Below are 57,671 nucleotides of genomic sequence, written 5' to 3' on the forward strand. Positions count from 1 at the left end.
TCGTTTCTCGATTGCGGCTGCAAAGGTAAGGACTTTTTTTTTAATCTCCAAATTTTTCGGTGAAAAATTTTCAAGTTTTTTTTCAAGCCGATCTCCGGGCGGTTGGAAATTATCGCTTGGCCCAGCCAACCTCATCCCCTACCCAAGGATACCTCCACGTTTCCATCATTTCTGAAGCGCCGTTCTCTCTCGAATGCGGGTGCAAAAGTAATGCTATAAAACATACGATCCAAATTTATCGGGCATTATTTTTTAGGCTTTTTTTCACGAGGGGGATTGCGTACATTAAATAATACGTGATGCTCTTTTTTAACTTACGAGTCACCGCGTGTACCGAAAACAGGGCTCTCACGAGTGCTTTTACACGTATAAAAACGATAAACAGGGTCCTAGCGACGAGAGGAAATCACACGGGAAAAACGGCTTTCTGCTCATGGAATCACGAGAAAATCGCTCTGTACACGTGCTTTTGGGCCACGTAAATGTGAGTTTAGGCCGATTATATCGCCCCAAAGACTAAAAAAGGGCTAAGAGAACAGTATTACATAAACAACTGTCTATCTATACTTTAAGACATCAAGAAAATCTTCAAAAAAAATCACAGGGCGCATTAGGGCGCATCTTTACGTGTTCGCAAAAACATTTTACAAAAAAAATATATTACTCCATCTATATAATAAGTAAGACGCTAATTTTTTTATAATATAAAAGTTTTACAAACCTCGCAAAGATGCGCCCTTTGCGCCCTGAACCATCCCCTACCAACTTATCCGGGATACAAAAAAAGCCTATGGGACACGGCCGTAAAGTCATTGAGATAACACCTCTATCCCATTGACTTTACCACCGTTTCCCATTGAGATACTATCGCAAACCCGACACTTCAAGAAGGGATAATCATTCTCCAGATAGGCGTCTTGACCATGAACACGAATAGTTCGCTCGCAACTGAACTGAACCGCACCATCGTCCCGTTAATCACTACCCGTCCCATGATAGGGACAAATCCGTTCTTCTCCTTGCTGCCGTTCACATAGATTTGACTTCTCCCAATATCCACAATTTGCCCCTACCTTCTTCATATTCAATTTTAATTGCGCCAATCTGGGCTTTTTATGAGGTTATTACGGAGATTTTCCGTAAATTTGTAGAAATAAGACAGCCAATAATATTTATAAAAATATGCGAGAAAAACTCTCCTATCCTGTTAGGATCATCATATCCTTACTATCCATTTTTCTCTGGAGCTTTCCGGCAGAAGGGCAGGATAGTGAAAGCTTAAAAAAGCAATTGGATCAAAAGCTAAACTCTTTCGCAAGGCAATATGTGTCTTCACGCACCATTAAGATTGACTCCATCCTCATACAGAAGAAGAAAGTCACGCTTTTCGCCAATGAAGCTTTGGAGGACATCCCTTTTCGGGAATATAACGTTTCTGAGCTTTACGCAAGTATAGCTCCCCTATTCCCCAATGCCTCCAAGATCGTCATCTTGACCCGAGGTACAGACATTGAGAGCCTGATTCCCGAATACGACAGAAAAGGACGTCCCAACAAAAAGAGGCTATACTCCATTAAAGAGAGCAAATACCCGCTAACCCGTAGCCTATCCAGCCCTCATGAGATAAAAAACGGATTACAAAACCGTCATATCGCCCTTTGGCAAAGCCATGGTTTATATTACGCCCAGACCGCCCATCGCTGGGAATGGCAACGGGCTCGCATGTTCGGCACCGTGGAGGACTTATTTACGCAGAGTTTTGTTCTTCCTTATCTGACCCCGATGCTTGAAAACGCAGGAGCGACTATTCTTATCCCCCGGGAAAGGGACACTCAAATACACGAAATCATTATCGACAATGATCGCTCTACTCCGGGATCCGAGTATAAGGAATTGGATGGAGAGAAAGCTTGGTCGGATGGGGAGAAAGCCGGATTTGGGCATATTCAAGCTACTTATACGAATGGGGAGAACCCTTTTACGCAAGGTACCTATCGGCAGACGGTCACACAGAGGAAAGGAAAAGAAAGTCTCATCGAGTGGATTCCCGAAATTCCGGAATCGGGGAATTACGCGGTCTATGCCTCCTATCAATCTTTTCCGAACAGCACAGAGCAGGCACTGTATACCATCCATCATGCCGGAGGGGAAACCACAATCGCCGTCAATCAAACAATGGGGGGTGGGACTTGGATCTATCTGGGAAACTTCAAATTCACGGCACATGAACAAGCCCATGAGAGAATCGTATTAACGAATCAAAGCAATAAATCGGGAAAGATTATCACGGCAGACGCAATCAAGATCGGTGGCGGCATGGGGAACATCGCACGTAGCCCGCTAGAAAGTCCCTATCCGATAGAAGCAGAGACAAGTGGGTATCCACGGTTTACCGAGGCGGCCCGATATTGGCTACAATGGGCGGGAATACCGGATAGTATCTATTCGAAAAGCACTTTCCGCAATGATTATCAAGACGACATTTACGCACGTCCCCGATGGGTTAATTATTTAAAAGAACAGACCCATATCCCTATCGACATGGCCTTCGCATTCCATTCCGACGCAGGAACCACCCCGGATGACTCAATTATAGGGACACTCGGCATCTATATGTCTAAAAGCAACGACGGAATCTACACCAACCGGAAAAGCCGGGAGATCGCCAGAGACCTAACCGACATGATCCAAACACAGATCCTGTCCGATGTCCGCAAGGTTTACAATCCTCAATGGAGCCGCCGGGGCATGTGGAATCAATCTTATATAGAGGCACGTATTCCCGATGTCCCAACGATGCTATTAGAATTACTATCCCATCAAAACTTCGCCGATATGCGTTACGGGTTAGACCCACGCTTCCGTTTCCTTATCTGTAGGGCGATCTATAAAGGGATGCTCCGTTATATCTGTTTCCAGAATAAACAGGAGCCTATCGTACAACCGCTCCCACCCGATCGTCTGTATACGGAGCTCGTAGAAACGAATAAAGTGAGAATCGGCTGGAAAGCCGTACAGGATACTCTTGAGGAGAGTGCCTCACCAACCGCCTATATCCTTTATAGTCGAAAAGACAGCGGTGGATTCGATAACGGGACGCTCGTAAAAGGAGAAGAAATCATTCTTCCAATTGAGACGGGTATTATCCATAGTTATAAGGTAGCTGCCGTAAATAAGGGAGGCATCAGTTTCCCTTCCGAGATCGTAAGTGTTTACCGGTCTCCTAAAGGTGAAAAGGATAAGACGGTATTAATCGTCAATGGATTCGACAGGATCAGCGGTCCAGCCAGTTTCGAGAGTGCGGCGGATAGTTTAGCCGGCTTTCTTTATGCCGTCGACCGGGGAGTGCCTTATCTGAATGATATCGCATTTATCGGGGATCAATTCGAATTCCACCGTTCCGCCACATGGAACAGCAATGATAATAACGGGCATGGGGATAGTTACAACAATTACGCAGGCCAAGTCATAGCGGGCAATACCTTCGATTATCCTTTCATACATGGGCAGGCCATGGCCGGGACCGGTTATTCCTTTGTTTCATGTAGCCATAAATCTTTGGCCGAGGGAGTCGTAAAGCCGGATACGTATCCGATTATTGACTTGATTTTAGGAAAACAGCGCCAACCGGTTATCACTCCCGTTTTACAGGATACGCTTCGCGGTTACCTTGCCCAAGGCGGCAACTTGCTTGTAAGCGGGACGAATCTTTTCTCCGACAGCTGGGGCAACGCACAAGACCGTACGTTCGTCGAGGAGGTACTAAAAGGAAAGTTGGCTAGCCGTAATGCCAGCAAGGAGGGAATCGTAAACAGTTGCGCATCCCCTTACGGATATATAAACGGCAGATACACGTTCCGGACACGTCCGAACCCTATTTGCTACTCGATCGAGTCGGTAGACGGTGTACTTCCGGCGGATAAGCTCGCCCATACCATCTTGAGATATCCGGAGAACAATATCGGGGCGGGAATCGTTTATGAAGGAAAATACCGGACTTGTTCGCTCGGTTTCCCATTCGAGGCGCTTCAAACACCGTCGGAACGAAATCGACTCATGGAGTCCATCTTACGCTTTTTCTCCATTCAACAACAAAATAAAATACAGTATATACAATGAAACGAATCAATTGCTTTATCCCTTATGGAAAAATAGAGGCTACACGACAAACGGTAGCGCAATTGGCCGAGTCGTCCTTAGTGAGTCAGATCTATCTAATCACGGACGATCCCCACGCCAAGGCTATTTATCCCTGCAATTTAATCCGCACGGAGAATATATGGAGCACGAAGACCCTCCGGGAAATAGCCGGCTATGCCAGTGCCCATTATACGTTAATTTATACGAAGACTGAAGAGCTTCAATTAGGCATGTATGCCCTAGAGCGTTTTGTCGCCATCGCCGACGATACGAGATCCGGTATGGTTTACTCCGATTATTACGAGCAGAAGGAGGGCAAACTCAACCCCCATCCGGTGATCGATTACCAGAAAGGAAGTCTTAGGGATGATTTCAATTTCGGCTCCCTCCTACTTTATCGTTCTTCCACGCTACAAAACGCCATAGCCTCCATGGATACGGAATATACATTCGCCGGACTCTACGACTTGCGCCTGAAAGTCTCCCAAAACGCTCCGCTGACGCATATCAACGAATATCTATATACAGAAGTAGAGAATGATTTACGGAAATCCGGAGAGAAGATGTTCGACTATGTAGATCCCAAGAACCGCTTCGTACAGATCGAGATGGAAGCCGCCTGTACAGATCACCTAAAGATGATAGGCGGCTACTTGCCCCCTCATTTCAAGCCAGTCCGTTTTGACGAGCAGACATTTCAAACGGAAGCCTCCGTTATTATCCCTGTACGTAACCGTGTACGGACGATCGAGGACGCTATCCGTTCCGTACTGCGACAAGAGGCGTCCTTCCCTTTCAACCTAATCATTATCGATAATCATTCCACGGATGGCACCTCCGAGCGAATCCAAGCGATCGCCGCCACGGACCCTCGTATTATCCATATCCAGCCGGAGCGTGACGACCTCGGCATCGGGGGTTGCTGGAATATAGGAATACACCATCCGGCTTGCGGCAAGTTCGCCATCCAATTGGATAGCGATGATGTATACAGTGACGAGCATACCCTGCGTAAGATCGTGGAAGCCTTCTACGAGCAGCGATGCGCCATGGTGGTCGGAACCTACCGAATGACCGATTTCGATATGCGAACCATCCCGCCCGGAATTATCGACCATAAAGAATGGACTCCCGAGAACGGCCGCAATAACGCCCTCCGCATCAACGGGCTTGGAGCGCCCCGAGCCTTTTATACACCCTTGCTACGGAAACTAAACCTCCCGAACACCAGTTACGGAGAAGATTACGCCCTCGGCCTACGTATCAGCCGTGAATACCCGATCGGGCGGATCTACGACGTCTTATACCTTTGCCGCCGTTGGGAAGATAACTCCGACGCCTCATTGGATGTCGTAAAAATGAACAACCATAATATATATAAGGATAAAATCAGGACTTGGGAACTCGAGGCCCGCTTAAACATGGAAAGACAATGAAACCAAACAACTGGGTCAGCTCATCACAAGCGACCGAATTATTAGCCAAGCAACTCGTGACATGGCCATTGGCCGAGAAGAACTATAAGGCGCTGGAGGCCGTGCAAGTAAAATCCTTCGATATGGGAGGGTTCTCGATACGTGCGCAATTCAATCCCGCCCGTATTGTTTCCACCGGGGCCAAGGTAGATGCCCGATCCCTAAAAGAACGCAAGTGCTTCCTATGTCCCGAGAATCTGCCGGTGGAACAGGAGCGACTGCCTTTCGGCTTTCGACATCTGGTATTGTGCAACCCCTACCCGATCTTCCCCCAGCATTTCACGATCCCTACCCGGAAACATACCCCGCAACTGATATTGCCGCAATGGAATGACTTCTTGGAACTGACAAGGAGACTCACTCCCTTCACCGTCTTCTACAATGGACCCCGTAGCGGAGCCTCGGCACCGGATCATGCCCACTTCCAAGCGGTGACACGGGGCATCATGCCGCTGGATGAAGAGGTAACCCAATTTATACGACAATCGTATGCGAGTGTATACGACAACCGTATATACCCACTCACCGGCAACCTCCGCCCCGGCCTCGTCATCCAAGCCGCCACCGAAGAAGCCGCCACCCGGCTCTTCAAGGAGATCTACGCCGCCCTGCCGCTTCCCCCCGGCGAGCCCGAGCCGATGATGAATCTCTTCGGCTCCTATTACGACAATCAGTGGGTAATCACCATGATCCCCCGCAAGCGCCACCGCCCGTGGCAATACGAGGCCGAGGGCGACGACCATCTCCTGTCCAGCCCGGGAGCTGCCGATATCGGAGGTCTTTTCATCACCCCTTTAGAAAAAGATTTCAAGAAGATCAACCCGGAGCTTCTGCGAGATGTTTACCAACAAGTATGCCTCAACGACCGGGACGTAGAGGAAATTTTCGTACATTTGTCATCTAATTAGTTTTCAATAGATATGAAACAATTCTTTAAAATGATGTTTGCCTCAACGCTAGGCGTTATGTTGGCAATGGGAATAATCCTGACGGTATTGATATCCATGACTATAGGATATATCGCCACCGTAGGTAGCACACCTGATTACACCCCCAAGAGCAATACGGTATTCAAGATCAAGCTAGACGGGACGCTGGCGGATAACCCGACGGAGAATCCATTCTCCGCCTTGATGGGCGACAAGGAAAACATGCTGTCACTGAAGGACCTGCTCGAGACGATCCGGATAGCGAAACAGAATGACAAGATCGCAGGGATTTATATCGAATCGGGGCTTCTCTCCTCGGGTAGCGCCAGCTTGGAGGCAATCCGCCGATCGCTGATAGACTTCAAGGAAAGCGGCAAGTTCGTGGTAGCTTACGCCGATAATTTCACGCAAGGGAATTACTTCCTTTGTTCCGTAGCCGATAAGGTATTCTTGAATCCGCAAGGCATCCTTGAGTTGACGGGACTCGCCTCGCAAACCCTATTCTACAAAGGACTGATGGATAAGGTCGGTATTGAGATGCAGATTTTTAAGGTAGGTACCTACAAAGGTGCCGTGGAGCCCTTTATGCTGGATAAGCTGAGCGAGGCGAACCGGGAGCAAATCCAATCGTATATCTCCACCATCTGGGATAATATAACCGAAGGCATCGCCGAATCACGCGGCATCAGCGTGAACGATATCAACCATTACGCCAATGAGGGGCTTTTCTTCGCGGACCCGGTGAAAACGGTAGAATGTGGCTTTATAGACGAATTGAAGTATAAGCCGGAGGTAGAAGCATATGTCAAAGAGTTAGCCGGACAAAATGGAGAGAAACTGAGATCGGCCAACTTAGCTCAAATGAAAACCCTCAAGGCATCACCCACCAAAAATGCCCCGGAGATAGCTGTACTTTACGCCGAAGGCGAGATTAAGGCGCAAACACCCGGCAACTTTTACGATATCGAACAAAGTATCACGGAGAAAATGGCCGATGAGCTTATCAAGCTAAAAAACAATGACGACGTGAAAGCCGTGGTATTCCGTGTGAATTCCCCGGGAGGTAGCGCTTATATATCCGAGCAGATATGGCGTCAAGTTGTCGAGTTGAAAAAGGTGAAACCTGTGGTCGTTTCCATGGGCAACGTAGCTGCCTCGGGAGGCTACTATATCTCATGCGCCGCTAATAAGATCATCGCCGAACCGAATACGTTGACCGGTTCCATCGGTATCTTCGGCATGTTCCCGAACGCCTCCGGATTATTCGGGAAACTAGCGTTGACCACGGACATCGTAAAGACGAACACATTCTCGGACTTAGGAGACCTCTCCCGTCCCATGACCGAGAGTGAGAAAGCACTGATACAAGGATACGTGGAAAGAGGCTACCAAACGTTCCTTTCCCGCTGCGCCGAAGGTAGAGGTATGACTACCGAAGCGGTCAACGCTATCGGACAAGGACGGGTCTGGACGGGTGAGCAAGCGAAAGAAAGAGGTTTGGTCGATGAGCTGGGCGGTATTGAATTAGCTATAAGCACAGCGGCGGGGTTGGCTGATCTGGATCAGTATAGCGTAACTACCGTCAGCGGTTCCAAAAATTTCTTGGACGAGTTCTTGGAAAGCCAGCTCGGAGAGGTGAAACTCTCTATCGTCAAAAATGTATTGGGTAATGAGTTCGAGTACTTCAAGACGTTGAATAATATCAAGACGAATTGCGGAATCCAAGCTCGTATGCCTTACGATATGAAACCGTTATAATAACTGGACCATGCTGACAGATCATACGATTAAGTTCAATAAACTCCTCACTCCATTCTCTTTCCTTTATGGAATCGGGGTGAGATTCAGGAATCAGCTGTTCGACTGGAAAGTCCTTCGGACAGAGCGGTATGATCTGCCTATTATTTGCGTGGGGAACCTGACTGTCGGGGGGACCGGAAAAACCCCTCATACGGAATACATCATCCGTTTGATAAAAGACCGATACCGGGTAGCTGTACTCAGCCGTGGCTATAAACGGAAAACCTCTGGTTTCTTGTTGGCCGATCAGCGAAGTACCAGCAAGGATATCGGTGACGAGCCGTACCAAATGAAACGTAAGTTTCCGGATATTCTCGTTGCCGTAGACGCTGATCGCCGCAGGGGTATCCGCAATCTATTGGCTCTGCCAGAGAATAAGCGCCCGGAAGTGATCGTGCTGGACGATGCCTTTCAACATCGATACGTCGCCCCCACGCTGAACATCCTTTTAACCGATTGCCACCGTCTTTATACGCAAGATAAGCTCTTACCCGCAGGCCGTTTAAGGGAACCTATGGATGGCGCTCGACGTGCGGACGTGATCATTGTCACGAAATGTGAGTCATGTATACAACCTATAGACTTCCGGATCATAGAGGAGGATATACATCTCTCAGCTTATCAAGAGCTCTATTTCAGCCGTATTCTTTACGGGGAGCTGGAACCCGTCTTTTCCGGTAAAGCCCCCAAACGCACATTAAAAGGGCTGGCCTCTACTACAGAGGTTTTATTGGTATCCGGTATCGCATCCCCGGCACCTCTCGAAAAAGAGATCCATAAATATACGGAGCATGTCACCTCATTGATCTTTCCGGATCATCACGCCTTCGATCGGCATGACATCCAGAAAATACAAACGGCCTTCAAGCGGTTGACTTCTACAAGTAAATTGATAATCATCACGGAGAAAGATGCCGCCCGACTCCGTGACCTTCCTTCGCTTCCCATGGAATGGTTTTCTCATTTATATTGTTTGCCTATTACGGTGGGTTTCTGTATGGACCGGGAAAAACAATTTCAAGAATTAATAGTTAAACATATTGATACAAGAATAAAGAATCATCCTATATTACGTTAACAATCTTATGAGCAATAGAACAGAAATATCGACTTTGGGAGAGTTCGGGTTAATCCGTCATCTCACCGATAAAATAGAACTTAAAAATCCGAGTACGTTGAAAGGTGTTGGTGACGACGCAGCCGTACTAGATTACACAGACAAGCAAGTATTGGTTACGACAGACCTTTTGCTGGAAGGTATTCATTTCGATTTGATGTATGTGCCGTTGAAACATCTCGGCTATAAATCCGCAGTCGTAAACTTCTCCGATATTTACGCCATGAACGGCCGCCCGAAACAGATTACGGTATCATTGGGTATTTCCAAACGTTTCTGTGTAGAAGATCTCGAAGAATTCTACGAGGGCATTAAACTCGCTTGTGATATCTATGACGTAGATCTCGTTGGTGGCGACACTTCCGCCTCACGCACAGGGTTAGCGATCAGCATCACTTGCCTAGGCGAGGGAGAGAAAGGTAAAGTTGTCTATCGAAACGGAGCCAAGGAGACCGATCTTATTTGCGTGTCCGGCGATTTAGGGGCCGCCTACATGGGTCTCCAATTACTGGAACGGGAGAAAAGCATATTTAATGGGGAGAAAGATTTCACGCCCGATTTCTCTGGTAAAGAATATTTGTTGGAACGCCAATTAAAACCGGAAGCCCGCAAAGACATTGTCGAGGTTCTTGACCAAGCAGGAATCGTTCCTACCTCCATGATGGATATCTCCGACGGCCTCTCTTCGGAGTTGCTTCATATATCTAAAGAAAGTAATGTAGGTTGCCGAGTTTACGAAGATCGTATTCCTATCGATTACCAAACCGCAGCCATGGCAGAGCAGTTTAACATGAATCTGATAACCGCGGCATTGAATGGAGGTGAGGATTATGAACTCTTATTCACTGTTCCTTTAGCAGATCATAATAAGGTGTCGGAAATGAAAGGTATTAAGGTGATCGGTCATATAACAAAGCCGGAGTTAGGCAATTATCTTGTCGGTCGTGACGGAGGTGAAGTCGAGCTTAAGGCGCAAGGTTGGAACTCACTAAACTAAAAAGAAATATCCGCTCTGAATTCACGAATGCAAAGCGGTCCGTCTCATTTTTATTGGGGGACGGACCGTTTTCCTATTATTTCACTTCAATGGATCCTAAATAATTATAGAAGAGTTCAAAATCACTTATCTTCAAGAAAGGTAAGTGATAAACATCCATCTTTATAATTTGCGCCTCTATAGCCATTTTCCCATACAAATCAGCCAAAGACATACTCTTTATATCACCGTTATGATAGACCTTATTCTTTTTCTCGGGAAGCTGTACCTTCTTATCCAAGAAACGGATATAAGTATAAGAAGTAGCCAGCGGCTTATTATAAGTAGGCACTTTTCCGACTTTCCTCATATCATAAAACCCTTTCGCACGAGCCGTCTCACAAGGGACATTCATGAACTCTGGTATATTCACAAATCGAAAGACACAATCATCCCATTTACAAAAGCCAATCTTAGCCAACGCATCCGGCTGGTCTGTCTTAATTTGTGGGCACCACAACCCTTTTAGTGGAAAGATCTGCTTATCCATATCATATTGTAACATCTCCGACTGACTCTCAATACGAAACACCTTACTAAAATCAACGTCCCCTAACGCCTTTTCCAATTTAGCGGCATATTCTTTCTTAAGATCCGCCATAGTAAATGGATCGGCTTGATTTTTCTCTACCAGATTCTTGTCACAATGAGCCATATACCTTACTATCACATCGTCATCAACTGTCACATTATTTAATTTAAGCGCATAAACAAATAAGAGATCGGACGTTAAATCGACCACACCCTCAACTTCGCTTTTAAAATATTCCGAAACAATATTCCCTTGACTAAGCGCATCATTAATATTTATACAAAGACGCCGTCCATCCAGCTCTACCACGACAAGAGGATGCGTTTCTTCCTCAGAATAAACGCCCATACCCTCAAAGAGTTTCTTATCGTAATCTGGAATATCAACGATCACCGCCTCTTGACTAGCCAGATTCTCTTTCGGCATCGTAGAAATCTTCCCATCCTTTGTAAACGTCCTAACAAACAAATATCCGGAAACCTTAGGGACACCAAACATAATCTTATCCCCTTTTTTATACACTTTCCCATCACAGGCAGACACCGCATCACGAGTTCCTATCCCAGCAGCAAATGCCAAACATACCCAACTTAAAACAATACTCCAAATTACTTTCTTCATATCTATAGCTTATTAATCATTCTCTACCCGCTTCCAAAAATAAGTAAAAATCCATATTTATCTACACGCTCCCCCTATTTACCCTGCTTATAGCAGCTAATTTCACCTCTACCCTCAAATATTTTCAAAAAATCCACCGCCACCTATTGCATATATCAAAAAAGTCCGTATCTTTGCACCCGTAATCGAAACAACGATATACAAAACGACATGATGGTGCCATAGCTCAGTTGGTAGAGCAAAGGACTGAAAATCCTTGTGTCCCCGGTTCGATTCCTGGTGGCACCACCAAAAAGCTTTTCAATTTTAGAAAACCCTTGAATTAGAGATAGTTCAAGGGTTCTTTTTTTACCCTCGCTACGCATTTCATTACATATTTGTGAAGTTGGATTTCGCCAATTCAGTGGCTTTTTTTAAGGCTTTTGAAAAAGCCATAAATATGTATCATACTTCATTGTTTTTCAACTATTTGACAATTCCAATCTCCGGTGTGAAAAAGTAATTTTGCACACATGACCGGATGGAGTTGAAAATGTGAAAGAAATTAAAAAAATCGGTATTTCCCATCGGGATAAAAAAAAGGAATCGAACCCGGGATACAAAAGGCAATTCGAACCTGAGAAAAATGGGATTTTTATGGCTTTTCCGCAAGTCCCTCAAAAAAGCCACCGAATTTAACACTTCGCTCCACGTCCTCATGCCATCCGGTTTTGACGAAACAATTGAATGTAAACCTCAAAAAACAAAAGTGATGAAACAAGGAACAATGAACATTCTGTTTTTCGTGCTTAAAACGAAATTGTTGAAAAACGGTGAGGCACCGGTATTGATGCGGATAACCATCAATGGAGACTATGACGATGTACGTATCCAAAGAAGCGTGCCCCTGAACTTATGGAACGCCGCCAAAGGATGCAGTAAAGGCAGGGACAGGGCATCAGTGGCACTGAACGCCTATATTGCCGAACTGCACGCACGCGCCTTGGAAAAACACAAGGAACTGGTATTGGAACAGGCCCTGATTACCCCGAAACTGATCCTGAAACGTGTCTTCGGGAAAGACACCGGAATGCGTACACTGCTCGGTACCATGATGGAAGGCATCGGGGAAATGGAAACACTGGCAGGCATAGACTACTCTCCCGTCACGATCAACCGGTACAAGAACGTGGTGAAGAAATTGCAGCGGCTTATCCCTTCTTATTATGGCAAGGAGGATATCACCTTCCATGAGCTGACACCGGAGTTCATCCGTGCGTTTGACATTTACCTGAAAACGGAGGGGGGACTGTGCCGTAACACGATAGTCCGTTATATGAAATGTTTCAAGAAATTCACCAACATGGCATTGGCAAAGGAATGGATGCGCAAGAATCCCTTTTACGGTTACAAGATGGAACAGGACGAGACCGATCCGGTATTCCTGACCTACGACGAGTTGCAGACCCTCATGAAAAAGAAATTCACCATCCCACGGCTCGAGCTGGTCAGGGACATATTTGTCTTCGCGTGCTTTACCGGTCTGGCGTTCTCCGATGTCGCCACTCTGAGTGGTGAAAACCTGGTACAGGACAATCTCGGGGACTGGTGGATAAGGAAGGGAAGAGTCAAGTTGGAACACCGCAGAAAAGCGTCTTCCATCAGCAACATCCCGCTGCTGCCCGTTCCACTGGCCATATTAGAGAAATACAGGGAACATCCGGTCTGCATAAAGAAAGGATGCTGCCTGCCTGTCATGTGCAACCAGAAAATGAACAGCTACCTCAAGGAAATCGCCGATTTCTGCGGCATAAAGAAAAACCTGACCACACACGTGGCAAGACATATAGGATTGTCTTTATCGCTGAATTTAAGCAGCTTGCGAAGGTTTTCTTCTTGACAGGTAACGATTTAGAAACGAGCAAGGTTCTGCATTTCACATCGTCTTGCATTATATCAAAAGAACACTTTTCCACTCGCAGAGGTACAATTTTAATCTGAGAAAAACTATCAAATCGAAGATTGATACCATATGTTTTCCGAAATTCCTTTAGAAAAGTCCTCAATGCTTGTCAATACGCCCAAGAAAAGTCTGAAAATCCATTTTTAGCCATCGACAAGCAATGATTTGTGGACTTTATGTGTTTATTAGGTAGTTTTTTTACGATAAATGCGTTTATAGAGCGTAGTTTTGGATTTTATTCGTATCTTTGCATCGTACAACTTAGTAAATTCAACGATTATGATAGCAGAGTTTAGTGTCGAAAATTTTTTCTCCATTAAATCACCTCAAAAAATAAGTTTTGAGCCTTCGTCAGACACCTTTATGTCCGATGAGTATTCGTATGAAGTTAAGGATGGGGTTAGGTTGTTGAAAGTAGGTGTCATCTATGGCACCAATGCATCCGGCAAAACCAATATATTAAATGCCATTGAGTTTTTCCGGATGCAGGTTCTGAGGATGCCGAAAGACCGCAACGAAAAAACAGGCGTTGTTCCTTTTATGCTTGATAACACTTCGAGGAATGAAACAACGAAAATGTCAATGGTATTCTATATCAATCAGTCGAAGTACATCCTCAACTTTGAATTGGACGCCAAATATATCTATTCAGAAACATTGATTGTATATGACTCCATTCGTCCGACAAAATTGTATAGTCGCAGTTATGATGCGGAAACAGACTCTACAACCATAGATTTTGGAGGCAATCTAAAACTGACAAAGAAAAGCCAAGACGTGATTTCCGGCAACACAATCAACAACTGTAGTGTGTTGGCTGCATTCGGGAAAAGCAATGTGGAGCGAACAAGGCTGAACGATGTGTACGATTACTTTGCCAAACAGATAAAGGATATTCTGGCCCCCGGTATGCTACTTTCGGGATATGTTAAATCTCGCTTGGATAAGGATGAGAATGGAGACTTAAAGAAATTCATCCTGAACTTTCTGAAGGCCTCTGATTTCAATATTGAAGATGTTATTCTGCATGAAGAGGAAGAACTGATTACACCGGAATTGGAACAACTCATTCAGAATGCTCCTATCGGTAATGAAGCAAAAGCTGAAATGCTCCGAAAAGGAAAAATCACAAATACCGAACTTACCTTCAAGCATAAAGCAGGAGATAACTTATATGAATTGTCCGAGGAATACGAGTCCAATGGCACTATGCGGTTTATGGGACTTGCAGTGATTTTGAATTTCCTATTAAAGACCAATCGCTTTGTGCCTATAGATGAGGTGGAAACAAGTATTCATTACGAACTGTTGGCTTACTTTCTGAAAGTATTTTTAGCAAACAGCGAAGGAACATCTCAAATGCTACTGACAACACATGACATCAATCTTCTCAATGAGGATTTCATCCGCCGTGATACAATATGGTTCACCGATAAGGACGAACTCGGAGAAACTAAAATTGTGCGTCTGTCTTCTTTGGGGCTGCACAAGAACCTTTCCCCATACAATGCCTACAAACAGGGCAAATTGGTAAAGCTACCATTCCTCGGCAGTCAATATATCAACTTAAACGACTAAAGATATGGGGCGAACAGTAACAAAGAGTATCGCCATCATAGGTGAGGGAGAAACGGAATGGTTCTATTTCGATTCTTTGAGAATTGCGTGTCGCTATCCTTTTAAGGTCGCGCCTGATTTTCCACAACACAGCGACATCAACCACATTCTGAAACTGGTAGAATCCTATCTGAACAAGCAATATGATTACATCGTATGTCTGTTTGATATGGACAGGCTGTTTCAGTTTCCATCTGAAATGCAGTTGTATCAGCGGGCCAAAAAGGAGTACAGCAAGAAGAAATATGCCGGAAGGGTGATGTTCATAGAAACCAATCCTTGCACGGGGTTTTGGTTCTTGCTCCATTTTCTGCCCAATGTGGTTTGTCGGCGATACGAAAGTTACGACCAACTGCTCCCCGAATTGCAGAAGTATATGCCGGGCTATGAAAAGACCAAACGCTATTTCATACGCACCAACCTCTATAAGTACTTGACAGAGAATGGAGACATGGAGCGAGCAATGGTAAATTCCGAAAAGTTATGCCAACTCTGTAAAGAATCGCCAGAGGATTTGAAGGCATATTCAGAGGTGTATAGAGTGATAGAGTTGCTAAAAACATGTAAACATAAAGAACTAAAAACATTATAGAGTATGTTTTTACGTATCTAATTTAAATTAGATTAACCAAAATGGTATTTGAAGCACATTAACATCAAATATGTTTTGTTGGACAAGAAAATATGCTCTATTCACTATGTCAAACCATAATAAAGAATAGCGAATATGTACCTTTCGAATATAAAACTTTGGAACTTCAGAAAGTTCGGAACTTTAGGCGACATAGACCTGCAGCACCCAAACCTCGACTTGTCGTTTACAAAAGGACTGAATGTGTTGATTGGTGAAAACGACTCTGGAAAGAGTGCTATACTTGAAGCTATCAAGATGGTTTTGAAGACTCATGCCTACGAGAGATTGATGTGGGTAAAAGAGGATTTCTATGAAGGAACGGACGAGTTAAGGATAGAACTTCTGATAGATGGTTTGACGAACAGCGAAGCGGCACACTTTACAGAATGGCTCGGATGGATAGATGGTTATTCCCCTAGACCCATTTTGCGGCTGATATGTACCGTGCGGCTGATAGATGACAAGCCGATACCTCATGAGATAAGAGCAGGAATGGATGAGGCTGGAACTGCAATAGATAGCCAAGCCAGAGAATACTTAAAAGTGACATTTCTGAAGCCGCTGCGCGATGCTGAGAACGAGCTGACAGCTAAGAAATACAGTAGGCTATCTCAGATATTAGAAGGACACGACTTGTTTAAAAAGGGAGCAGATGGAAAGGAGTTGTTTGAAGACTATGTAGCTACAGCAAACCGGCAGATTAAAGAATGGTTTGAGGATGATACAGCTGAAGATGGGCAATTAAGCAACAAGGAACAAATCAAAGGAGTAATAGACGGATTCCTTGGTAGTTTTATCCAAAAGGATACGGCATCCTCTTTCTCAATTTCGGGGTCTCATATAAGAGAAATACTGGAGAAATTATCGCTGAACCTTGACGGAACAACAAGGCCAGGACTGGGGACAATGAACCGTCTGTATATGGCAGCAGAACTGCTACACCTGCAGAAGCCGGGCTGGAACGGAATAAAACTCTGTTTGGTTGAGGAAGAAGAGGCACATCTGCACCCACAGGCGCAGATGAAAGTGCTGGAAACGATACAGAAACAAAAAGGAACTCAGTTTATCATCACGACACATAGTCCGAATCTTGCATCGAAGGTAGAGTTATCGGAGGATGACTTTAATCAGGTTGTAATATGCAAGGAAGGGAAAGTTTTTCCTATGGGACCAACATATACTCAGCTCGACAAAGATGACTATGAATTTCTAGCTCATTTCCTTGATGTGACCAAAGCGAACTTATTCTTTGCAAAAGGCATTATTCTTGTTGAGGGCTGGGCAGAGGAAATTATACTGCCAGCGATAGCACAAGGAATGGGAAAAAATCTGACGGCACATGAGGTGAGTGTCATCAACGTAGGGTCAACAGCCTATATGCGATATGCCAAGATATTCATGAGACAGAATCTGGAGAGCATGGGCTGTAAGGTGGCAATTGTCACGGATTTGGATGTAAGACCTAATGATGATAACGGACAGTTTGATGCTACCAAAGAAGTGGAGAAGAGGACAAAAATAACAGAGAAGGTGGATACGGCCAATTATCCAGACGTTAGTTGGCATATAGCAGAGCATTGGACGCTGGAATGGTGTTTAAATGAATCGGGAAAGTTTGGAGACTTGTTCAAGGAAGCAGTGAGCAAAGTGCATACAAAGACGGATGCATTCAAAAAAGAGAATGGCCAATTCAAGACGGAAGATTTTAAGGCTGAACTGACCGACAAGCTCAGAAAATACAAAATAGATGGAGAGGGCAAACATGTGGCCGCTACACAACTTGACAAAGTAGAGGTAGCCTATCAATTTGCGAAGCTTGTGAAAGAGGCTGTAATAGATTATGATCACTTCGATGGTGATCCGGCAAAGTATTTGGTGGATGCCATAAACCATGTATGTAGTTAGCATATGGAAATAAAACCTGAAAACATAGCAAAAGCAGAGCAATTGTTGCTGCCTGATGGTTGTCACTTCGACGAGGAGCGAATCCTGTTTATCAACAGAATGGAAAGTGGAGACTTGCTGGCCGTGCCAGGAAGTGGAAAGACCACTGCATTGCGGGCAAAACTCTACTGTATGGCCAAACAACTGCCAATGAAAGACGGCAGGGGCATACTGGCATTGTCGCATACGAACGTGGCTGTGGGCGAATTGAAAAAGATGTTACAAAACCATTGCCCACAGTTGTTTGAATATCCGAACTTTGTAGGAACCATACAGGAGTTTGTGGATACTTTCTTAGCTCTGCCATACTATGTGCAGAAGTATAGACACAGAGAGGAAGTGATAGATGCAGATATGTACGAGCGAGTATGCACCAGCATTATGAACAAGCCTGGTCGAATTACGACTTATTTGTCTAGTAAGTTAAAATATGGAAAAGATTATAAAAGTATAAGGCTAAGCTATTCTGATGATGGGCGGAAAATATTGAGGTTTGGGATTGAAGGTGAAGAAGTCGTAATAGAACCTGCAGCTAAGTGGGTGAAAGATGGCAATGCCGAAGAAAAGGTAGCACAACTGAAAAACTTCCTATTTAGGATGAAAGAGAAAATATTGGATTTTGGGGTGTTGCACTACGATGATTGCTACTATTTGGGCGAAACGAATATTAGGGAGCATCCCGACATTATTGACATATTGAGGAAACGGTTTGCCTACGTGTTTGTGGATGAGGCCCAGGACATGAAAGGGTATCAGTTAAATATTATTGATAAATGTTTTAACTGTGACTCGGTGGTTCTGCAAAGGATAGGAGATCCCAATCAGGCTATCTTTGACGGTTTTTCCGTGAACAATACCTGGGAAAGCAGAAATCCTTTCTTCATCAACAACTCACTCCGATTAACACAAGAGGTGGCCTCTGTTGTGGATCATCTCGTATTGGACAGAGGTGATGACGGTCAAGGAGGGGCACGATTTGTGGTGAACGGAGTGCGACCACAGGAACCAATCATACCGCGCTATCTATTGCTATATAACCAAGACACAATAGGCGGGTTGAAAGAGAAATTCAAGGATGTGATACGGTTGCATCATCTTGAATCAATAGCAGAGGCAGGGAAATATGGTTTCCACATCGTGGGATGGAATTCTGAAGCAAAAAATGATGTACTCCATAGGCGATTAGAAGATATTTTTCCTGAGTATCACAGGAATCTGAGCAAGCCCAATGCCAATCCAGCGACATTGAGCGAACAAATACAAATAGAGAGACATATTGGTAACTTCAAGGAGTCGAGAAAGACTGTGCTGGAGGTGTTTGTAAAGGTTGTGAGAATGGCAGAACAGAGACCAGCAGACGGACGATTGTTTACAGCAAACAAGTTGCTAGCCGTGGTGAAAGAAAAACTCCCAACGGCACAACAACAATTCAGAGAAGAATTACTTGCATGTACCAAGAAACTGAGTGAAGGTGCGTGGAGCGATGCCTATAGTATCATTAAGGCAACCGCCACCAAATGGCTAAATGATTTTTTCCAGCAGCAGCCAAATGAAAAGGTGAGGGCATACTATGAAGATGCCTTCGTCCCTTTGATACCAAGAGCAGAGGCGCAGGATTCAGACGACATTGCTATCAATATAGGAACTGTGCACTCGGTGAAGGGCATGACGCACTGTGCAACGATGTATGTAGAGACTTCATATAACAATAAGTATGAGTCGGAATACATGATAGAGGATAAGACAACGGGACGGGGAAGAAATAAGGTGAGGACAGTGACCAGCCCGTTTTTGATGCAAGATTTTCAGCCCAATGGAAGTAATGCTGCTATGGCTAAGCGGATGCTATATGTGGGTTTTTCTAGGCCAACACATCTACTATGCTATGCATCGGAAAAAAGAATTTGGAAGGACGATGTGTTACAAATGATGAAAGATGCAGGGTGGAAGGTTGAGATTTTGTAAATTTATTTCTTATTATTTCAGCATATTCATTGCGTTTGTGAACTAAGATTTTTGAAATACGAGTGACAGATTCTTTTTCGTACAGAGATTATGAGTGGGAGACAATTTTGCCTCCTCGTATTGTTTGGGGAGTTTGCGGTACACTCCACAGGCTATGGTTATGATGACCCTGCATTTTGTAGAAAGAATTTCAGCACGTTACGTTCCATTATAATTTCAGAATAGTCTTGTCTATAAGTGTTAATTGGTAAAGTGAAGACGATTTATTTACTGATGCAAAAATGAGTGTATTTGCTATGTCAGTGATATAGTGATTACGGATGATTGCATTTGCTATTGAAGGACGAGTCGTCTTTTCTGAGGTTAAGGAAATGAAAAGGATGCGGTTTGAATTGAATGCCGTGCGTAGGCTGAGTGGAATTTGACAATAGATGCTGCGGTTGAGAACGTAAATTATGCCGCATGTACCTTTGAGGACAATGTCAAGAACTTCGCGTTCAAGGATGGATTGGAAACCGCTAATTATTGCGATATTTGGGTCATGGCTTACTTTGTTCGCCCAGTTAATCGTTGGTATCACAGAGGACGGAACAACTTTGCGTGAGGCGAGAAATCCCACCTTACGCAAGGTCAATAAGTCCATATTTCCGAGATAATGCGGCTCCATAGTTATTCCGCGTTGTTCAGTTCATCCCCCATACGATACTTGATGTCGTAGTTGATAATGAAGTCAAGTTCTTCTTCTGTAAAGCCATAGTGCTTTGCAAGAACTTTGTCGATTTCATCAATGATAGGCTTGGATTGTTTCATATAATAAAAATCCTGAATGATTTCTCCTGTGGATTTACTTTGTGTTACAGTTCTTACTTTATTCCGTTTCAAATCTTCTTCATATTGTTGTCTCAAATTCATTAAAGTTTCGGAATCATTTTGTAATCCAGAAGCAATAACAAAAGAGTCTAACTCTCTGTTTGTCAAATGTCGACAATTAGAAACTACACGCCAAAACCAGTAAAATAAACTAGATACAAGACAGCATACAACTATATCTTTATAAGGGGACGAAACTAAAAAAGTTTTCTCCGTTGAAGTAGAATTGGAAGATTCTGATTGATAAAAAGTAGGAAAACTTTTTATTAATCTCCAATATCGCCCACCTGCATTTTTATAATATATTGGAACCTTGAAACTTCCCACGGTATACTTAAATAGTAAATCTCCTGATTTAAGCAGTTTGTTCATTATTGGAAAATCCACTCAAAGTAGTCCCCTTAATTCACAGCAATTTGACCCCTGTTAAATTTTTCCATTCTCCCCTCCTGTTTATTCTTGTTTTCTTCGTATTCTTCCTGTCAGTTATGCCGGGTTCTACATTAAATTTCGTTTATAAATATAACGATTCTTTTTTACTTTTACATTTCCGCAGCGACTCCCCGAAGAGTTCAATGCGTATGGCCTGATGCACAATTCTGTCCAGAACGGCATCGGCAATCGTCTTTTCTCCAATAACGTCATACCAGTCTTTTACCGGGACCTGTGATGTTATGATAGTAGATTTTTTACCATGCCTGTCCTCAATGATATCCATCAGATTCATCCGCCCCTGGGAATCGAAAGGTTGTATACCAGAATCATCCAGTATAAGCATATCCAACCTTTCGATTTTCTTGAGTTCTTGCAGGATTGTACCTTTTGCCTTGGCAATCTTAAGCGTCCCCATAAGTCTGGATGTATTGGCATATAACACTTTATATCCTTTTTGGCAAGCCTGGAAGCCAAAAGCTGTTGCCAGATAACTTTTACCTGTTCCGGCGCTTCCGGTAATAAACAGGTCTTTGCGTTCCCTGACAAAAGTCAGGTCAGCCAAACGCTGTGTAAGGTTCTTGTCCAGCCCCCTTTCCACCGAGAAGTCTATTTCTTCAATGGTGGCCTTGTATCTGAAGGAGGCCTGGCGGATAGCTCTCTCTACCGCGCGGTTTCTGCGGTCATCCCATTCACTTGAAACCAGCCATGAGACGAACTGGTCGGTAGTCATACTCTCTGTCCGATGTGTTTCCAAACTTGTTTTAAAGGCATAATACATACCTTTAAGGTTCATTCCTAACATCTTTTCCAATGTATCCTGATTCATTTCCATATTACATCTGGTTGGTTTATTGATAATATTCTTTTCCCCTGATATTCTCATGGGAAGGCATCTCCGTTTCTTGCCCGGCACTGTCTTCCAACGGGAACTCATCCTGCCGGTTGTTAAGGATGCGCTCGATGATGGGATAATTGTACAGTCCGTAACTTGTAGCCCAACGACAGGCATTGGTCAGTCGGGTGTTGCCGACCCTGCGCGCGAAGCTAAGAATGCCCTGGCACGATTTATAGGCTTGCTCCGGATGTTTTTTCTCTTCCATCACCTGACGTACATATGCCTCCACGTCCGGATGGATAGCCGCCGCCTCATGTATAAATTTGTCCGGGTTCCATTCCGTGATATAGCGATGGTGTGAAGCCAGATGCTCTTCCAGGGTCGTGTACCGGCAACGGGCCCTGTTGCGGGTATGGGTGGCAATCAGCTCGTAGCCGTAATAGATGCATACCTGGCGTGAGGTATATAACAGGATGACTTTCTTGCCTATATAGCGGCAAGGCACGCTGTAGTAATGGGCATCTTCCCCCAGGCGGACATGGCCGTTTTTCACCACGGTAGCCCTGTAACGCTGTCTGAGTTCAAAGCGAATGGGATTTAGTTTGCGCAGGGAATCACGTTCTATCTCCTCGAACTGTTCCCGCCGACTGTATTTACGGCCTGTGAGCGGGTTGTTGTTGTGGAGTTCCAATGCCACGCGGATAGCCGCGTTCAGTGAATCCAGGTCATAAAACTCGCGTTCCTGTATCTTGGGATAGATACTACGGTAAATCAGTTTAACGGCACCTTCCACCAGCGCCTTGTCACGTGGTTTGTAAGCCCTGGCGGGGATTACGGTACAGCCGTAATGTCCGGCAAAGGCTGCAAAGTCCTCATTCAGTATGGCCTCGTATTTACTGCTCTTGGTAACGGCAGACTTGAGATTATCCGGGATGATGACGGAGGGAGCTCCCTGGTAGTATAACAGGGCGTTTTCCGAAGCACGGATCAGGTCCTCTTTTTTCTGGCTCATAACAGCTTCCACATAGGTTAACTGGCTGCAGGGAAGAATTGCGACAAAAACCTCGACCGGAATGATTTCTCCCGTATCAAGGTCGATGATGGAAAGTTTGTCGTCGGAGAAGTCTATGAACATTTTATCTCCGGCTTTATGCTCAAGATGCATGACGGGACGACTGCAGGCTATATACTGCTGAATCAGAATATAGAAGCGGGTGCGTCCGTAGCCATCCGGATGGGAAGAAAGGTACTCGCGGTGCAATGCCTCGCGGGTAACACCTTTCTTCTTAAGCCGCTTGCAATACTCGGGTAACAACGACTTTAGTTCTTCCATCCGTTCACTTTCAGTCTTTACTTTGGTCTTTTCGTGGAATAACTCTGAGAGTTCCTGGTCCGGCAGGGACAACATCTGCTCATAATCCAAACCGCTACGTTGAAATACCTGTAAGTATTTCTTGACCGTGTTGCGCGAGACGCTTAACATACTGCTGATACTTTTGGTCCCATGCCCCTGGGAGTAACAGTGTAACACTTGACGAATCTTTTCCATTCCTAATTGTTTATTGGGCATAACTGATTTTTATTTGTTTTTAACAAATAAAATAGAATTATAGACCGGATAAACAAGAATCAATATCTTTTTTAGGGGATCACTTTGAAGTGAATTTAAGGGGTCACTTTCGAGTGAATTGGGGGGATCACTTTAAAGTGAACGGAAGGGGGCAGATACGAGTGGATTTTCCAATTTTCTCACAAACATATTTTGCATAATTATCAATGTAATATAGGTAAATCAGCCTTTTTAAATTGTATTTCAGGCATGTTAGAAATACAATTAAAAAAACGATGTATGTATATCGAATCGGTTTCTATCAACTCCACAACTATTCTATTTTCCTTTTCTGAGATATAGAGATTGTAAATCCCTATCTTATAATGTTCTATTCCCCCAGTGTCCTTTTCTTCTAATAATGGTTTCAAAACCATTATCAGTGAATCATACTTAGACAATAAATGATTATATGAATACTCGCTTTCTGTAATCAAGAATGAATCATTGCCTAACACTTTCCTTATCTCTTCTCGATATACGGACGTATCTCCGACAATTCCTACTGTCAATTCATATCTGGAATTAACATAAGAGCCAGCATAATAATCTGGATATCTTATTTTACCCAAGCTATCTATAAAGAATGAGTCTTTATATTTATCCTTATTCGCATTAGCGAAGGTCACTTTCTCTTGCAAGTCTTTCCATACTTCCTTGTCGGCATTCTTATGTATACAAGAACTGGTTATACTAATCAGCGATAATAACAAGATCATTTTCATATTGCCTAAATATAATGCAACTATCATTTGCGATATATTCTTTAAATTTGGAGATGGATAAATTGTTACAATCATCCAAATACACAAAAATCCGATTTTCCTTCTCTGATAACGAACAAAAACGAAATCCAGTCTCTTTACAGATATTTTTATTCTTCTCTCTCATTGTAAAAGATAATATGCTATCATTCATCCTCCTTAGATGCCTATAAGAAAAAAGAGAGGGTTTAACGTTAAAGTCCGTACGTCCTAACATCTTATTTAATAATATTTTGCCGTCCGTAAGATCTCCGACAACATAAATGACAAAATTATATTGATCCGCATCATAAATTCCACCAAGGAAATCTGGTAAACTATCATATTCTGTCCTGTAATAATCTCCAAATGTGTTTATGAAACTGTCATAAACAGACTTTTTTATTGCCATATCATTAATAACACTATCATCTTCCTTGCCCAAACGGAACTCACCAGAAAGTATATAATTATGGGATTTTATACTGAGATCATATGTTACCGTGGCGTTTTTAGTCACTCGATATTTCCCTGTCCTTCCTGTATACTCGTATATAGTTAATTCCAATGTATCATGTGGAAGAACTACATCGGTAATCATTAGATAAGCATGGTCTTTAGGTAACGCATTTTCCCAAGTTTGAGAACTCTCATTATAAAACTCCAACTTATAATCATTTCTTCCCATCTCAATAACATTATCCGTGTGATTTATTATCTTGATTGGAATTCTACGTTGTGATACAGGAAAAACGGAGTCCATTTGTAATTCGCAATTTTTTTCATCTACAACATTTGTTTGAGCTTCAATATTTCCCTTCCATTTTTCAAAACTGATAATTGGGCTATTAGAAACTTTATTTCTAAATAAAGATATATTTTCCTTAGTACTATCTTTTAGAGAAACAAAAACCGTATTATTTTTTAGACTTATGCCTAATGAGTTAATTGTTATCTTTTTTATTATAAAGTCATTTTGCCGATCCATAAAGAAGTCGTTAAGATATTTATGCACACATAATATATCGTTGTAAGAATATCTACAGTCAATAACATAATAGTCTTCAACACCTAATAAAGAATCTACACATTCTTTTTTAACGTTGAAATCAGTAACTATCAAAACAGCGAGTCGCCCATCTTCATCATAATAATATCCACCATAATAATCTGGATATTCTTTGTTACACAAGTATCTATTTTTATTGTCAATACAACCTACTACAATAAATAAAACAAAAGCTATCATAAATGCTTTCTTCATATATAATACGTATATATCCAACTCTTTTCTTATCATAAGCCCCCCTCACACTAGGTTGAGATAACTGGCAATTCAGGCAAAACCCACCATTGACATTTAGCCATTGTCAATGGTGGGTTTTTGAATCTATACTCATTTTAATTTAAAGATGCGCAAGTTAGAATCGATAAGCAAATCCTAAGTTAAAGACAGCTTGATCAAAATCACTAACCAATTGATAACGTAGCTCGAAATTCATAATCCAATTATTTGTCAGCAAAAAATCTGCTCCACCACCTATATTTACTCCTACTCTGCATTCGTTATGATGATCATCTTCTTTGTTTATATGAATATGGTCGCCATCCACATCAATATCAAATCCATCACCCAAATCAAACATCCAATTGGAAAATGTGAATCCAAATAAAGGATATAATTTGACGCTCCTTCCTACAGGACATAAGTAATGAAGGTTCATATTTATGTCCAACATACTGATATTGTCATTTTCTATGAAATAATTCAAAGACGGTTCGAGCCGTATGGGATCAGTTATGTTATATTGATATTTCAGCCCCAAACCAATACTTTCAATTTCTGTTCCATAGCTCAATCCGAAACCAATCGCTTGTCTGCCTTTTTGAGCATAGGTACTACTCAACACTACAAACAATAATCCTAAAAAAATCAAAATTCTTCTCATGGTTATCTGTTTTTATATTTATATGTGTCAATCGCCATCGTCATCATCATAATCATGATGTTTGTGATGTTTATGATGCTTATATTTCTTGTGGTGCTTATGTTTCTTGTAATGTTTATGATGATGCTTGTCATGATGGTTACAATGCGAACAATAATGTTCATGCCAACAATTACTATGATAATGAATCCTGTCATAAAAAGGATTGTAGTATGTTGATCCCGGTCTTATGCCTATCTCTATCAGCACTCGATTCCAGCCATGCTTATGGTAACGCTTGTAATAATCGCAGACATCGTTCATTCTCTTCCCGGAAGAACGGGCTATCTCAAGAGCCAGCCCTACATTGCCCCAATCGTTTCCAAATCTCTTGTAATAATCATCCAACGAATGATTAGGCATATTATATTCAACACATAAGCGTTTCCGATAATCGGATAGTTCCACTGATGCATATTGATTCGCCCTACTTATAAACAATGATAACCTGTCTTGTGCCAATATGGAACAAGAAACAGTTATAAATAACAGGAAAATTTTAAGCTGTCTCATATTTCACAAAACTATTAAAAAGTATGACATATTAGCCAAAGATATGATAAAAATTGAAACGACACCTCGTTTATCTCTCACAAAATGTAGATATCAACCCTTCAATGGGAATATTTACTAATAGAATCCTTTATTCAGAAGTAAGATATGGCAAAATTACCGACTATTATGAAAAATGCAGCGTATCTCCGGTGATCGGTACGGTTTTCTGCCATGCGGACAAATCCAGGGAACAGACTTCCAAACAACACTCAGCACCGAAATTGATCGCCAAAACTAGAGAGGAAAAATTTGCAGAAATCGAACACTTTATCTATCTTTGCATTGTCAAAGAGATGACGATTGAAAAGATAGTCAAGAAAAGCGATGAATTTAGTGTGGTGCTAATTCAATGGCTTTCATAAAAGATAAAGCAATAAATATGCAGTCAATCAGGATGTTAGGATAAATCGAAGCGAAAGGTTCGATTCCTGGTGGCACCACTTTTAAGAAAAGAGAAACGATGTAAATCCCTAACTTTCAAAGAAGTTTAGGGATTTTTCATTTTCAAGAATAGGTAAAATAAGTGGGACTAAAGTAAACTATACATCCTTATTCGGGGGATAGTTTTAGAAAGCCTAAAATGTTACACAGCACAAGTGCTACTTCGTTTTTTTACAGCACATTGATCTATTTTACATAACCGGGTTCTCGGTTCGATTTCCTAACTTTGTATCATTAAAAATTGAGCTGTATGGAAAGAGAAATATTCAGCGTGTTGTTCTTCATTAAGCGTAGTAAAACGTTAAAAACGGGAAAGTACCTCTGCGTGTGAAATTCTATCAGATTTACCAAGACTTGGAATTGGAGGAAAAGATTGTCTCCGCACGTGCCATAGTAAACCGCTATTAGGGAAAGGACGAAACTTTCAAAACATTATATAATGTGTTCAAGGAGTATAACGACAACTTGGAAACTCGAATGAAACAGATCCCCAATATCCAACTTAAATTGACCCCCGATTTATTTTTCCTAAAATACAAAAAAAACATCATATAATCAGTTCATTAGCTTTCGATTTGTGCTGGGTTTGTAATTTTTATTTACTGCCAATATAGTCATTCATTTCTTCCCGCAAATTTTGCGTAAGGACTCTCCGTGCAGCTCAATTCTTGCGGCTTGGTGAGTTATTCTGTACATGACTGCGCCGGCTATTGTCTCCTTGCCGATGACATCATACTTGTCTTTGACCGGCAATTGTGATGCAATCAGTGTTGATTTCTTACCATATCGGTCTTCGATGATGTCCATCAGATGCATTCTGCTTCCGTTGTCCAACGGCTGCAAGCCGAAATCATCCTGTATAAGCATATCCGTCCTTTCTATCTTTTTCAGCTCCTACAGGATGCTACCTTTTACCTTGGTGGCCTTCAACTGCCCTAAAAGTCTGGAAGTATTGGCATACAGCACTTTCAATCCTTTCTGGCAGACTCTGTATCCCAAGGCTGTGGCAATGTAGCTCTTTCCTGTACCGGAGCTTCCCATGACAAACAAGTCGCACACCTCCTTGACAAAACTTGTTCATGCTGATTGATTTATTGGGAATACTATCTGTTTTGTCTATTTAATAGATTAATGTAGAATTATGAACTGATTCTGTAACTCTTTTAATGTTTTTTTGGTGGGGCAATTTAAATTGGATTTTGGGGAACTCTTTAGATAGGACAATGGGGGGACAGTTTATACCAAATTTTCCACCTGTCAATACACAGAAGAATTTTCATTGTTTATTACCGAAAAATAGAAGCAGTCTCTACAAAAAAAGACTGCTTCTGCTTCATTTCTAAAACAAATCAAAAAACAAATATGCTCAACTATTAATCTTAATTTTCTTTTAAGAAACGGATGATAACACAGGTTTGTCTGATACGGAAAACAAGTGTTCACTAAGCGCCTTCAAAGCATGCACTTTATCTTCCGCTTTCATCACCAACGATACATTACTACTACTTCCGCCGTATGAAATCATCCGTACGGGAATATCTTTCAATGCATTGATGATGCGTGCCTCAAAACCGACATTTTGCCATTCTAGGTCACCAACAACACAAACAATCACCATATTCTTTTCGACTGTAATCGTTGCGTATTTCCGTAATACACCCACAATCTCGTCTATATGCTTGTCATCATCAATCGTTACGGAAACCCCGATATCGGAAGTGGTCACCATGTCCACCGGCGTATTGTAATTATAGAACGTATCAAACACGATGCTCAGAAAATGAGGTGTCGGTATCGTATGGAGCGACTTGATCTTGACATACGTGATGTTGTCTTTGGCGGCAACAGCTTTGATCGCACCCTTTTCCGCCGTATTCGAGATCAATGTACCCGACGCATTTGGCTGCAATGCGTTCAAGAGGCGTACCGGTATGTTCTTTTCCTTGGCAGGCAGGATGCAAGTCGGATGTAGTATCTTGGCACCGAAATGTGCCAACTTAGCGGCTTCGTCGAAGTTCAACTGCCTAACAGGAGCGGTGTCATTGACAAACCGTGGATCGTTGTTGTGCATCCCGTCAATATCCGTCCATATCTGTATCTCTTCTGCTTGGATAGCCGCTCCAATTAGAGAGGCGGTGTAATCGCTTCCTCCTCTTTCCAAGTTGTCAATGCTGCCGTAAGCATTCCGGCAGATGAAACCTTGCGTAATATATATTTCTGCCTCTTTGTTTTGCTCCAAAAGTGTATTTAGGTGTTTAGCGATATATTCCATGTCCGGTTCATTGTCCATTGTAATCCGCATGAAGTTTAACGCAGGCAATAAAACTACCTTCACTCCTTGTTCTTCCAGATAGCAGGTCATCAGAAAGGTTGATATTAGCTCACCCTGTACCAAGATTTCCTTTTCATCGAACATGCTGAAAGGCATATTAGAGAAAGACCAGACATGTTGAGACCGTTCAAGCATGTATTGCATGGCCCTTTCTTTGTAGGTATCGCTTTGGTATAATTCTTCTATATGATTGACATAAGCTTGTTCCAAAGCAGAAAGGATCGCATTGGCTTTTCCCGGATCTTTCTTATGGAAACACTCAGATATCTCCACTAAAGAGTTTGTTGTCCCTGCCATGGCAGAGAGTACTACTATTTTCTGTTCCTGATCGCAAATGATTGATGCGACATTCTTGATCCGCTGGGCAGAACCGACTGAAGTACCACCAAATTTTAATACTTTCATTAGACTATCTGATTTTTGATTTTACTTTTTATACATTGAATCTGATCACGAACGTGCTACCTTTACCGACTTCGCTTTCGATACGGATCGTACCACCATGAGCTTCCACAAAGTCCTTGCTGATGGCAAGTCCCAAACCGCTACCTTGTACTTTTGTTCCCGGCACACGGAAATAGTGGTCGAAAATACTTTCGTGGTAACGCAAGTCAATGCCCTTTCCGAAGTCCTTGACATAGATCTCGACGGCTTTGTCGATCTGTCGTGCACCGATGATAATCCGTCCGTTCTCCGACGAATAACGGATGGCATTCGATAACAGGTTGGTCACAACCCAAGCAATTTTCTCGCTGTCGACAAACAATTTGGTGATCTTTTCAGGATACTCCACTTCGATCTGACAGTTAAAACGCTCGGCCTGTACCCGGTTCGCCTTGATGGCATAGTCGATCAGTTCGATCGGTTTGGTAATCTTCGGATTCAGGTAGAGCTTACCGCTTTCTACCTGTGACATCTTCAACAATTCGCCAGTGATCTCCAACAAACGGTCGCTATTTTCCTTTATGTTCTTGGAAAGGCTCTCCTGTTCTGTATTCAGTTTTCCGAACCGATTGTCTTCCAGCAGTTCCAAGCTCATCATGATAGCCGATATCGGTGTCTTCAGTTCATGAGAGATCGTTGAAATAAAGGTTGTCTTTGCAATATCTTTTTCTTTAAATTCGGTCACGTTCTTCAACAGGATCACATCCCCGACATACTTACTCTCCAGTCCAGTCTGCCTGTTAACGTTGATCGGGATGTATTTTACTTGAAAATAGCTTTCCTTGTTGTCCGCATAGATTTTCAACGGATCCTTATTGTCATCGGGATGTACCAACTGGCGGATCAAACGGCGCAGCAGATCATTTTTTAACGCCACTTCGGGAGCCGGTTTGTCGATAATGTTTTCCCGTGTCAAATTCAAAACAGTCAAAGCCTCGTCATTGACAAACAAAATCTTCCGTTCCTTACTCAAGCCTATGATAGGTTCTGCAATGCTGTTGATAATTGTTTCTATATATTTTTTCCCTTGCAGGATATCTTCCAGCGAACTGTTCCTGTATTCGGCCAAGCGCTCGGCCATCTCGTTGAACAACGTGGCTATTTCCTTAAACTCCGGTTCATTGCCCAAATTAAGCCGTTTGCTGTAATTGGCATTGGTGATTTCCTTGATGCCATCCGTCAATTTCCGGATCTGTACGCTGACCGAGCGTGGCAGGCGAGCCAGAAAGAGGAAGGCGATCACGATACAAGCGATCCCTACCGTCCAGATCCAAAAGAGAGACCTTTCCGCCGTGTGGACAGCCACTTCATTCTTCTCATAAATGGCAGACATATTGACTGCCATAATGGTATAAATCGTCTGGCGTATCTGCCGAATCGATTCATCATCCATGTCATCCAACGCCTTTTCACAGTTCGAACTTAATCGGTTAGTCAGTATGTCTTCATCCTTCTCTGTCAAATTTTTTTTCTGAGCTTCCAACCCGGCCTCAAACTCTTTTCGGGCATTCGGATTTTCCCGAATGGCATCCAGTGACTCGAGCATCTGACGGGAATAAAGGAGTGAATTGTAATTATCCGCTAGGATATTCTGCGTGTCATCCGATACATTATGAATGTTTTTTATAGCCAATCCACCTAATAAAGTGATCAGGACAAATAAAAGTCCTATCCCATAAGTCAACTTTGTTTTTATATTCATATTCATGGAAGGATTTTTATGCTAATATTATTAAATCAATGCCTAATTGAGCCAACTCTTCTAACATGTTCCGATAGTGAACCATCGCAAGGATAGCGGAAGGATATTTTAAAGCTGGTCGTCCGATACATAGCGTACTGATTTGCTTTTCTTTACAAACCTGTACGATCGCATCCGTTATATGTGGGGATTGCACTTGAATGATTTCTCCTCCAAGTTCCGTTGCCAACTTGAAATGGTTAAGCAAATGCCTTTGACTTGCCAACGGAATCCTGTCGGAACTTTCTCTTGGGGTTTGTACATACAGTACAAAAAACTTGGAATTATATCGGGTTGCCAACCGTGCGACTTTCCGTATGATCTTACGGGGAGTTTTCTCATTACTGCTGATGCAGGCCATAAACCTTTCGTGGCGTACGCCGAGATTCTCTGGAATGGTATTCTCCACTTTTTTTTCTACCCGCAAAGCTACCTCTTTCAATGCCAACTCCCTAAGCTGAAGAATATGTTCAGCCTTAAAGAAATTATTTAATGCTGTTTGTATCTTATCGGGTTTGTATATTTTTCCGGCTTTTAACCGAGCCAGCAATTCGTCAGCGGTAAGGTCTATGTTGACCACTTCATCAGCCTGCTCCAGTACGATATCAGGAATACGTTCCTTGACCTCAATGCCAACCACGTCCTGCACCATCTCGTTAAGTCCTTCTATATGCTGAATATTGACCGCCGTGATCACACTGATACCGGCATCCAGTATATCCATGACATCCTGCCAACGCTTTTCGTTCTTACTGCCTTCGACATTGGTATGAGCCAATTCGTCAACGATGACAACTTCAGGATGGATACTGAGAATCGACTGCAAGTCCATCTCTTCGATCTCTTTTCCTTTATAAAATATCTTGCGGCGGGGGATGATAGGCAATCCTTCCACCAAAGCCTCCGTCTCGACTCTCCCATGTGTTTCTATATAACCGATCTTGACATCGATACCGCTTTCCAGTAATTGGTGGGCATCAGATAGCATCCGATACGATTTACCTACACCGGCAATCATGCCGATGTAGATTTTAAAATTGCCACGACGAGACTTTTTCAACAAATCTAAAAAATGTTGTACACTTTGTTCTCGGTCCATGCGTATTATTATATCAAGGTCTTAAAGAAATTCCCAAGACAAGATGGGCATCCTCCATACGAGGGTTCCAAATTGCCTGTGTAAAAATAGGTAATGAGAAAGAATCCGTGATTTTGATATCTTTCGTTGCTTTCAATGCAACATTCGTTACTGCAAATCCACTATTTACATCACCTCCATACGTAGTTATTCCCGCATCATACGGAAGAACACCACAAGTTGCATTCAGATCGACGCCCTTCACTGTGAATGGAAAATTCAACTCCACATAAGAAGAATAGTTTTGGTTTCCATTTTCATCTTTGTCTTGACCGGCAAACATGAAATTCCAAGTGATAGACAAAGGTAACTTCTCAATAGGTAAAGTGTAAGCCAAACCTGCTTCAAAATGGTGATCTGTTTCATGGCTTTTGAAGTTAAAATAACGGCAAGAGCCTTGCCCTGCCCACCATAAGCTAGCGACAGACAATGTAGGACCAGCTGATCCGAATGTATACGCTGCCGTTAAATCTATCTCTTTAGCAGCAGGCATAGATGTAGAGTTTGCTCCCTGAAAATCGGTAGATCCCCAGGCTGTCAAAGAGAAATTACCTACCCCCAGTGATAGTGTCGGCTGGAAGCTAGCACCAGTTTGGTAGAAACCACGCCAAATATAGGAACTTACCAAATCTCCCTGTACAGAAAAACTTACTTTACCATCCTCTTCCTGTGCATTAGCCAACGTAGAAGATGCCATTGAGAATACAACTGCCAAGGCTGCTACTTTTTTTACGAATGATTTCATAACCTAAATCTAATTGACTTATTAAAAATTTGTTATTTGTTATTTGATGCTTGATCAAGCGCAACATTTAATTTCAATACATTTACTTTCTCCGTTCCGAACATACCCAATAACGGTTTCTCAACATGAGAATTGACGATACCCATTACCTTTTCTTCCGACCATCCACGAGCGTCCGCTACACGTTTGGCCTGTGCATAAGCGGCTTTCGGTGAGATATGGGGATCCAAACCGGAACTGCTGGCCGTGATGATTTCAGCCGGAACTTTTTCACGGGTTAGGTAAGGATGATGAACCAAGAATGTATCAATACGTTCTTCCAACAAAGCTAAATGTTCTTCATTGGAAGGTCCCTTGTTACTACCTGCCGAACTGGATGCATCGTAACCGTCACCGGCATGGGAAGGACGTCCCCAGAAATAAATATCTTGCGTGAAATTCTGACCAATATTGGCGGCCCCCACTACTTTTCCATTCAATGTAACCAGTTCGGCATTACCCTTATTCGGTCCTGCCACTTGGGCAAACAACCACAAAACGAAAATGTAGAAAACACTGAAGAACAAACAAAATGCAATTGTCAGTCTTAATGATTTAAAAAGATTTGATATCATAATGAATTATTGTTTTATTTTTTTAACCTTCCTCCTATCTTCATACAGAGGGAGGAAGGTTTTTAATATTGATTTTACTTTTACATGAATAAACTTACAATCATATCTATCAACTTGATACCAATGAACGGGGCAATTACACCGCCCAAACCGTAGATCAGCAAGTTGCGACGAAGCAATGCGGAAGCACCAATCGGTTTATAAGCCACACCACGTAATGCCAGAGGGATCAGAATCGGGATGATGATCGCATTAAAGATGATCGCACTTAGGATCGCTGATTCCGGACTGTGCAGGTGCATGATGTTCATCGGGGCCAATGCCGGGATCGTAACCATGAACAGAGCTGGTACGATAGCGAAATACTTGGCCACGTCGTTAGCGATACTGAAAGTAGTCAGCGTACCGCAAGTCATCAGCAACTGTTTACCGATTTCGACAATCTCGATCAGTTTCGTTGGGTCGTTGTCCAAATCAACCATATTACCAGCTTCCTTGGCAGCCTGCGTACCACTGTTCATTGCGACACCAACGTTTGCCTGAGCCAAGGCCGGGGCATCGTTCGTACCGTCCCCCATCATGGCGACCAGCTTACCGTTTTCCTGTTCCTTACGGATATAGTTCATCTTGTCTTCCGGTTTGGCTTCGGCGATATAATCGTCTACACCAGCTTTTTCAGCGATATATTTTGCGGTCAACGGGTTATCACCGGTTACCATTACCGTCTTCACACCCATCTTACGCAAACGTTCAAAACGTTCTTGGATCCCCGGTTTGATGATATCCTGTAATTCGATCACACCGATGATGAAATCATCCTGTGAAACAACCAGCGGAGTACCGCCGTTACTCGTGATCTTCTGAACCAAATCGGCCACCTCTTTCGGATATTTGTTGCCGGCAGCCTCACTCATCTTACGAATAGCATCAAAAGCTCCTTTACGGATGCGAGTACCGTTTGCCAAATCCACTCCTGAGCATTTAGTTTCTGCCGTAAACTTGATCATCTTTGATCCGGATGTATTCAGATCATGTACACGTACACCTTTTTCACGTCCCAGTTCCACGATTGACTTACCTTCGGGTGTATCGTCAGAAAGAGAGGACAGTAGACAAGCTTGTACAAAAGAGTGTTCGTCAATGCCGGATACCGGATAGAACTGGGTTGCTTTACGGTTACCGATCGTGATCGTACCGGTCTTGTCGAGCAGCAAAGTATCAATGTCACCGGCTGTTTCAACCGCCTTACCGGATTTGGTGATCACATTAGCAGACAACGCACGATCCATACCGGCAATACCGATGGCAGATAACAAACCACCGATCGTAGTCGGGATCAAACAAACGAACAAAGAGATAAAGGCCGCAATCGTAATCGTCGTGTTGGAATAATCAGCAAACGGTTTCAAGGTACCGCAAACAACAACGAATACCAATGTAAAACCTGCCAGCAAGATTGTCAAGGCGATTTCGTTCGGAGTTTTCTGGCGAGAAGCGCCTTCCACCAAGGCGATCATCTTATCCAAGAAACTTTCACCCGGTTCGGTCGTCACTTTCACCTTGATCTGGTCGGACAATACTTTCGTACCGCCTGTTACAGAACTCTTGTCTCCACCCGCTTCACGGATCACCGGAGCAGATTCACCTGTGATGGCGCTTTCATCGATAGAAGCCAGACCTTCGATAATTTCACCATCGGAAGGAATCGTGTCGCCGGCTTCACAAATAAAGATGTCGCCTTTCTTCAACTGAGAAGAACTGACCGTTTCGATCTTGTTACCGACACACAATTTGGCAGGAGTTTCTTCCCGGGTCTTACGCAAACTGTCGGCCTGTGCCTTGCCTCGTGCCTCTGCAATCGCCTCTGCGAAGTTGGCGAAAAGCAACGTGGCGAACAATACAATAAACACTAAGATATTGTAACCGAAAGATCCTTGCGTTGTATCACCGGTGGCAGCAGCCCAAATCGTAACAAACAACATGACGAATGTCACTACCTCCACGATAAACATGATCGGGTTACGGAACATCATCCGCGGATTCAACTTAACGAATGATTGCTTCAAACTTTCTATAACGAGCTCCTTTGGAAATAAAGAAGCAGTTTTGTTATTTCTCATCTTCTTAATCTGTCAATTAGTAAATACTAAAATATTCGGCGATCGGGCCTAATGTTTGTGCCGGGAAGAATGACAAGGCAGCAACGATGACGATTACGCAGAATGTCATCACACCGAATGTAACCGTATCAGTCTTTAATGTACCCGCGCTTTCCGGAGTGTACTTCTTGTTTGCCAAAAGACCTGCAATAGCTACCTGTCCGACAATTGGCAAATAACGTGAAATGATCAGTGCCAAACCGCAAGTGTAGTTCCAGAAATAGGTATTGTCGCCTAATCCTTCAAAACCGGAACCGTTGTTAGCAGAAGAAGAAGTATATTCATATAACATTTCACTGAAACCATGGAAACCGGGGTTGTTCAACCAGCCACCCTCGCTCTCTACGAATTCAGGGGCATATACCCATACGTAGGAAGAGATAGCCGTAAAGGTCAAAATCACGAACGGGTGAGCCAACGAAACGATCGTCGCAATCTTCATTTCTCGGGCTTCTACCTTTTTACCTAAGAATTCCGGCGTACGTCCGACCATCAAACCGCTGATGAATACGGCTATGATCAAGAATGCATAGTAGTTCATGAAACCTACGCCGACACCACCAAACCATGTATTGATCTGCATGTTCAACATCTCCACCATACCGGAAAGAGGCATTGTGCTGTCGTGCATACCGTTAACGGAACCATTAGAGGTGACGGTCGTAGTCACAGACCACAAAGCGGTTGCGCCCGGACCCAGACGGGTTTCCTTACCTTCCATAGCACCGCAAGACTGGTCAATACCCATCTCGTCGATTTTCGGGTTACCTGCCATCTCATAGTGAACGTTACAGAATACCCCCAAAAGATAAGCAAACAGCATTACACCATAGATCACATAACCTAACTTTTTACGTTTCAGATAAAATCCCAAAGCAAATACCAATGCCATCGGAATGATCAGAATAGACCAGCATTCTACAATATTGGTCAGGTAAGTCGGGTTTTCCAATGGGTGAGAAGAGTTTACTCCGAAGTAACCACCACCATTCGTACCTAACTGTTTAATCGGAACGATTGCAGCTGTAGGGCCTTGTGAAACAGTTTGTTCTGCTCCTTCCAATGTCGGGATTGTCATTTTGGAGTCGAAGCCCATCGGCGTACCTTGTATGATCAGGATGAAACCCACGATCAGAGACATCGGGAAAAGGATACGTGTACAGCTGATCACTAAATAGTGCCAGAAGTTGCCGATTGTTTTAGTTGTTTTGGTAGCCATCGATTTCATAATTCCAGCCATAGCAGCCATACCTGTTGCAGCAGTGATGAACTGGAACAACATGATGACGAACAACTGTGTAAAATAAGTCAAACCGCTTTCTCCGCTATAGTGCTGCAAGTTACAGTTAACCATGAAACTAATACACGTGTTGAACGCCAAATCTGGACTTTGTCCGCTGTTCCCATCAGGATTCAAAGGAAGATATCCTTGCGATACCAACAGGATCATACCCCAGAAGAACCAAAATACGTTTATAATAAGCAGAGATTTCAAGAATGCCTTCCAATCCATCTCTTCATTGGGGTTGATACCCGCCAGTTTGTAAATAAATCTTTCAATTGGAGCCATGAAACGCATGCAGTCGTTTCCATCCTTATACACCTTGGCGATATGCTTTCCCAGCGGGTAACTGATAACCAGCAGCAGCAATATCTGCAATGCTACACCTAAAATTTCTGTATTCATCTTTTCACTTAAAAAAATAATTACCATTAAAACTTTTCGGGCTTAATTAGGACATACATCAAATACCCGAAGATCAATAAGCAAAGTATAAACAGTGCTAAAAACATAATTTAATTCTCCTTTCTTACATTAAATTTTCTCAAACCAGTCCACACACTTGAAGAAAAACCAATAGCATACTACACCGGTAGCACACAAGAACAAAAATGATAACGTATCTTCCATACTTGTCTCTTTTAATTGTTAATACTATTTATTTGTTTTCCGCCCTACTATATGCCAAAGTTGTGCCAAAAAATCGAGTTTATGCACAATATATTGTTTATCAGTTATATAATCAAAAAAATAATATTATTATGTAATATGCTCAATCCTTTTCAAAATGAAAATATCCTTTTCATTTTGAAAAGGTATATAAAAAGGCAAGCTGCCTGTTTTAGGTAACCTACCGGGTATGCAAGAACAAAGTGTTCCACATTATAGTCCATAGGCTTCCATCTTCTTATAAAGTGTGGTTAAGCCTATCCCAAGAAGACGAGCTGCTTCGGGTTTGTATCCGTTGGTATGTTGGAGAACTTTCTGAATGAGGTGCTTTTCAACGCTGATTAGGTCCAATTCAATATTATTCCCCATATTTTCAGATAATTGACATTTCCTTTCCATGGACATCGTTTTATGGCTGCCATATATTTTTTATGATCACTTTAAATCTCACCAAAATCTTTAGATATCTGCCCTGCACAGACAGGCTTCCAACAATCGAAATTTCTCTTTTTAGCTAAAATCGTGTTATTGATTATAGGCAATTCGCAACTTTCGCTGATATATAAAATAGCATGTCCCCGAGCTGTTGTTTTCAATTGTTTTCTTAATGTGTTCCAAGCTTCTGTATCAGAAATAAAATATTGCGATGCGGTAGACTCCGTTTCATACACCAGTTTGTATTCATTCAGCACCAATTCATTTTCCTGATTTGTCTTCTTTTGAGGATAGCATAAATAGGCAATTCCTGTCAAAAGGATGATTCCTGTAAAAGTATTCAGCAGATATTTAAAATAATAATCATTTTCGAAGAAATAGAATTCATTGATGTTACCACATATACATACGCTAGCCACAAACAGTAATATTACCGTTATCCGTTGCTTCAAAAATTTCATCCGCATATTCTTTTCCATTTGTATCCTAATTTTTGAAATTAAATCTTTTAAATAAGCCGTGAATAAATTATATCCACGGCTCAAAAAGAAAAAAACAATTCAAATCTTTACATAATGAATGGAGAAAAAGATTTTGGTACACATAAAACAACTTTAATTGCAATAATATATAATATGAAACTTATATCCTTCTATGGGCAACCAAATACTTCTTGCAAGGCCACCATTTTTCAATCCTGTTTTTCAAAATGAAAAAATATCCAAAAACACCAATCCAGCTTGTTACTAGTAACAGAACGATAATCTTGTTTTTGATCCTTTGAGGAACATCTTTTTTTATTAAATTGCTGATTGCCCATACAGAGGCAAGCGAGCCTAATTGATAAATAAAAAATACCATTTTGTTTCTTTGTTGTTCTACATTGTTTCTTATAGCAGACAACCGAAGATGAATATTAATGATACTTTCTTCGGAAATCTAAACTGATAAAGATAATGCCAAAATCAGACCAATTTAAGAACAATAAACATAAATCACTATATATCAATAGATTAAAAATATCAATTCTAAATTGAAAGTAAAAAAAACAACTAAAATGAAAAACACTTTTTCATTTTGGTAATATTACTTAGGCTTCCCTATTTGCAAACATCTGTTTATCAATGACAAATACAAATTGGTATGGATTTTGCTTTGTGTTGTATATAATATTTCAAATATGAGATTATTTATCATTTCGAATAGGTTGCCTGTAAAAGTTACACGTTCCTCCGATGGAAAATTTGTTTTTTCACGGAGCGAAGGAGGGCTGGCTACAGGTTTGAAGTCATTGGACGTTGATTGTGAAAAACATTGGATTGGTTGGCCTGGCGTCTGCGTAGAACAAAAGACGGAAAAAGATGACATTTGCAGTCAATTGGAAAAAAATAATTATCATCCGGTATTCTTATCCGACAGGCAGTATGAAAATTACTACGAAGGATATAGCAACAGTACCCTATGGCCCCTCTGTCATTACTTTTTTGCTTATACGTTATATAAAAAGAACTTTTGGGAATCATATAGGGAAGTCAATGCTGTTTTTTGTGAAGAGATATCTCGGATAGTTGAACCTAATGATTGGGTTTGGGTACAGGACTATCAGTTAATGCTGTTGCCGGGCATGCTCCGTGAGAAGTTTCCCAACCTTCATATCGGGTATTTCCACCATATTCCGTTCCCTTCACATGAACTTTTCCGGATTCTGCCCGAAAGGGTCGAGATCCTGAACGGACTTTTGGGAGCCGACTTTGTCGCTTTTCACATTCACGATTATATGCGTCATTTCATCAGTGCGACGGAACGCATCCTTCATAAGAATTTCAATCTGGATGAAGTTCAAATGAATGATCGTGTAACCCGTGTGGATGCATTACCGATGGGGATAAACTATGATCTTTATCACAATGTGATAGCTGATGACAAAGTCCACCACGCAGTAGAGAAAACACGACTTCTATTTGGAGATCATAAGTTAATCATATCGGTAGACCGACTGGATTACAGCAAAGGAATATTGCACCGTCTTTACGGATTCGCCTCTTTTTTGAAAAATCATCCGGAATATCACGGGAAAGTGACATTGGCGATGGTTATCGTCCCCTCTCGCGACCATGTAGGCAGTTATGCCGAATTGAAAACCAAAATAGACGAGGAGATCGGTTCTATCAATGGAACTTACTCTACCATGAATTGGACTCCGGTATGTTATTTTTATCACGGTTTCTCTTTTGAGGAATTAGTAGCGATGTATTATGTTGCCGATATAGCCTTGGTAACCCCTTTGCGCGATGGTATGAATCTTGTGGCAAAAGAGTATGTCGCTACCAAACAAGATAATCCGGGGGTACTCATTTTAAGTGAAATGGCCGGTGCTTCGGTTGAATTGTCTGATGCTTTATTGATTAATCCAAACGACACGGACCAGATCGAACAAGCCATTTGCCGTGCATTGAAAATGCCATTGGAGGAACAAAGAGAAAGGCTTCAGCGAATGCAAGCCATCCTTTCGGTTCAAACCGTAAACAAATGGGCTGCGGATTTCATGAGAGAATGGCGGCAGACCGCAGAGAAAAACAAACGATTACAAAAGAAAAAGATCTCCGCACAAGACCAGAACGAAATCAAAACATTATATGACCAAGCGAAAAAGCGCTTGATTTTGCTGGATTACGACGGAACATTAACTGCATTCAAAAATCATCCGGAAGATGCAGTTCCAACACCTGCATTACGAGACCTGTTACAGCGTTTTTGTTCTGACTCTCGGAATCATGTAACCATTAATAGCGGGCGGGACCACTATACATTGGAGAAATGGCTGGGAGATCTTCCTCTGTCTTTTGCCGCCGAGCATGGTGCATTTTACAAGGAAAAAGGCGCATGGCATAAAAACATAGGCAATCGAGAGTGGGATTCGGAGCTATTGTTTATTCTAAATTTGTTTGTAAGCAAAACCCCGTACTCTCATCTTGAGACAAAAGAAGCTGCTCTTGCCTGGCATTATAGAGAATCGGACGCCTGGCTGGGAGAGCTGAGAGCGCAACAGCTAACAAAGGCTATAATGCCTGTTTGCCTGAAAAAGGGATTACAAATCATGCAGGGCAACAAAGTCGTGGAAATAAAATCTCCAGAATGCACAAAAGGTTCGGAAGTAGCTCGCCTATTATTGGCTTCCCGCTATGATTTTATACTAGCAATGGGAGATGACACGACGGATGAGGATATGTTCCGGGCTCTTCCAGTATCCGCCATAACAGTTAAAGTTGGAATTGTATCTGAAAAAGCCAAATACAATCTGTCCTCGCAGGAAGAAGTATTGCCTTTTTTGGAAAAACTGTCGGGTGAAGGTGTTAGTTACGGAACGACTTCCAAAAGCATAAAAGGTCAACTGAAAGCCACCGTTGATTTTTTTAAAGGATTGTGGACAAATAAAAAATAATTTTTATGGACAAGTTAAATTACGGAGTAATAGGAAATTGCTGCACTGCGGCTTTGATTTCGGATAAAGGCAGTATAGATTGGTTATGTTTCCCTAACTTCGACTCACCTTCCATCTTTGCATCATTGCTCGATCGGGAGAAAGGGGGATATTTCGGCTTCGAGGTTTCTCCGGATTATCAAATATCGCAATCGTATGTTCCTCATACAAATATTCTTTCGACCAACTTCGTATCAGAAGAAAATGAATTTGCCGTTGTAGATTTCATGCCTTGTTACCATCTGAGCGATGCGAGCAATTGTTATCGTCCGGCAGAGATCTACCGATATATCCGCAGAATCAAAGGTACTCCCCGTTTTAAAATCAACTATGAGCCGGCTCCGGACTATGCCCGTGGAAAGACAATTTTCAACACGACCTCGGAATATATAGAGACCTACTCTACTTCTAACAGCAAAGATAGGCAATATCTTTATTCCTCACTACCTTTGCACAACATCTTGGAACAGAAAGAAATCGTACTGGCTAAGGACGAGTTCTTGCTACTTTCATATAACGAGAAAGTAATACCTGTCAACATTGAGCGTGAGAAACTGGAATACTGCCGGACGCTGGTTTATTGGTTGAATTGGACTGACCGAACCAAGAAGTTTACGGTCTATAACGATGTCATTGAGCGAAGTCTCCTAGTTTTAAAATTGATGTCTTTTTATAATGGAGCCGTATTGGCGGCCATAACAACTAGCCTACCGGAAACGATCGGAGAAGTCCGTAACTGGGATTATCGTTTTTGTTGGCTGCGCGACGCCTCCATGTCCATTGAAACTTTGTTCCAGATAGGCCATGTGGAAGCCGCAAGGCGGTTCATGAGATTTGTCCAGTCTACTTTTGTTTCTCAACACGATACTTACCAGATCATGTACGGTATTCGCGGAGAAAGAAAATTGACGGAAGTTATTCTGGGACATCTTTCCGGTTATAAGAACTCACGACCCGTTCGGATCGGTAATGATGCTTACCACCAGCTTCAAAATGACTCGTTCGGCTATTTAATGGACCTGATCTACCAATACTATCGTTTGATGCCCGGTACATTGGACGAGGTGGAAGATATGTGGGAAATGGTAAAAAGTATCCTGACGAATGTGATGATTGACTGGAAAAAACCAGACAAAGGCATTTGGGAAATTAGAGGAAAAGGACAGCATTTTGTTTCCTCCAAAGTTATGTGCTGGGTCGCATTAGACAGGGGAGCTCGTATTGCAGATTTATTAAACAAACCGACATACCGGAGACGTTGGTCGGAAGAAGCGACCGTAATCAAAGAAAATGTCATGAAAAACGGTTGGAAAGAAGAGATGCAAAGTTTCTCGCAAACCTACGGTAATTCCGACCTTGATGCGTCCTTGTTGTTAATGGAACCGTACGGATTTATCGATCCGAGAGACATACGCTACCATAAAACTGTGCAAGCGATAAAGAATGCGTTACTTTACAAAGGGTTGATGTACCGTTATAAATCTCATGATGATTTCGGACTTCCCTCTTCCGCCTTTACTATTTGTACGTTCTGGCTCATTCGTGCTCTTTATGTCATTGGAGAAAAAGAAGAAGCACGTAGTCTGTTTGAGGAAATGCTTCATAATTCAAATCACTTGGGACTTTTCAGTGAAGACATTGATTTTGAAACCAAGGAGCAACTGGGGAATTTTCCTCAAGCATATTCCCATTTGGCACTAGTCAATACCGCTATATTGTTTTCGGAAGAGGACATACGACTGTTTTTTAAATAAACCTTCTGTATCTCTTTCATTTTGGAAATATTTTTTCACTATGCAAGGGGCTACACTAATAAACGCATGAAGCATACTCCATATTGATAACTTCAAGACTTTTATAAGTAAATTACCATTATAGACCGGCCTCAACCCATATTTTTCTTTATCCAATCGTATCCACATATAGAAGGAAAGCATCATAAAGGAACCCATCTCTGCCAAAGAAGAGGCAATTGCCGCCCCCGAGATTCCTAATTCCCTAGTGAATATCAAATAAAAATTTAAAGGAATATTGATTAATACCGCTATGGCAGCAGCCCAAGATAGAGCTTTTGTATGCGTTATCCCCACTAAAAAAGAACGTATCGCCAAAAATGGGAATGAAAACAACAATCCAAAGCTACGCCAATCCAAGTATAGGATTACCGCTCGATAAATATCCGAGGAAACGATCAGCTTCTTTAATATAAATGGGGAAACCGTATGAATGAGAAGGTAAAGAAAGATAGCCAATCCCAAAAGGAAAAATAAGCCTTGAAAAAAGGTCTTGCCGGTTTCCTTGTAATCTTGCTCTCCATTCCTTCGAGCTACCATTACTTGCAATCCAATGCTAAATCCAAAACCAAGCATATAAATCGCCAAATAATAAATTCCGGCGATAGCGGACGCTCCTAATTCTATCTCTCCAACGTGGCCTAAGAAAACAGCATCCGTAATATTGATTAATTGTTCCATTAAGATGCTCATCATTACAGGAAAGTTGATGAGCCATATTTGTTTATATGTATAATTCATTGCTCAACTGTATAATAGTGCGATACAACATACCGATTTTATGCAGTATGTTATTTCGTAATCCATAAAATAAAAGGATATAAAATCTCCGTGACAAATAAAGCTGTATTTGTCAAATAGCTGAATAGCTTTATTGGATAGGGCTATTCGTTGAGCGTAGCTATATACAGAGTTTCATAAAAGATGAATATTTTTGTGTTTCTAAATCTTAATGCAAAGATAAGGAAAAAAGCAAGCAAGCAAGTAATACAAGGAAAAAACTATACTTCAAAAGTAAGTTAACTTCATGAGGCAAGTAAGTTAACTTCGTTGCCGATATAAGTTAATTAAAAGGCCAAAGTAAGTTAACTTCATTTTGCTAGAATATAATGTCCAATGTTTAACATACCTATTCACGGGTTTCGGACTGATCCGATTTATTAATAGGGCTAAAAGAAAAAACGGCTAAATAGACGTCTCTATCCAACCGTTCAAAAGATCTTCGCGATAATCTTTTGTGCTCACAGTCAAGGTTAAACTCGAAAAACATATAACTTCAAAATGAATTTATAACATCATTTTGTTTTGATGTTGGCAAAGGTAAGCCTTTATTTGTAAATAACAATTTTTTATCATGTTTTTTTTACTATTATATCTTTTTTTTCTTCTCTAGAATATTTTCGTTTTAATTTATGGCCTCTCTTGTGCTCGGATATTCAAAAAAACGCAATGGAAAGTTCAAGAAATGAAAGCAGGGCATAAAAAGGGTGTGTCATGACACACCCTCTTGTGAAACCATAAAAAAGATTTTCAGCCACAATGGAAATAAGTATTGACCAGCTTCAACATCTCTTCCGGATTATTCTCTAGGTCCTTGCGTAAAGAAGCGTCATCATAAGATTCCAGTTTACGGATGATGCCGTCTATCATACTCGGACTAAATACGTTATATTTTTCAAAAACAGCACGCTGTTGTCTTAAACGGGCGGCTGAGGCTGCGCAACTGTCTGGGAGTTGATCCAATGTCTTTAGGCGATCTTGATTCTCTTCCTTATGAATATTCACGTTTACATAAGTCTTCTCAGCGATCTCCAAAGCATCGTCGATCTCAAAACCATGGCGGCACGCAACTGCCAATCCTGCCAATAATTGGTATAAATCAGCGGAGCCATCCGGTGAGCGCATCTCGATCGTTTGCTTTTGGCTCGTATCATAATGGCTGGCAGGTTCCAATGGGTTCGCCAAAGCACACATGTCCGTTTTTGCGGCCCAACCTAGCGGAACACGAACTAAAACTGAACGATTCCGATCTCCCCAACAAATATTCGTAGGTGCTTCTTGGTGTGGAACCAAGCGGAAATATGAGGTTGGGTTCGTATTTCCAAAAGCCGTAATAGAGGAAGCTAAGCACATCATTCCAGCGATAGCCTTACGGGCGGTTTCGGATAAGATACCATTCGCTAACATCTGATTCTTGCCATCTTTCATGATACGCATATGGACATGCAGACCGGAACCTGCTTTTCCCACCGTAATTTTCGGAGCGAAAGTGATGTTATATCCATATTCATGCGCTAGATTGCGGATCGCCCATTTAGCGATCATCAATTGATCCGCTGCATTTTCCGCAGGACATGGTAAGAACTCGATCTCATTTTGCTCATAGATCAAACCATTTAACGTAAAGTTACCAACTTCTGAATGACCATATTTAATTTGTCCCCCGGCTTGCGCTATGCAGTGCATGCACTCCGTCCGGAACTCATTGAACTTAGCGTAAGGAGCGGATTCATGATAACCTTTTTGGTCGGTAGCAGGGAAAACGCCTTCATCCGGTGCGATTACGTAATATTCTAATTCACCCATTGCCTCAAATTCCATTCCCGTCACCTCATGAAAAGCCTTACAAGCTTTATGCAAGGTATATTCCGGGGAACTTTCTAAGGGTTCTCCATCCTTATTGAAGAATGAGCAAAGCATGGTAAGCGTAGGTAATTCCGCAAACGGATCCTCGAAAGCCGTACGGAAACGGGGCACCACATACAGGTCACTACTTCCCGCCTCGATAAACGAGAAAAGACTAGAGCCATCCACACGCTCACCGCAAGTCAAGATCGCATCCAGATAGGCCGCATTGTTGATTACAAAGTTTAGTGTTTTCAAACGTCCGTCGCCTGCAGGATACATAAAATTAACCATCTGGATATCTTTCTCATAGATATAACGGATAATGTCCTCTTTCGTAAACTCGGACGCTGGCTTTTGTAAAAACTCCACTAATACGTTGGGAGTCATTTCTAGTTCTTTGTTCATGTCTTATATTGATTATGTTTATAGTGTAGAGAAAAACTTTCCTTTGGAACTGCTAACCGGAATCAAGCTAGAGATCGCTTCAGCAACCTCTATAGGTCGGTCAGACTCTATGATGTCCACACCTTGACGGATGATCATACGGTATGCTTCAGCACGACTTTCGGGTGTGGATAGTTTATCGTCGGAGGGAGCGGTAGATATCATGCACATGACACCTCTTTCATGTAACATATCGATCACCTCACGGACTTCGGGGGTAATCTTCGGACCTACGTAAGCCATGATATGATTCCAAGGTATACCGTTATCCTCATAGTCTTGAACCGCCTCTTTCGTTTTCACGAAAGCCTCAAACATGAAATTCGGATTTTTCTCGTAAAAGAAACGAGCCGAGGCACCATCATGAACCGTAATCATTACATAAGGTTCCGCTTGCATATCGGTAATCAACTGAGCAGTGCGCTCCATCGGAACATCCTTCTTATCAAGGATTAGGATTGTTTTTCCACGGGCCCAACGAATCGCTTCCTCTAAAGTCGGGATACGATAGTTTGTGATATTTCCTTCGGGATCCTTCAAACGGAAATTTTGCAATTCTTCCCAAGTATAATCAGAAACTTTCCCAGTCCCATTACTGGTACGCTCCAGTGTATCATCGTGGAAAAGGACGATAACACTATCTTTGGTTAACCTCGGATCTATCTCGAACGTGGCAGGAGTATAAGAGAGGGTATTTTCAAAGGTTTCCATACTGTTCTCAGGATAGCCTTTTCCCCGTCCACCTCGGTGTCCACTAATTAAAGGAATTCGGTCATCGGCATATTGGTAGAAAGATATCAAATCATCTACATTTGATATCTGTAGCGTATTCATTCCGTTGTATTCAAGCTCCTCCTTTGGCGTGTTCAATACGCAAGAACCACAAAGCAGGGCCAGCATTAAAAATCTGGCGGATAAATTGATTTTCATTTCACGATCGTATTTTAGGTGAATGATTCTTTCTATCCGCCAAACTTACACAAAATAAATGATTTTACAGAGTTAGCACCTTAATATTCGTCAACTTTCTGGTCTACACGGAACTTATCCAAACGTGCTTGCAGGCGAGTTTGGATATCAGCATATTCCGGATTATCGTATAAATTATTCAGCTCATTCGGATCACTTTGCAAATCGTAAAGCTCATTGCAATTAATCGCGTCATTATGCTCATTCTTCTCTCCATAGAAATGGATCAATTTATAACGACTGTCACGTACGCCATCGTGGCGACGTACCATATGGATAGCTGGATAATCATAATAATGATAATATAGATACTCACGCCAATCTCTTGGTGTCTCGCCTCCAAACAAGGGGACTAAAGAAGTTCCTACCATATAATCAGGTTTCTCGATACCGGCTATATCCAGATAAGTCGGGGCATAGTCAATGTTCTGTACTAAGGCCGTACATTCACTTCCCGCCTTGATTTTAGCAGGATAACGGATAATCAACGGCGTACGGAAAGATTCTTCATACATGAAACGTTTGTCGAACCAGCCATGTTCACCCATGTAAAAACCTTGATCCGAGGTATAAACGATCACGGTATTATCCATAAGCCCTTCTTTTTCCAGATAGGCGATCAAACGCCCTACCTCATCGTCAATCGATTTGATGCAACGTACGTAATCCTTGATATAACGTTGATATTTCCATTTAACCAAATCCTCACCTTTCAGGTTCTCGTTAATGAATTTTTCGTTACGAGGCTTATAAGAAGCGATCCAAGCCTCCCGTTGTTCCGGGGTCATACGATCCAAAGAGGCCTCCCAACCACCAATATTCCATTCCTTTTTATAAGCCTCCTTATCTTTAAGCTCATCTACCTTCAAATCATAAACCAAAGTCATATTTTTGTCTATACTCATCTCTTGTGTACGTGCGGCATCGCAACGAGTAGCATAATTATCATTGAAAGTATCTGGATATGGGAACTCTACATCCTCATATAAATCCATATATTTCGTATCCGGCATCCAGTTACGATGTGGAGCCTTATGATGAACCAGCAGGCAGAAAGGCTTATCCTTATCCCTCTCTTCCAAAAACTCGATAGCGTGATCGGTCGTAAGGGTCGTCGCATATCCCTCTTCTTTTACATACTTGCCATTCGATTCATTGCTTTTAAACTCTGGATTATAATAATCTCCCTGATCCCATAACACATGATAATAATCAAAACCTTTCGGCTCACATTGCATATGCCATTTACCGACAACACCTGTTTGATAACCGTGCTGTTGTAAGATTTCAGAGAAGAATACTTTTGTCGTATCAATACCTTTTCCTAATTGTCTTTGTCCGTTTTGATGGCTATAAAGACCGGTCATCAAACAAGCACGGCTAGGAGTAGACAGAGAATTCTCTACAAAGGCTTGCCTGAATAACATTCCTTCCGCAGCCAAACGATCTAAATTTGGTGTTGGTGCCAATTTACCTAGCGCATGTCCATAAGCGCTAATAGTTTGATACGAATGATCATCCGTCATGATATGGATGATATTAAGCGGCTTCTCTGCCACTTCTTTTTGCCCGGTTCCGCATGCGGAGAATAAGAAGGCCGGAGCCAAGAAGACCCCATAGTTAATCGCATTCTTCATGTATTCAAAATTTTAAAATTACACAAACGTACAAAAAACAGAAATTATCACCAATAATACTTCCGGGCTATCTCAGCCATAGTCGGATATTTACTATCCTCATCGTCATATTGTTGTTTCAATTCCAACAGTTTTGTCTTCAACTCTTTAATCAACGCCTTTTTCGATGGGTCGTGATACAGGTTCTTCATTTCCATTGGATCCTCTTTCAAGTCATACAATTCCCATTCGGGAGTTCTGGACTCATTCTTGGTCCCGGTCATTCCCAACGACTCTCCATAATAGAATATCAATTTATAGCGATCCGTACGGATACCATAGTTGGCTGTCACGTTATGGTCGTTATCCGCATTCATCCAATAGCGGTAATACATAGCCTGTCTCCAATTAGCTGGGGTCTCATTTCTCAAATTCGAGCGGAAACTTTCTCCCTGCATTTGGCTAGGCTTGTCCATTCCGGCATAATCCAAAAATAGAGGAGCGAAATCGATATTCAATGTTATATCCTTATTATCCGTGCCGGGTTTGATTTCTTTCGGATAACGGATAACAAACGGCATACGCAAGCATTCCTCATACATCAATCGTTTATCAAACCAACCATGTTCCCCCAAAAAAAATCCTTGGTCTCCGGTATAGATGACAACCGTGTTTTCCGCCAATCCTTGCTCATCCAAATAGTTCAAGATACGCCCTACGTTTTCATCAATACCAGCGATACAGCGCAAATAATCTTTAATATACAATTGATAAGCCCAATGGCGCAACTCATCACGGCTCATATCCGTAGGTATATCCGTTTTCACATCCGTCTGCCTCAAATGCTCCATGCTCATCCGTAGCAACTCCGCATACTCTCCCTTGCCCTCATATGTGTCCAATAAGTTCTCCGGCTCCGGGATCGTTACATCTTTCAATAAATCCTTGAAACGCTCGGCGGGTGTCCACGGTCTGTGAGGAGCCTTGAAATGGCACATCATAAAGAAAGGCTTGCTCTTATCTCGATTTTCCATATATTTGATAGCCTCACTTCCTATCACGTCGGTAGAATGCCCTTTATACACTTTACCCGTTCGGGGATTCGCATGCGGATCATTCCCCCATGTACCTTTTTCTATAAGCATCGGGTCATTATAACGGCCCTGTCCAGGCAAGATATTGTAATAATCAAAACCTGTAGGTTCCGCATGCAAATGCCATTTACCGAATATAGCGGTTTGATATCCTGCTTGCTGCAAGCATTTCGCTACATTCGGAAGATCCGGATCTAATGGATCTTGCAAAGTATATACACCATTCTTTTGGCTATATTGTCCTGTGATAATCGCTCCACGGCTCGGGGTACTGATTGAGTTCGTCACAAAACAATTCCTCAATATTGCGCCCTCATGCGCTATTCGATCAATATTGGGGGTCGGTAAGACCGTTGATAAAATTCCACCATAAGCACTTACCGCCTGCGAAGCATGATCGTCAGACATGATATAAATGATATTCGGTGTCCTATCATTCTGTGCCATGGCTGTTTGAACAGCACTAAAGTCATATAGGAAAATGCTTGATAATAAAATGTATTTGCATTTCATCGTATTTGTATTAATTTATTATACCAAACTTTTATAAAGCTATTAATAAAAAAGGATATATTATAATCCTTCATAAATCATACTTCTTGCGAATCAGTAATGCCCTTGATTCCGATGATCCGTGTGAGGTCTCACGGTTCGTTTCAAAGGGATATTCATTCCATCCGTAGACTCCAGCCAGTCATAAATCTGAGCATTCAATTGTTTGATTGTCTCTTTATATTCAGGTTCCGCAATCAGGTTCGTAGTTTCATACGGATCATTTTGCAAATCATAGAACTCATTCGTATCCCAAACCCCATGATAACGGATATACTTATAACGATCGGTGCGGATACCATGCATCGTTGGTGTCTGCGGAAATTCATATTCCCAATAATACTCGTAGAAGATATGATCTCTCCAATCCACCTTTTCTCCCTTGAGCAAAGGCAAGAAAGAATATCCCACCATCTGCTCAGCCTTTTCTAAACCCGCACAAGCCATAATTGTAGGAGCGACATCTACATTTTGTACCATATTCTCTATTACCTTACCTCCCTCAAACATACTAGGGCAACGAACCAACATAGGAACTCGCACAGATTCCTCGTAGAACTGTCTTTTGTCGATCAATCCATGTTCTCCCCACGCAAAGCCATTATCACCCATGTAAATAACCAACGTGTTATCATCTAACCCTGCTTCTTTCAGATAATCCAAGACAGAACCGATACTTTCATCTACAGAACGCAAGGTCTCACAATATTTACGAACTTGAACATCCCAAGGACGGCCATGGTAGGAATAGTCCACCCCATGCCAACTTTCTCTTTGACTTTTCACCCAATCCGGAGCCATTTTTTCTCCATAATACTCTTTTCCAAACGCAGCCTTTCCTGTTTTCTTATCAATAGTCGGCAACTCTTTAATGCCATAATGAGGCGTATTGAAGTTCGGAGGTAATACCAATTCCTTATTTTTATAACAATCCTTATGGCGCTTTGCGGCTGAAAAATTGTCGTGCACACCCTTATGAGACAAATAGACAAAGAACGGTTTATCCGCTTGTTTTTGTTCTTTCATGAATTGGATCGCATGGTCGGTCAAGAGATCCGTAACATAGGTACTGTCTTTATATTGTATCCATTCCCCATTTGTATTTATACGAGGGTTATAATATTCCCCCTGCCCCTTGAAACCTTCCCAATGATCAAAGCCTGGTTGAGGAGCCCCTGAGTCATTTCCCATGTGCCATTTTCCAAAGAAAGCAGTTTTATATCCACACTCCTGCAAATATTGTGGAAAAAAGATCAATCCATCAGGAAGAGGAGCGGCATTATCAACCACCTTATGGCTATGTGAATACATGCCGGTCAAGATGGAAGCACGGCTGGGAGAAGAAAGAGAGGTCGTAACAAACGCATTTTTGATATGCGCTCCTTCCTTGGCCATCCGATCCATATTAGGAGTTTCCAACCAAGGGATCGTATTCATGAACCCCATATAATCATACCGGTGGTCATCCGAGAGAATAAAGACAACATTTAATGGTTTCGTTTTTTGTGAAGTATTGTCTGCTTCCTGATTTTTAGGCTGGCAGGCCAAACATTGACTTACGATAGTCAATGAAAACAAGGTATTATTGATATTTGTATTCATATTGATAAAAGTTGAGGAGCTGTAAGTTTTACAGCTCCAATTAACATTTTATGACCAACCCGGATTTTGCGTTAGCTCAGGATTCAAATCCAATTCCCGTTGAGGAATAGGCATGAGAATCATGTAATCCTTTATATTACTAGCAATGTCCGTCTTATTCTTCTCAGCGACTTTCGCTTCGTATGTGCTGTGCTCTTTCATCCGTTTTATGAATGTACCTGTACGTACGAGGTCAAACCAGCGATGTCCTTCTATCGGAAATTCCAAATAACGCTCTTGTAAGACTGCTGCCCGGAAAGCATCTTTAGACAAACCCTCATAATTTTCAGAAGAATCACCAAACGCACGCTCTCGAACACGATTTAAAACTTGATGAGCTTTCTCTGATTCTCCGATTTCATTTAACGCTTCCGCATACATAAGCAAGGCATCCGAATAACGGATGATATGCATATTGATCTCACAGAACTTAATAGCCGTTAATCCATCTTGCCAATACTTGCCAAACAAAGGAATACTTGATATCAATTCCTTTCCATTTACAGGGTTCGTATAATGCGTTCTTAAATTCACGGCTTTACGTTTATCATTTTCCTTAAAGGTATTATTTAATTCCATAGTGGGAATATCCGCCTCATTAGATCCACTAACTCCGATCGGTTCAGGCAAAGAATATTTGGGTCCCGTTAAACTCATTTCATCATTATGAGGTAATGGGTCCGCCTTATATTCAATATAAAAGACAGCCTCTTTACCAGCTTCAGTATCCAAGTTCCAATTATCTCCATACTCCACATGTAAACCATACCCATAAGCACCTTCTTGTTCAACAACCTCTGCCAGTTTTTCCTTTGCTTTGGAATAATCACCTTTCGTCAAATACACCTTTCCTGCTAAAATCTTGGCAGCACCTTTTGTCGCACGCCCTATATCTGTAGTCCCATATTCTGAGGGATAAGGAAGGGCACTTTCCGCATCTGTCAAATCAGATAGAATCTGTTCATAGATCTGCTCTTTCGCAACTCTCGGCCCCATAGCATCATCTATTGTCTCTAACTGAGTCACCAAAGGAACATCTCCAAAAAAGCGGACTAAATTGAAATAATAAAGAGCACGTAAGAATTTTGCTTCTGCTATAAATCTTTTTTGTAAATCAGGATTCATAGTAACAGATGGAATGTTATTAATAGCGGCATTAGCTTTCATAATGCCCGAATAATTATTTTGCCACATATCTCTAATAAATGTGTTTTCCGGGGTGTGACGCAAAAATTCCAAGTTCTGTAGAAAGGCATTAGGCATACCAAGACCGTTTTTCATCCCATCACATGTAAGATCGCATAACATATACATGCACCTACTATAAATACTATTAAGTTGTTGATAAGTTGCATCAACTGCCGCTTGGGCATCTTTCTGACTCGTGTAAAAGTTATCCACGACCAGCCTGTCTATTGGTTTCTCGTCTAAGAAAGAACACTGTACATTGAACAATGAGAATATTGATATACAGCCAAATATTATATATTTATTCATGATAATACAATTTAATTATTACTTAATATCAAGTTTTATACCAAACATAAATGTACGAGATTGTGGATAGCCACCGAAATCTTCGCCCGCTTCAAGCGTAGAGGCACCTCTATAACTAACTTCAGGGTCATATCCCCGATATTTTGTCCATGTTAATAAATTTTGTCCAGTCACATACAGACGCAAACCTTGGATATGCTTTAAGTTTATTTTAGGAAAGCTATAAGATAGTGATAACGTTTTCAATTTCAGATAAGAGCCATCTTCTATAAATCGATCACTTACCAATAAGGCTCTATTTGTTGTTGCCTTTGGGTATATGTTACTCGGATTTTCCGGTGTCCAACGATTTACCATGTCCGCATAAGCATTTTGCCCACCTGTTGGATTCTCCAATTCCATGGCATTATAATTAAGAATCTTATTTCCATAGGAATATTGTAAGAACACATTAAGTTCGAAGCCCTTATAAGCAAACGTATTTGTTAATCCTCCGAAAAATTTAGGATTAGCGTCTCCCAATATTTCCCTGTCATTAGCGGCATCTACCTTTCCATCACCATTTAAATCCTTATATCTACGCAAACCAACACCAATAGGTGAAGCAGATGAAGTTTGTTGCTTACATTCTTCCTCATTTTGAAAAATACCATCAAAACGATATCCATAGAAAACACCAATGGGCTCACCTACAATCAAGCGACGTACAGAGCCTGTTTTTAAATGCCCATCGCCTTCTGCCATTTCCTTATACTCTTCTCCGCCTAATTCAAGAACTTTATTCCGATTGAAGGCGATGTTAAAAGCGGTTGTCCAACTGAATGCCCCTGTCAAATTATCACTTTCTATTGATAATTCATATCCTTGATTTTCTATGCTACCTATATTCTTCAACATGGTTTGATATCCAGATGTAGCAGGAACTGCAACACTATACAGCAGGTCTGTTGTTTTCTTCTTATAATAGTCTGTTGTGATGCGTAATCTATTATTGAACAAGCCTAAATCTAAACCAATATCAAATTGTCCGGTGCGCTCCCACTTTAAGTCAGGATTAGGAATTTTGTTTGGGAAAAATCCTGATACGAGTTGATTCCCTAAGATCCAATTACTAGTACCTAAAGTTGCCAATGATTCATATACACCGATCTCCGTATTACCTGTAAAACCATAACTGGCTCTTAACTTTAAATTCGAAATGACTTCTTTTACAGGCTCCATAAAAGCCTCTTCCGATATTCGCCACCCAGCAGAAGCGGAAGGGAAGAAACCATATTTGTTGTTTGTCCCAAAACGAGAAGAGCCGTCAACACGGGCATTCACGGAAAATAGATACTTATGTTTCAGCGTATAATTAATACGAGCTAAATACGACATCAAACTCCATTGAGTAGCGTTGGATTCCGGTTTGTTATAAACAGAACCAGCTCCCAGATTATTATAAAGCATTACATCATTCACGAAATTTGAGGAGGATCCCATTACATATTCCGCATTATTTTTTTGCATCGTAAAACCACCCAACAAGCTTAAGTCGTGCTCCTCTGCAAATGTTTTATTCCAAGTCAGTGTATTTTCGTTCAGCCAATTTATACTTTTATTTACACCTACATAAGCCGAGGCAACTCCTCCAGACTGATAAATATTGGACGGGGTATATCTGTTTGTCTTATGATACATCACATCCGCTCCCAATGATACTTTCAGTTTTAAATCCGGAATGATCTCCCATTGTGCATAAATATCTCCAAGCAAACGTGAAGTCGCATTATTAAATTTCCGTTCTTTTGCTGTCGCTACCGGATTTGGAACTAATATTCCAGGAACATTAATTTGAGTGTATGCACCTGTCAACTCATCTTCATATACAGGCTGTATAGGATTCATTCTTAATGCACCAGAAATAGTTCCGTCTTCTCCTCCAGTATCAGTTGCTACGGAATTACTAATCGTATGGCTGGCGGTCATGTGTGTTCCCACACTAAAATTCTTGAATATTTTACGATCCAAATTCAAGCGTATGGAGTAACGCTTGAAATCAGAGTTGATAACAATTCCCTTCTGATCTGAGTAATTGCCTGATATCGCATATTGTGTCTTCTCGTCACCACCCGAAAAACTTAATTGATATGTTTGCGTACTTCCTCCACGAAAGATCTCGTCTTGCCAATCCGTCCCATTACCGATCTTTGCGATCTCAGATAAAGCCGTAGCATCATAATAGGGTTTCAATCCATCATTTGCATAAGCCTCATTCACTAATTTCGCATAATCTTGCGCATTCATGACATCTATCTTTTTGGATACGTTTGATATTCCAAAACTTGCCTCAAAAGAGATAATATCCCGTCCCTTTTTACCGCTTTTTGTTGTGATCAATACGACACCATTCGCCGCACGTGCTCCATAGATCGCCGTGGCGGCGGCATCTTTCAAGATCTCTATAGACTCAATATCTGATGGATTCACTGTAGACAAACCACTCATCTGTGTCTTACCACCCGTATTACCGAAACCACTACCACTATAAACAGGGAAACCATCGATAACATATAGAGGCTCGTTTCCACCTTGCAAAGAACTACTGCCACGTACCCGAATAGAGGCTACGGCTCCCGGCATACCAGAGGTTTGGATTACTTGCACACCAGAGGCTCGACCGACTAAACCTTGATCGATAGAAGTCATGGGCGTTTGCTGTAATTCAGCTGTTTTAACAGAAGATACAGCACCCGTTAAATCACTCTTCTTCACAGAACCATAGCCAATGACAACAACCTCATCAATATTTTGGGTATCCTCAGTCAGTTGGATTTTAAGGGAACGTTGCTTGCCTATTTTTACTTCTTTAGTCATGTAACCGATATAAGATATCAGAAGTATATCCTTTTCCGACGCATCTAAACTGAAATGCCCATTCATATCGGATATGCTACCTATAGAGGAACCTTTTACGATAACATTTGCACCAATGATGGGTACATTCGCTTGATCGGTAATGATACCTGTAATTTTACCATCTTGTTGGACCATCCGAGGCTGTTCATTTTTCTTGTAGATTATGATATGTTTATCATCGATTGTATAAGACAAACCTTGTTTACCAAGAATGCCATGCAATACTTGGTTGATACTTTGCTTATTAGCCTTCACAGAGATCTTCTCATTA

General features: G+C 41.9%; 38 protein-coding genes, 1 tRNA gene and 5 pseudogenes (1 of these 44 running past the window's edge). 16 read left to right on the forward strand and 28 right to left on the reverse strand.

Going from position 1 to position 57,671, the window contains the following annotated elements; all coding sequences use genetic code 11:
- Window positions 1–952: 952 nt before the first annotated feature.
- Window positions 953–1,063: pseudogene (locus tag DWX33_RS23160) on the reverse strand (integrase); the annotation flags it as partial.
- Window positions 1,064–1,182: 119 nt separating this feature from the next.
- Between DWX33_RS23160 and DWX33_RS11295 the strand changes: the two are divergent.
- The 6 genes from DWX33_RS11295 to thiL are packed head-to-tail and all read left to right on the forward strand — an operon-like array spanning window position 1,183 to window position 10,458.
- Window positions 1,183–4,119, forward strand: a complete 2,937-nt coding sequence (locus DWX33_RS11295) for a xanthan lyase (protein WP_122380419.1) — start codon at window positions 1,183–1,185, stop codon at window positions 4,117–4,119.
- A complete protein-coding gene (locus DWX33_RS11300; protein ID WP_122380420.1) occupies window positions 4,116–5,576 on the forward strand; it encodes a glycosyltransferase family A protein in 1,461 nt (486 codons plus the stop codon). Before DWX33_RS11295 ends, DWX33_RS11300 begins: the two co-directional genes overlap by 4 nt.
- Window positions 5,573–6,523 carry a DUF4922 domain-containing protein gene (locus DWX33_RS11305; protein ID WP_122380421.1) on the forward strand — a complete coding sequence of 317 codons (951 nt, stop codon included), beginning with the start codon at window positions 5,573–5,575 and terminating at the stop codon, window positions 6,521–6,523. Before DWX33_RS11300 ends, DWX33_RS11305 begins: the two co-directional genes overlap by 4 nt.
- A 30-nt stretch (window positions 6,524–6,553) precedes the next feature.
- Entirely contained in the window at window positions 6,554–8,302 is a 1,749-nt protein-coding gene (gene sppA / locus DWX33_RS11310) for a signal peptide peptidase SppA (protein ID WP_122143938.1), read from the forward strand.
- Window positions 8,303–8,312: 10 nt separating this feature from the next.
- A complete protein-coding gene (lpxK, locus tag DWX33_RS11315) occupies window positions 8,313–9,422 on the forward strand; it encodes a tetraacyldisaccharide 4'-kinase (protein ID WP_005858414.1) in 1,110 nt (369 codons plus the stop codon).
- Between the two features lie 7 nt (window positions 9,423–9,429).
- Entirely contained in the window at window positions 9,430–10,458 is a 1,029-nt protein-coding gene (gene thiL, locus DWX33_RS11320) for a thiamine-phosphate kinase (protein ID WP_122380422.1), read from the forward strand.
- 76 nt (window positions 10,459–10,534) lie between these two features.
- Here thiL and DWX33_RS11325 read toward each other — a convergent pair whose 3' ends face one another.
- On the reverse strand, window positions 10,535–11,650 hold the full coding sequence (locus tag DWX33_RS11325) for a DUF4852 domain-containing protein (protein ID WP_122380423.1): 1,116 nt from the start codon (window positions 11,648–11,650) through the stop codon (window positions 10,535–10,537).
- 215 nt (window positions 11,651–11,865) lie between these two features.
- Between DWX33_RS11325 and DWX33_RS11330 the strand changes: the two genes are divergently transcribed.
- From DWX33_RS11330 to DWX33_RS11355, 6 genes are all read left to right on the forward strand, one after another.
- A tRNA-Phe gene (locus tag DWX33_RS11330) sits at window positions 11,866–11,941 on the forward strand.
- Between the two features lie 460 nt (window positions 11,942–12,401).
- Window positions 12,402–13,529, forward strand: coding sequence for a site-specific integrase (locus DWX33_RS11335; protein ID WP_122380424.1), 1,128 nt, complete (start codon window positions 12,402–12,404; stop codon window positions 13,527–13,529).
- Window positions 13,530–13,871: 342 nt separating this feature from the next.
- Window positions 13,872–15,170, forward strand: coding sequence for an ATP/GTP-binding protein (locus DWX33_RS11340; RefSeq protein WP_122380425.1), 1,299 nt, complete (start codon window positions 13,872–13,874; stop codon window positions 15,168–15,170).
- A 4-nt stretch (window positions 15,171–15,174) separates the two neighbouring features.
- Window positions 15,175–15,801 (forward strand): RloB family protein, encoded by a 627-nt coding sequence (locus DWX33_RS11345; protein ID WP_122380426.1) that lies wholly within the window; start codon window positions 15,175–15,177, stop codon window positions 15,799–15,801.
- Window positions 15,802–15,936: 135 nt separating this feature from the next.
- Entirely contained in the window at window positions 15,937–17,748 is a 1,812-nt protein-coding gene (locus DWX33_RS11350) for an ATP-dependent endonuclease (protein ID WP_122380427.1), read from the forward strand.
- 3 nt (window positions 17,749–17,751) lie between these two features.
- The gene (locus DWX33_RS11355; protein WP_122380428.1) at window positions 17,752–19,752 is read left to right on the forward strand and encodes a UvrD-helicase domain-containing protein; all 2,001 of its coding nucleotides are present in this window, start codon (window positions 17,752–17,754) and stop codon (window positions 19,750–19,752) included.
- 669 nt (window positions 19,753–20,421) lie between these two features.
- Here the strand turns inward: DWX33_RS11355 and DWX33_RS22300 are convergent.
- The 7 genes from DWX33_RS22300 to DWX33_RS11395 form a co-directional block, all read right to left on the reverse strand.
- A complete protein-coding gene (locus tag DWX33_RS22300) occupies window positions 20,422–20,994 on the reverse strand; it encodes a hypothetical protein (RefSeq protein ID WP_147425511.1) in 573 nt (190 codons plus the stop codon).
- Between the two features lie 142 nt (window positions 20,995–21,136).
- On the reverse strand, window positions 21,137–21,889 hold the full coding sequence (istB, locus tag DWX33_RS11370) for an IS21-like element helper ATPase IstB (protein WP_122380431.1): 753 nt from the start codon (window positions 21,887–21,889) through the stop codon (window positions 21,137–21,139).
- Window positions 21,890–21,905: 16 nt separating this feature from the next.
- On the reverse strand, window positions 21,906–23,441 hold the full coding sequence (istA, locus tag DWX33_RS11375) for an IS21 family transposase (protein WP_233570172.1): 1,536 nt from the start codon (window positions 23,439–23,441) through the stop codon (window positions 21,906–21,908).
- Between the two features lie 224 nt (window positions 23,442–23,665).
- A complete protein-coding gene (locus DWX33_RS11380) occupies window positions 23,666–24,226 on the reverse strand; it encodes a hypothetical protein (RefSeq protein WP_233570173.1) in 561 nt (186 codons plus the stop codon).
- Window positions 24,195–25,508, reverse strand: a complete 1,314-nt coding sequence (locus DWX33_RS22860; protein ID WP_233570174.1) for a hypothetical protein — start codon at window positions 25,506–25,508, stop codon at window positions 24,195–24,197. The genes DWX33_RS11380 and DWX33_RS22860 overlap by 32 nt, the downstream gene beginning before the upstream one ends.
- A gap of 157 nt (window positions 25,509–25,665) precedes the next feature.
- On the reverse strand, window positions 25,666–26,193 hold the full coding sequence (locus DWX33_RS11390; RefSeq protein ID WP_122380434.1) for an outer membrane beta-barrel protein: 528 nt from the start codon (window positions 26,191–26,193) through the stop codon (window positions 25,666–25,668).
- Between the two features lie 27 nt (window positions 26,194–26,220).
- Window positions 26,221–26,745, reverse strand: coding sequence for a hypothetical protein (locus tag DWX33_RS11395; protein ID WP_122380435.1), 525 nt, complete (start codon window positions 26,743–26,745; stop codon window positions 26,221–26,223).
- A gap of 104 nt (window positions 26,746–26,849) precedes the next feature.
- Between DWX33_RS11395 and DWX33_RS11400 the strand changes: the two genes are divergently transcribed.
- Together DWX33_RS11400 and DWX33_RS22865 are read left to right on the forward strand one after the other, a co-directional pair.
- Window positions 26,850–27,149: a hypothetical protein gene (locus tag DWX33_RS11400; protein WP_122380436.1), complete on the forward strand. Its 300-nt coding sequence runs from the start codon at window positions 26,850–26,852 to the stop codon at window positions 27,147–27,149.
- A gap of 329 nt (window positions 27,150–27,478) precedes the next feature.
- Window positions 27,479–27,633: pseudogene (locus tag DWX33_RS22865) on the forward strand (site-specific integrase); the annotation flags it as partial.
- A 213-nt stretch (window positions 27,634–27,846) separates the two neighbouring features.
- Here the strand turns inward: DWX33_RS22865 and DWX33_RS22870 are convergent.
- From DWX33_RS22870 to DWX33_RS11460, 11 genes and pseudogenes are all read right to left on the reverse strand, one after another.
- Window positions 27,847–28,290 (reverse strand): annotated as a pseudogene (locus tag DWX33_RS22870) (ATP-binding protein); the annotation flags it as partial.
- Window positions 28,291–28,618: 328 nt separating this feature from the next.
- Complete coding sequence (locus tag DWX33_RS11415; protein WP_122380437.1) at window positions 28,619–29,965, reverse strand: aspartate kinase; 1,347 nt, start codon at window positions 29,963–29,965, stop codon at window positions 28,619–28,621.
- A 28-nt stretch (window positions 29,966–29,993) separates the two neighbouring features.
- The gene (locus tag DWX33_RS11420) at window positions 29,994–31,712 is read right to left on the reverse strand and encodes an ATP-binding protein (RefSeq protein ID WP_121961406.1); all 1,719 of its coding nucleotides are present in this window, start codon (window positions 31,710–31,712) and stop codon (window positions 29,994–29,996) included.
- A 10-nt stretch (window positions 31,713–31,722) separates the two neighbouring features.
- Window positions 31,723–32,844, reverse strand: a complete 1,122-nt coding sequence (locus tag DWX33_RS11425) for a sensor protein KdpD (RefSeq protein ID WP_005868607.1) — start codon at window positions 32,842–32,844, stop codon at window positions 31,723–31,725.
- Window positions 32,845–32,857: 13 nt separating this feature from the next.
- Window positions 32,858–33,628, reverse strand: coding sequence for a hypothetical protein (locus DWX33_RS11430; protein ID WP_005868608.1), 771 nt, complete (start codon window positions 33,626–33,628; stop codon window positions 32,858–32,860).
- A gap of 32 nt (window positions 33,629–33,660) precedes the next feature.
- Entirely contained in the window at window positions 33,661–34,242 is a 582-nt protein-coding gene (locus tag DWX33_RS11435) for a K(+)-transporting ATPase subunit C (RefSeq protein WP_044546536.1), read from the reverse strand.
- A gap of 80 nt (window positions 34,243–34,322) precedes the next feature.
- On the reverse strand, window positions 34,323–36,362 hold the full coding sequence (gene kdpB / locus DWX33_RS11440) for a potassium-transporting ATPase subunit KdpB (protein WP_122380438.1): 2,040 nt from the start codon (window positions 36,360–36,362) through the stop codon (window positions 34,323–34,325).
- A gap of 16 nt (window positions 36,363–36,378) precedes the next feature.
- Complete coding sequence (kdpA, locus tag DWX33_RS11445) at window positions 36,379–38,088, reverse strand: potassium-transporting ATPase subunit KdpA (protein ID WP_122379047.1); 1,710 nt, start codon at window positions 38,086–38,088, stop codon at window positions 36,379–36,381.
- 26 nt (window positions 38,089–38,114) lie between these two features.
- Window positions 38,115–38,195, reverse strand: coding sequence for a potassium-transporting ATPase subunit F (locus DWX33_RS23165; protein WP_080504992.1), 81 nt, complete (start codon window positions 38,193–38,195; stop codon window positions 38,115–38,117).
- A gap of 370 nt (window positions 38,196–38,565) precedes the next feature.
- A pseudogene (locus DWX33_RS11455) lies at window positions 38,566–38,700 on the reverse strand (helix-turn-helix domain-containing protein); the annotation flags it as partial.
- Between the two features lie 92 nt (window positions 38,701–38,792).
- Window positions 38,793–39,266, reverse strand: a complete 474-nt coding sequence (locus DWX33_RS11460; protein WP_005868619.1) for a hypothetical protein — start codon at window positions 39,264–39,266, stop codon at window positions 38,793–38,795.
- 701 nt (window positions 39,267–39,967) lie between these two features.
- Between DWX33_RS11460 and DWX33_RS11470 the strand changes: the two genes are divergently transcribed.
- Both DWX33_RS11470 and DWX33_RS11475 read left to right on the forward strand, forming a co-directional pair.
- Window positions 39,968–42,229 (forward strand): bifunctional alpha,alpha-trehalose-phosphate synthase (UDP-forming)/trehalose-phosphatase, encoded by a 2,262-nt coding sequence (locus tag DWX33_RS11470; protein ID WP_121961336.1) that lies wholly within the window; start codon window positions 39,968–39,970, stop codon window positions 42,227–42,229.
- Between the two features lie 5 nt (window positions 42,230–42,234).
- A complete protein-coding gene (locus DWX33_RS11475) occupies window positions 42,235–44,022 on the forward strand; it encodes a glycoside hydrolase family 15 protein (RefSeq protein WP_122143959.1) in 1,788 nt (595 codons plus the stop codon).
- Between the two features lie 45 nt (window positions 44,023–44,067).
- Here the strand turns inward: DWX33_RS11475 and DWX33_RS11480 are convergent.
- The 8 genes and pseudogenes from DWX33_RS11480 to DWX33_RS11515 all read right to left on the reverse strand — a co-directional run.
- A pseudogene (locus DWX33_RS11480) lies at window positions 44,068–44,802 on the reverse strand (MATE family efflux transporter); the annotation flags it as partial.
- A 789-nt stretch (window positions 44,803–45,591) separates the two neighbouring features.
- Window positions 45,592–47,094, reverse strand: coding sequence for a glutamine synthetase family protein (locus DWX33_RS11485; protein WP_122380439.1), 1,503 nt, complete (start codon window positions 47,092–47,094; stop codon window positions 45,592–45,594).
- 18 nt (window positions 47,095–47,112) lie between these two features.
- Window positions 47,113–48,063: a glycerophosphodiester phosphodiesterase family protein gene (locus DWX33_RS11490; RefSeq protein ID WP_005868641.1), complete on the reverse strand. Its 951-nt coding sequence runs from the start codon at window positions 48,061–48,063 to the stop codon at window positions 47,113–47,115.
- 80 nt (window positions 48,064–48,143) lie between these two features.
- The gene (locus DWX33_RS11495; RefSeq protein ID WP_122380440.1) at window positions 48,144–49,739 is read right to left on the reverse strand and encodes a sulfatase; all 1,596 of its coding nucleotides are present in this window, start codon (window positions 49,737–49,739) and stop codon (window positions 48,144–48,146) included.
- Between the two features lie 47 nt (window positions 49,740–49,786).
- A complete protein-coding gene (locus tag DWX33_RS11500) occupies window positions 49,787–51,259 on the reverse strand; it encodes a sulfatase (RefSeq protein WP_233570175.1) in 1,473 nt (490 codons plus the stop codon).
- Between the two features lie 159 nt (window positions 51,260–51,418).
- Window positions 51,419–52,966: a sulfatase gene (locus DWX33_RS11505; RefSeq protein ID WP_005868645.1), complete on the reverse strand. Its 1,548-nt coding sequence runs from the start codon at window positions 52,964–52,966 to the stop codon at window positions 51,419–51,421.
- Between the two features lie 48 nt (window positions 52,967–53,014).
- The gene (locus DWX33_RS11510; RefSeq protein WP_005868646.1) at window positions 53,015–54,502 is read right to left on the reverse strand and encodes a RagB/SusD family nutrient uptake outer membrane protein; all 1,488 of its coding nucleotides are present in this window, start codon (window positions 54,500–54,502) and stop codon (window positions 53,015–53,017) included.
- Between the two features lie 18 nt (window positions 54,503–54,520).
- On the reverse strand, window positions 54,521–57,671 hold the 3' portion of the coding sequence (locus DWX33_RS11515) for a TonB-dependent receptor (RefSeq protein ID WP_122380442.1). 155 nt of this gene lie beyond the right edge of the window; 3,151 of the gene's 3,306 nt are visible here — the last part of the coding sequence; its start codon lies off the right edge, out of view — the gene reads right to left on this strand; its stop codon occupies window positions 54,521–54,523.

Origin of the sequence: Parabacteroides sp. AF19-14 (assembly GCF_003635485.1) — a bacterium.
Classification (GTDB): domain Bacteria; phylum Bacteroidota; class Bacteroidia; order Bacteroidales; family Tannerellaceae; genus Parabacteroides; species Parabacteroides distasonis.

Coding starts and splice junctions, on each gene's coding strand:
- DWX33_RS11395 (WP_122380435.1), bottom strand. CDS start 26,745: ATGAGACAGCTTAAAATTTTCCTGTTATTTATAACTGTTTCTTGTTCC.
- DWX33_RS22860 (WP_233570174.1), bottom strand. CDS start 25,508: ATGAAGAAAGCATTTATGATAGCTTTTGTTTTATTTATTGTAGTAGGT.
- DWX33_RS11430 (WP_005868608.1), bottom strand. CDS start 33,628: ATGAAATCATTCGTAAAAAAAGTAGCAGCCTTGGCAGTTGTATTCTCA.
- DWX33_RS11295 (WP_122380419.1), top strand. CDS start 1,183: ATGCGAGAAAAACTCTCCTATCCTGTTAGGATCATCATATCCTTACTA.
- DWX33_RS11495 (WP_122380440.1), bottom strand. CDS start 49,739: ATGAAGAATGCGATTAACTATGGGGTCTTCTTGGCTCCGGCCTTCTTA.
- DWX33_RS11415 (WP_122380437.1), bottom strand. CDS start 29,965: ATGAAAGTATTAAAATTTGGTGGTACTTCAGTCGGTTCTGCCCAGCGG.
- DWX33_RS11390 (WP_122380434.1), bottom strand. CDS start 26,193: ATGAGAAGAATTTTGATTTTTTTAGGATTATTGTTTGTAGTGTTGAGT.
- DWX33_RS11350 (WP_122380427.1), top strand. CDS start 15,937: ATGTACCTTTCGAATATAAAACTTTGGAACTTCAGAAAGTTCGGAACT.
- DWX33_RS11345 (WP_122380426.1), top strand. CDS start 15,175: ATGGGGCGAACAGTAACAAAGAGTATCGCCATCATAGGTGAGGGAGAA.
- DWX33_RS11355 (WP_122380428.1), top strand. CDS start 17,752: ATGGAAATAAAACCTGAAAACATAGCAAAAGCAGAGCAATTGTTGCTG.
- DWX33_RS23165 (WP_080504992.1), bottom strand. CDS start 38,195: ATGTTTTTAGCACTGTTTATACTTTGCTTATTGATCTTCGGGTATTTG.
- DWX33_RS11460 (WP_005868619.1), bottom strand. CDS start 39,266: ATGGAAAAGAATATGCGGATGAAATTTTTGAAGCAACGGATAACGGTA.
- DWX33_RS11335 (WP_122380424.1), top strand. CDS start 12,402: ATGAAACAAGGAACAATGAACATTCTGTTTTTCGTGCTTAAAACGAAA.
- DWX33_RS11400 (WP_122380436.1), top strand. CDS start 26,850: ATGGGAATATTTACTAATAGAATCCTTTATTCAGAAGTAAGATATGGC.
- DWX33_RS11485 (WP_122380439.1), bottom strand. CDS start 47,094: ATGAACAAAGAACTAGAAATGACTCCCAACGTATTAGTGGAGTTTTTA.
- DWX33_RS11510 (WP_005868646.1), bottom strand. CDS start 54,502: ATGAATAAATATATAATATTTGGCTGTATATCAATATTCTCATTGTTC.
- DWX33_RS11470 (WP_121961336.1), top strand. CDS start 39,968: ATGAGATTATTTATCATTTCGAATAGGTTGCCTGTAAAAGTTACACGT.
- DWX33_RS11325 (WP_122380423.1), bottom strand. CDS start 11,650: ATGAAGAAAGTAATTTGGAGTATTGTTTTAAGTTGGGTATGTTTGGCA.
- DWX33_RS11435 (WP_044546536.1), bottom strand. CDS start 34,242: ATGATATCAAATCTTTTTAAATCATTAAGACTGACAATTGCATTTTGT.
- thiL (WP_122380422.1), top strand. CDS start 9,430: ATGAGCAATAGAACAGAAATATCGACTTTGGGAGAGTTCGGGTTAATC.
- DWX33_RS11305 (WP_122380421.1), top strand. CDS start 5,573: ATGAAACCAAACAACTGGGTCAGCTCATCACAAGCGACCGAATTATTA.
- DWX33_RS11420 (WP_121961406.1), bottom strand. CDS start 31,712: ATGAATATGAATATAAAAACAAAGTTGACTTATGGGATAGGACTTTTA.
- DWX33_RS11300 (WP_122380420.1), top strand. CDS start 4,116: ATGAAACGAATCAATTGCTTTATCCCTTATGGAAAAATAGAGGCTACA.
- kdpB (WP_122380438.1), bottom strand. CDS start 36,362: ATGAGAAATAACAAAACTGCTTCTTTATTTCCAAAGGAGCTCGTTATA.
- DWX33_RS11475 (WP_122143959.1), top strand. CDS start 42,235: ATGGACAAGTTAAATTACGGAGTAATAGGAAATTGCTGCACTGCGGCT.
- DWX33_RS11500 (WP_233570175.1), bottom strand. CDS start 51,259: ATGGCACAGAATGATAGGACACCGAATATCATTTATATCATGTCTGAC.
- kdpA (WP_122379047.1), bottom strand. CDS start 38,088: ATGAATACAGAAATTTTAGGTGTAGCATTGCAGATATTGCTGCTGCTG.
- lpxK (WP_005858414.1), top strand. CDS start 8,313: ATGCTGACAGATCATACGATTAAGTTCAATAAACTCCTCACTCCATTC.
- istA (WP_233570172.1), bottom strand. CDS start 23,441: ATGGAAAAGATTCGTCAAGTGTTACACTGTTACTCCCAGGGGCATGGG.
- sppA (WP_122143938.1), top strand. CDS start 6,554: ATGATGTTTGCCTCAACGCTAGGCGTTATGTTGGCAATGGGAATAATC.
- DWX33_RS11505 (WP_005868645.1), bottom strand. CDS start 52,966: ATGAATACAAATATCAATAATACCTTGTTTTCATTGACTATCGTAAGT.
- DWX33_RS11380 (WP_233570173.1), bottom strand. CDS start 24,226: ATGAAAATGATCTTGTTATTATCGCTGATTAGTATAACCAGTTCTTGT.
- istB (WP_122380431.1), bottom strand. CDS start 21,889: ATGGAAATGAATCAGGATACATTGGAAAAGATGTTAGGAATGAACCTT.
- DWX33_RS11490 (WP_005868641.1), bottom strand. CDS start 48,063: ATGAAAATCAATTTATCCGCCAGATTTTTAATGCTGGCCCTGCTTTGT.
- DWX33_RS22300 (WP_147425511.1), bottom strand. CDS start 20,994: ATGAACAAACTGCTTAAATCAGGAGATTTACTATTTAAGTATACCGTG.
- DWX33_RS11340 (WP_122380425.1), top strand. CDS start 13,872: ATGATAGCAGAGTTTAGTGTCGAAAATTTTTTCTCCATTAAATCACCT.
- DWX33_RS11425 (WP_005868607.1), bottom strand. CDS start 32,844: ATGGACCGAGAACAAAGTGTACAACATTTTTTAGATTTGTTGAAAAAG.